The 56,306-nt window shown below is 64.1% G+C and carries 53 protein-coding genes (1 of these 53 cut by a window edge); 29 read left to right on the top strand and 24 right to left on the bottom strand.

The window, feature by feature from the left end; all coding sequences use genetic code 11:
• A protein-coding gene (locus AC0L3A_RS11695) for a glycosyltransferase family 87 protein (protein WP_007596299.1) crosses the window boundary here: on the bottom strand, positions 1-70 show its start. It extends 1,115 nt beyond the left edge of the window; 70 of the gene's 1,185 nt are visible here — the first part of the coding sequence; it begins with the start codon at positions 68-70; its stop codon lies beyond the left edge, outside the window.
• Between the two features lie 62 nt (positions 71-132).
• On the bottom strand, positions 133-1,647 hold the full coding sequence (locus AC0L3A_RS11690; RefSeq protein ID WP_473254390.1) for a hypothetical protein: 1,515 nt from the start codon (positions 1,645-1,647) through the stop codon (positions 133-135).
• Between the two features lie 298 nt (positions 1,648-1,945).
• Here AC0L3A_RS11690 and AC0L3A_RS11685 point away from each other — a divergent pair, with 298 nt between their 5' ends.
• Complete coding sequence (locus AC0L3A_RS11685; protein ID WP_007596297.1) at positions 1,946-2,110, top strand: Flp family type IVb pilin; 165 nt, start codon at positions 1,946-1,948, stop codon at positions 2,108-2,110.
• 236 nt (positions 2,111-2,346) lie between these two features.
• On the opposite strand, the gene AC0L3A_RS11680 is transcribed toward AC0L3A_RS11685, so the two are convergent.
• Complete coding sequence (locus tag AC0L3A_RS11680; protein ID WP_007596296.1) at positions 2,347-3,330, bottom strand: phosphatase PAP2 family protein; 984 nt, start codon at positions 3,328-3,330, stop codon at positions 2,347-2,349.
• A 270-nt stretch (positions 3,331-3,600) separates the two neighbouring features.
• On the opposite strand from AC0L3A_RS11680, the gene AC0L3A_RS11675 reads away from it, so the two are divergent.
• Positions 3,601-4,281, top strand: a complete 681-nt coding sequence (locus tag AC0L3A_RS11675) for a TetR/AcrR family transcriptional regulator (protein ID WP_007596290.1) — start codon at positions 3,601-3,603, stop codon at positions 4,279-4,281.
• A gap of 151 nt (positions 4,282-4,432) precedes the next feature.
• On the opposite strand, the gene pyk is transcribed toward AC0L3A_RS11675, so the two are convergent.
• Together pyk and AC0L3A_RS11665 are read right to left on the bottom strand one after the other, a co-directional pair.
• Positions 4,433-5,869, bottom strand: coding sequence for a pyruvate kinase (pyk, locus tag AC0L3A_RS11670; RefSeq protein ID WP_007596289.1), 1,437 nt, complete (start codon positions 5,867-5,869; stop codon positions 4,433-4,435).
• The gene (locus AC0L3A_RS11665) at positions 5,866-6,459 is read right to left on the bottom strand and encodes a DUF1036 domain-containing protein (RefSeq protein WP_007596288.1); all 594 of its coding nucleotides are present in this window, start codon (positions 6,457-6,459) and stop codon (positions 5,866-5,868) included. Before AC0L3A_RS11665 ends, pyk begins: the two co-directional genes overlap by 4 nt.
• A 180-nt stretch (positions 6,460-6,639) precedes the next feature.
• Between AC0L3A_RS11665 and AC0L3A_RS11660 the strand changes: the two genes are divergently transcribed.
• Positions 6,640-6,942 (top strand): DUF1244 domain-containing protein, encoded by a 303-nt coding sequence (locus AC0L3A_RS11660; protein WP_007596287.1) that lies wholly within the window; start codon positions 6,640-6,642, stop codon positions 6,940-6,942.
• Between the two features lie 209 nt (positions 6,943-7,151).
• Complete coding sequence (locus AC0L3A_RS11655; RefSeq protein ID WP_007596286.1) at positions 7,152-7,424, top strand: DUF2312 domain-containing protein; 273 nt, start codon at positions 7,152-7,154, stop codon at positions 7,422-7,424.
• A gap of 171 nt (positions 7,425-7,595) precedes the next feature.
• Here AC0L3A_RS11655 and AC0L3A_RS11650 read toward each other — a convergent pair whose 3' ends face one another.
• The 3 genes from AC0L3A_RS11650 to AC0L3A_RS11640 all read right to left on the bottom strand — a co-directional run bounded on the left by AC0L3A_RS11650 (position 7,596) and on the right by AC0L3A_RS11640 (position 13,529).
• Entirely contained in the window at positions 7,596-9,218 is a 1,623-nt protein-coding gene (locus tag AC0L3A_RS11650) for a peptidoglycan L,D-endopeptidase MepK (RefSeq protein ID WP_007596285.1), read from the bottom strand.
• Positions 9,219-9,507: 289 nt separating this feature from the next.
• The gene (locus AC0L3A_RS11645; RefSeq protein WP_007596284.1) at positions 9,508-11,688 is read right to left on the bottom strand and encodes a L,D-transpeptidase scaffold domain-containing protein; all 2,181 of its coding nucleotides are present in this window, start codon (positions 11,686-11,688) and stop codon (positions 9,508-9,510) included.
• A 347-nt stretch (positions 11,689-12,035) separates the two neighbouring features.
• Positions 12,036-13,529: a sigma-54-dependent transcriptional regulator gene (locus AC0L3A_RS11640; RefSeq protein ID WP_007596283.1), complete on the bottom strand. Its 1,494-nt coding sequence runs from the start codon at positions 13,527-13,529 to the stop codon at positions 12,036-12,038.
• Between the two features lie 127 nt (positions 13,530-13,656).
• Here AC0L3A_RS11640 and AC0L3A_RS11635 point away from each other — a divergent pair, with 127 nt between their 5' ends.
• The 11 genes from AC0L3A_RS11635 to AC0L3A_RS11585 all read left to right on the top strand — a co-directional run bounded on the left by AC0L3A_RS11635 (position 13,657) and on the right by AC0L3A_RS11585 (position 26,970).
• A complete protein-coding gene (locus AC0L3A_RS11635) occupies positions 13,657-15,594 on the top strand; it encodes a M3 family oligoendopeptidase (protein ID WP_007596282.1) in 1,938 nt (645 codons plus the stop codon).
• Between the two features lie 211 nt (positions 15,595-15,805).
• Entirely contained in the window at positions 15,806-18,697 is a 2,892-nt protein-coding gene (locus AC0L3A_RS11630) for a patatin-like phospholipase domain-containing protein (RefSeq protein WP_007596281.1), read from the top strand.
• 185 nt (positions 18,698-18,882) lie between these two features.
• Positions 18,883-19,035 carry an aa3-type cytochrome c oxidase subunit IV gene (locus AC0L3A_RS11625; RefSeq protein ID WP_007596280.1) on the top strand — a complete coding sequence of 51 codons (153 nt, stop codon included), beginning with the start codon at positions 18,883-18,885 and terminating at the stop codon, positions 19,033-19,035.
• 137 nt (positions 19,036-19,172) lie between these two features.
• The gene (locus AC0L3A_RS11620; RefSeq protein ID WP_007596279.1) at positions 19,173-20,300 is read left to right on the top strand and encodes a Re/Si-specific NAD(P)(+) transhydrogenase subunit alpha; all 1,128 of its coding nucleotides are present in this window, start codon (positions 19,173-19,175) and stop codon (positions 20,298-20,300) included.
• Positions 20,301-20,311: 11 nt separating this feature from the next.
• Positions 20,312-20,629: a proton-translocating transhydrogenase family protein gene (locus AC0L3A_RS11615; RefSeq protein WP_007596278.1), complete on the top strand. Its 318-nt coding sequence runs from the start codon at positions 20,312-20,314 to the stop codon at positions 20,627-20,629.
• 42 nt (positions 20,630-20,671) lie between these two features.
• Positions 20,672-22,069 carry an NAD(P)(+) transhydrogenase (Re/Si-specific) subunit beta gene (locus AC0L3A_RS11610; protein WP_007596277.1) on the top strand — a complete coding sequence of 466 codons (1,398 nt, stop codon included), beginning with the start codon at positions 20,672-20,674 and terminating at the stop codon, positions 22,067-22,069.
• A 157-nt stretch (positions 22,070-22,226) separates the two neighbouring features.
• Complete coding sequence (locus tag AC0L3A_RS11605; RefSeq protein WP_007596276.1) at positions 22,227-23,024, top strand: alpha/beta hydrolase; 798 nt, start codon at positions 22,227-22,229, stop codon at positions 23,022-23,024.
• Positions 22,978-24,459, top strand: coding sequence for a sodium:proton antiporter (locus AC0L3A_RS11600; RefSeq protein ID WP_051058434.1), 1,482 nt, complete (start codon positions 22,978-22,980; stop codon positions 24,457-24,459). The genes AC0L3A_RS11605 and AC0L3A_RS11600 overlap by 47 nt, the downstream gene beginning before the upstream one ends.
• Positions 24,460-24,529: 70 nt before the next feature.
• Positions 24,530-25,627, top strand: coding sequence for a calcium:cation antiporter (locus tag AC0L3A_RS11595; RefSeq protein ID WP_007596272.1), 1,098 nt, complete (start codon positions 24,530-24,532; stop codon positions 25,625-25,627).
• Between the two features lie 34 nt (positions 25,628-25,661).
• Positions 25,662-25,946, top strand: coding sequence for a cupin domain-containing protein (locus AC0L3A_RS11590; protein ID WP_007596270.1), 285 nt, complete (start codon positions 25,662-25,664; stop codon positions 25,944-25,946).
• 91 nt (positions 25,947-26,037) lie between these two features.
• On the top strand, positions 26,038-26,970 hold the full coding sequence (locus AC0L3A_RS11585; protein WP_473254389.1) for a hypothetical protein: 933 nt from the start codon (positions 26,038-26,040) through the stop codon (positions 26,968-26,970).
• Between the two features lie 28 nt (positions 26,971-26,998).
• Here AC0L3A_RS11585 and AC0L3A_RS11580 read toward each other — a convergent pair whose 3' ends face one another.
• On the bottom strand, positions 26,999-27,649 hold the full coding sequence (locus AC0L3A_RS11580) for a tetratricopeptide repeat protein (protein WP_007596267.1): 651 nt from the start codon (positions 27,647-27,649) through the stop codon (positions 26,999-27,001).
• Positions 27,650-27,774: 125 nt separating this feature from the next.
• Positions 27,775-28,083 (bottom strand): 30S ribosomal protein S21, encoded by a 309-nt coding sequence (gene rpsU / locus AC0L3A_RS11575; RefSeq protein ID WP_007596265.1) that lies wholly within the window; start codon positions 28,081-28,083, stop codon positions 27,775-27,777.
• 260 nt (positions 28,084-28,343) lie between these two features.
• Between rpsU and aqpZ the strand changes: the two genes are divergently transcribed.
• On the top strand, positions 28,344-29,066 hold the full coding sequence (gene aqpZ / locus AC0L3A_RS11570; RefSeq protein WP_007596263.1) for an aquaporin Z: 723 nt from the start codon (positions 28,344-28,346) through the stop codon (positions 29,064-29,066).
• A 36-nt stretch (positions 29,067-29,102) separates the two neighbouring features.
• On the opposite strand, the gene AC0L3A_RS11565 is transcribed toward aqpZ, so the two are convergent.
• Positions 29,103-30,209 carry a 5-(carboxyamino)imidazole ribonucleotide synthase gene (locus tag AC0L3A_RS11565; protein ID WP_219681688.1) on the bottom strand — a complete coding sequence of 369 codons (1,107 nt, stop codon included), beginning with the start codon at positions 30,207-30,209 and terminating at the stop codon, positions 29,103-29,105.
• A complete protein-coding gene (purE, locus tag AC0L3A_RS11560; RefSeq protein WP_007596259.1) occupies positions 30,206-30,694 on the bottom strand; it encodes a 5-(carboxyamino)imidazole ribonucleotide mutase in 489 nt (162 codons plus the stop codon). The genes AC0L3A_RS11565 and purE overlap by 4 nt, the downstream gene beginning before the upstream one ends.
• A gap of 141 nt (positions 30,695-30,835) precedes the next feature.
• Here purE and AC0L3A_RS11555 point away from each other — a divergent pair, with 141 nt between their 5' ends.
• Positions 30,836-31,573 carry a GGDEF domain-containing protein gene (locus AC0L3A_RS11555; RefSeq protein WP_219681687.1) on the top strand — a complete coding sequence of 246 codons (738 nt, stop codon included), beginning with the start codon at positions 30,836-30,838 and terminating at the stop codon, positions 31,571-31,573.
• Here AC0L3A_RS11555 and AC0L3A_RS11550 read toward each other — a convergent pair whose 3' ends face one another.
• The 3 genes from AC0L3A_RS11550 to AC0L3A_RS11540 all read right to left on the bottom strand — a co-directional run bounded on the left by AC0L3A_RS11550 (position 31,574) and on the right by AC0L3A_RS11540 (position 32,393).
• The gene (locus AC0L3A_RS11550) at positions 31,574-31,825 is read right to left on the bottom strand and encodes a hypothetical protein (RefSeq protein WP_007596257.1); all 252 of its coding nucleotides are present in this window, start codon (positions 31,823-31,825) and stop codon (positions 31,574-31,576) included.
• Positions 31,826-31,848: 23 nt separating this feature from the next.
• Positions 31,849-32,067, bottom strand: coding sequence for a hypothetical protein (locus AC0L3A_RS11545; protein ID WP_473254388.1), 219 nt, complete (start codon positions 32,065-32,067; stop codon positions 31,849-31,851).
• A 119-nt stretch (positions 32,068-32,186) separates the two neighbouring features.
• Positions 32,187-32,393 (bottom strand): YdcH family protein, encoded by a 207-nt coding sequence (locus AC0L3A_RS11540; protein ID WP_007596255.1) that lies wholly within the window; start codon positions 32,391-32,393, stop codon positions 32,187-32,189.
• Positions 32,394-32,462: 69 nt separating this feature from the next.
• On the opposite strand from AC0L3A_RS11540, the gene AC0L3A_RS11535 reads away from it, so the two are divergent.
• Positions 32,463-32,609, top strand: a complete 147-nt coding sequence (locus AC0L3A_RS11535; protein WP_473254387.1) for a hypothetical protein — start codon at positions 32,463-32,465, stop codon at positions 32,607-32,609.
• Positions 32,610-32,720: 111 nt separating this feature from the next.
• Positions 32,721-32,900, top strand: coding sequence for a YdcH family protein (locus AC0L3A_RS11530; RefSeq protein ID WP_007596254.1), 180 nt, complete (start codon positions 32,721-32,723; stop codon positions 32,898-32,900).
• Positions 32,901-33,068: 168 nt separating this feature from the next.
• Here the strand turns inward: AC0L3A_RS11530 and AC0L3A_RS11525 are convergent, their stop codons facing one another.
• The gene (locus AC0L3A_RS11525) at positions 33,069-34,172 is read right to left on the bottom strand and encodes an NAD(P)/FAD-dependent oxidoreductase (protein WP_473254386.1); all 1,104 of its coding nucleotides are present in this window, start codon (positions 34,170-34,172) and stop codon (positions 33,069-33,071) included.
• Between the two features lie 201 nt (positions 34,173-34,373).
• On the opposite strand from AC0L3A_RS11525, the gene AC0L3A_RS11520 reads away from it, so the two are divergent.
• The 6 genes from AC0L3A_RS11520 to AC0L3A_RS11495 all read left to right on the top strand — a co-directional run bounded on the left by AC0L3A_RS11520 (position 34,374) and on the right by AC0L3A_RS11495 (position 42,254).
• Complete coding sequence (locus AC0L3A_RS11520; RefSeq protein ID WP_473254385.1) at positions 34,374-37,061, top strand: sensor domain-containing protein; 2,688 nt, start codon at positions 34,374-34,376, stop codon at positions 37,059-37,061.
• Between the two features lie 140 nt (positions 37,062-37,201).
• Positions 37,202-38,662: a glycerol-3-phosphate dehydrogenase gene (locus tag AC0L3A_RS11515; protein ID WP_473254384.1), complete on the top strand. Its 1,461-nt coding sequence runs from the start codon at positions 37,202-37,204 to the stop codon at positions 38,660-38,662.
• A gap of 180 nt (positions 38,663-38,842) precedes the next feature.
• The gene (locus AC0L3A_RS11510) at positions 38,843-40,012 is read left to right on the top strand and encodes an ABC transporter ATP-binding protein (protein ID WP_473254383.1); all 1,170 of its coding nucleotides are present in this window, start codon (positions 38,843-38,845) and stop codon (positions 40,010-40,012) included.
• A complete protein-coding gene (locus tag AC0L3A_RS11505) occupies positions 40,009-40,923 on the top strand; it encodes an ABC transporter permease (RefSeq protein ID WP_473254382.1) in 915 nt (304 codons plus the stop codon). Before AC0L3A_RS11510 ends, AC0L3A_RS11505 begins: the two co-directional genes overlap by 4 nt.
• Before the next feature lie 4 nt (positions 40,924-40,927).
• Positions 40,928-41,740: an ABC transporter permease gene (locus AC0L3A_RS11500; RefSeq protein ID WP_007596248.1), complete on the top strand. Its 813-nt coding sequence runs from the start codon at positions 40,928-40,930 to the stop codon at positions 41,738-41,740.
• Between the two features lie 13 nt (positions 41,741-41,753).
• Positions 41,754-42,254, top strand: coding sequence for a DUF6622 family protein (locus AC0L3A_RS11495; protein ID WP_007596247.1), 501 nt, complete (start codon positions 41,754-41,756; stop codon positions 42,252-42,254).
• On the opposite strand, the gene AC0L3A_RS11490 is transcribed toward AC0L3A_RS11495, so the two are convergent.
• The 5 genes from AC0L3A_RS11490 to AC0L3A_RS11470 all read right to left on the bottom strand — a co-directional run bounded on the left by AC0L3A_RS11490 (position 42,251) and on the right by AC0L3A_RS11470 (position 49,591).
• Entirely contained in the window at positions 42,251-43,102 is an 852-nt protein-coding gene (locus tag AC0L3A_RS11490) for a carbohydrate ABC transporter permease (RefSeq protein ID WP_007596245.1), read from the bottom strand. The genes AC0L3A_RS11495 and AC0L3A_RS11490 overlap by 4 nt on opposite strands.
• Entirely contained in the window at positions 43,099-43,971 is an 873-nt protein-coding gene (locus AC0L3A_RS11485) for a carbohydrate ABC transporter permease (RefSeq protein ID WP_007596244.1), read from the bottom strand. Before AC0L3A_RS11485 ends, AC0L3A_RS11490 begins: the two co-directional genes overlap by 4 nt.
• A 94-nt stretch (positions 43,972-44,065) precedes the next feature.
• A complete protein-coding gene (locus tag AC0L3A_RS11480; protein ID WP_007596242.1) occupies positions 44,066-45,451 on the bottom strand; it encodes an ABC transporter substrate-binding protein in 1,386 nt (461 codons plus the stop codon).
• Positions 45,452-45,636: 185 nt separating this feature from the next.
• Positions 45,637-47,529, bottom strand: coding sequence for a WG repeat-containing protein (locus AC0L3A_RS11475; protein WP_198288254.1), 1,893 nt, complete (start codon positions 47,527-47,529; stop codon positions 45,637-45,639).
• Positions 47,530-47,662: 133 nt separating this feature from the next.
• Entirely contained in the window at positions 47,663-49,591 is a 1,929-nt protein-coding gene (locus tag AC0L3A_RS11470; protein ID WP_007596239.1) for an AsmA family protein, read from the bottom strand.
• A 289-nt stretch (positions 49,592-49,880) separates the two neighbouring features.
• Here AC0L3A_RS11470 and AC0L3A_RS11465 point away from each other — a divergent pair, with 289 nt between their 5' ends.
• Genes AC0L3A_RS11465 through AC0L3A_RS11455 form a run of 3 tightly spaced genes read left to right on the top strand, consistent with a single transcriptional unit; the run spans position 49,881 to position 51,911 of the window.
• The gene (locus AC0L3A_RS11465; RefSeq protein WP_007596238.1) at positions 49,881-50,588 is read left to right on the top strand and encodes a CoA transferase subunit A; all 708 of its coding nucleotides are present in this window, start codon (positions 49,881-49,883) and stop codon (positions 50,586-50,588) included.
• 15 nt (positions 50,589-50,603) lie between these two features.
• Positions 50,604-51,254 (top strand): CoA transferase subunit B, encoded by a 651-nt coding sequence (locus AC0L3A_RS11460; protein WP_027570379.1) that lies wholly within the window; start codon positions 50,604-50,606, stop codon positions 51,252-51,254.
• Positions 51,255-51,275: 21 nt separating this feature from the next.
• Positions 51,276-51,911 carry a GNAT family N-acetyltransferase gene (locus tag AC0L3A_RS11455; protein WP_473254381.1) on the top strand — a complete coding sequence of 212 codons (636 nt, stop codon included), beginning with the start codon at positions 51,276-51,278 and terminating at the stop codon, positions 51,909-51,911.
• A gap of 211 nt (positions 51,912-52,122) precedes the next feature.
• Here the strand turns inward: AC0L3A_RS11455 and AC0L3A_RS11450 are convergent, their stop codons facing one another.
• From AC0L3A_RS11450 to AC0L3A_RS11440, 3 genes are all read right to left on the bottom strand, one after another.
• A complete protein-coding gene (locus tag AC0L3A_RS11450; RefSeq protein ID WP_473254380.1) occupies positions 52,123-52,998 on the bottom strand; it encodes an SUMF1/EgtB/PvdO family nonheme iron enzyme in 876 nt (291 codons plus the stop codon).
• Positions 52,999-53,049: 51 nt separating this feature from the next.
• Positions 53,050-54,147, bottom strand: coding sequence for a copper-containing nitrite reductase (gene nirK, locus AC0L3A_RS11445; protein ID WP_473254379.1), 1,098 nt, complete (start codon positions 54,145-54,147; stop codon positions 53,050-53,052).
• 236 nt (positions 54,148-54,383) lie between these two features.
• Positions 54,384-54,590, bottom strand: a complete 207-nt coding sequence (locus tag AC0L3A_RS11440) for a hypothetical protein (protein ID WP_219681678.1) — start codon at positions 54,588-54,590, stop codon at positions 54,384-54,386.
• Positions 54,591-54,749: 159 nt separating this feature from the next.
• Between AC0L3A_RS11440 and hemN the strand changes: the two genes are divergently transcribed.
• A complete protein-coding gene (gene hemN, locus AC0L3A_RS11435) occupies positions 54,750-56,102 on the top strand; it encodes an oxygen-independent coproporphyrinogen III oxidase (RefSeq protein ID WP_473254378.1) in 1,353 nt (450 codons plus the stop codon).
• The last annotated feature ends 204 nt before the right edge of the window (positions 56,103-56,306 follow it).

Genomic DNA, 56,306 nt, shown 5'->3' with positions numbered 1-56,306 from the left:
CGGGATGGGTGAAGGTGGAGATCAGGACGCCCCAGCCGAAGAGCGTTGCGATCGAAAACGCTGGCAACATCACGAGGGGAATTCCGATCCAGCGGCGCGATGGACCGGATATCTGCTGTTGAGCGGACGCGCTCACTTGACGGCTTCCCTCGAGGACTCCGCTTCCGGCGTCGCGCCGGCCTCTGTGCCGCCGGTTCGCACGTGGATCACGGCGATGTTGTCGGCGTAGAGCCGCTTCCAGCCCTTGATGTGGTCCAGCACCTGGGCGGCCGGCGCGTCCGCGACCATGAGCGTGGCGTCGATCTTGTACGCGTCGAGGAGCCGCGTCAGGGTGTCGAGCTTCTTGAGCTCCACGGCCTTGAAGACGTCCATGGCGAAGGTTTCGCCGTAGAGCTCGGCGCGGCCGTCAATGAAGACCGGGATGTCGCGCGAGATCAGATAGCCGCCGAACTGGTAGGCGTTGAAGACGCGCTGCGCCTGGCGTTTCTCGAGCAGATCGACGGCGGCAACCGGTGTCTGATCCATCGTGAAGGTGAAGCGGTGATGCGCCATGTAAAGTGAGGTCGAGGTCCAGCCGGCGGCCACGATCATCAGCGCACCGGTTGCGGTGACGTAGCGGGCGGCCCAACTCTCGCCGCCCTGCGTGCCAGGCTGTAGCAGCGCAGTCCGTTCGCCGAGGGGCTTGGCCAGCACCAGCGGTACCAGGAAGGCAAAGGCCTCGATGCTCCTGACGTGGGTGAGCGCCATCCAGGTCAGAAGCAGGATCAGAAGAATACGCGGCGGCGAGAGCGTCAGGCCGCGATACAGCCCGATCGCAATCAGGCCGAACAGCGCGCCTTCGAATGCGTTGAAGGATGCGAAGCTCGCGGGCGACCATTCGGAGATGACCGTCAGCAACTCGCCGAGATTGAGGATGTTGATCGCGCCGAGCAATGTGCGCCAGCCATAGGGCGTGACGCAGCTTGCGGCGAGTGCCGCAACACCGAACAGGAACCAGCGCGACAGCAGCCGGACCTGCTTGCTGGACTTCATGCCCCAGAGCGCCACAAACGACATCGGGCCGATCAGCGCCAGGCCCAGCACGAAGCCGCCATGTAGGTTCGACCACAGCGACATCAGCGGCAGCCAGTACCATGACGGGGCGCCCTTGCGGTCGGCTGCGGCCATCAACACGCCGACCCACGCGATCATCACGGGCAGCGCCAGCATATGCGGCCGCGCCAGAATGTGGTGCAGCGACAGCAAGATCGCGAACATCGCGAACAGGACCGCGCGCGGAATTTCCAGATGGGCCTCGAGCAGGCTGACCAGGATCGCCGCCGACAATGCGACAGCAAGTGCGGTGAGGATCACCGGGCCGGCCCAATCCCATTGCGCGTAGGAGAGAGCGAACAGCACCTGCGACAACCACGAAGTCGAAACCCAGGGCGCCCCCGGCCGCGTGAAGGAATAGAAGTCGGTGTAGGGAAGCGCGTGGTGATCGAGGATCCATTGCCCGATCTTGATCTGCCAGAGCGAGTCGGAGTCCTGAAGCAGCGTGTCGCCGACATACAGGAAGAAGAGATAGGCGCCCGCACCGACGCATAGCGGCACCAGCGCTCGCGCACGACTCTGCACCGTGATGCTGTTGGCAAAGGAAAGGGACATGCCGCCTCGTCGTCCTGGTGTTTTTGTCGTTGTGCCGAGCGATCGACATTGGACCATGGCGGTCATAATTCCGGGTAAACCGGCGGTGCCGGGCCGGCTTGATGTCTCGACAATTTAACGGATCATTTTAGATTTCGGTTTACCATCGGCGAATACACGCAAACCGCTCTGTGTTTCCGCAGTCGAATTAACTGCGGCGCAATTCTTTGCCACTACGTTTGGTTCCATGGTCAAGCGGCGCTGGGAAGCCAAAAAGACCAGATCAGTTGTAGCCTCGTGTACTCATTTGGAGCTCTTTATGAAGAACCTCGTTGCGCGTTTCGCGAAAGATGAATCCGGCGCCACCGCCATTGAATACGGTCTGATCGCCGCCGGCATCGCGCTGGCGATCATCACTGTCATCAACAGCCTGGGCACCACGTTGAACGCCAAGTTCACCTCGATCTCGAGCAGCCTCAAGTAAGGCTGAACTCATCGCGAACTGAGAGAGCTCCGTCATTGACGGGGCTCTTTTTCTTTTGGTCGACGATTTCCGGGTCCGGGACATCGTGAAGCTGTAGCAAGCTTGTAGCACGGCAACGTGTCCGCCTCAGCTCCAAGAGCGCAGGCGGAAACGTTCCCGCTGTCGAGAACATCGAACATTGGAAGTTGCTGATGGGCACAGCGCTACGCGCGGACCCTAGGGTAACTTGCCGCCCGTCATTCCGCGAGGCCGGGCTGCCAGACCGCCGAGCGCGCAGGCGCGGCAAACGTTTGCCGCGCGCGGCCGTGCCATTCGAGATAGAATTTCGCCGCCCAGATCGACGCTGCGGCGACTGCGATTCCGCCGGCGACGTCGATGATGTAGTGCGCGCCGATCACCGGTGTCGCCGCGATCATCAGCAGATTCAGCGCTGCCGCGATGCCGCCGAGGCCGCGCACCGGCCACAGCGCCCACATGTAGAGCACGGCGGATGCGGCGTGGAAGCTCGGAAACGAGACGATGCCGGCGAGGAAGAACAACCGGAGCTCGTGCAGGCTACCGTCGCGAAGCGCGAGGATGTCGCGCAACTGCCCGGCATAGACCGCGGTGTTGATTTCGGGAAAATGCGCGGCGGACAGCTGCAGCCCCCAATAGGTGCCGATCGCGGGCACGACGGCGGAGATCGCGATGGTGACCGCGAGCGCGAGGCTCATCGCGAGCATGAACAATTGCAGCCGCATATAGCGCGCCGTCAGTGCCAGCACGACGGGAATGCCGAGCAGCGGCAGTTTGATCAGCCCGTATCCGCGAGCCAGGCAGTCCGCGAGCCAGGGATGGTCGTTGACGTATCGCGCGATCGGTTCGGGATCGAGGCCGAGTGCACGGTCGATCGTAAGCAGCGCCTGGTCCTGCAGTGGCCAGTTCAGCTTGGCCGCGACATAGCTGAGCGGTCCGACGATGGCGCAGGTGAGAATGATCTGTCCGATCGTTCCGAGCGAAAACAGCAACTTCGGGTCGGCAAGCTCGCCTTTGAGGATGCGGTGGCCATAGGCCAGCGCGAGCAGGAGTGCAGCGACTGCCAGCGTCACGCCGTAGGCGACCGGTTCGAGGCTCAGGCCAGTGAAGGGGAGGCCCAGCGCCAGCAGGCTGCCCATGGCTGCGATGGGAAGCCAGTTCAGGTGGAAGAGCTGCCAGGCGGTCCGGGCGTCCGTGTCGACCATGCTGCACCGAGGTGGGATCGCAATACCGCAGCACAGTCGCGGAGCAGGTTTAAGATGGCGGTAACGATCGTGGTTACCCCTTCACCAAAGCAGTTCGCGAGGTTTTTAGCTGTTTGAGCTCGCGCTTTTTTTTGGCGTGACGCTTCATGCATTTGCACCTTGTCATCCACTCTGAATAGTTGTTCAGTCCTTGCGGGGCGATTTGCGACATCGGTGACGAAGCGTTCGGCCGCAGGGCGTGCGGCCGGCGTGTGGGACAGGAAGCGCGCCATGGTTTATCGGCGGACGCATCAAGTGGTGAAGCGCCTTGCGGCCCGGCGCAGTGCGATACTGGCGGCGGCGCGGGAGGCGGCGGCGGAAGGCGGGATGGCGGCGGTGCAGATTGCGCCGGTCGCGGTTCGCGCCAGCGTCGCTGCGGGTACGGTCTACCGCTACTTCCCCTCCAAGGCCGATTTGATCTCCGAATTGATCGCCGAAGTCTCCCGCGACGAGCTCACGGCGATCCGGCGAGCCGCCGATGCGGCGCCGGGGCCGTCCTCGGCGCTGGCGGCGGCGGTGACCACCGTAGCGGTCCATACCCTGTCGCAGCGCAGGCTCGCCTGGGGCATCCTGGCCGAGCCGGTCGATGTCGATGTCAGCGCTTCACGCCTCGCCAGCCGGCGCGAGATCGCGGGTGAGATGGCCTCGCGCATCGACGCCGCCGTGCGCGCCGGCCACCTGCCGGCGCAGGACACCGCGCTCGCCGCCACCGCGCTGCTCGGCGCCTTGCACGAAGCCCTGGTCGGACCGCTTGCGCCGGATAATCTCGAAGATCCCGCCAGGATGCGCGATGCCGTGCAGACCGTGACGTTGCTGGCGCTCCGCGCGGTCGGCGTCATGGACGCCCGCGCCAGGGGTCTCGTTGTGCAGCAGACGCTGTTGCCGACCGCGAAAGCGCTGGTTGGGGCCTAAAACGTCCGCCTGATCGACCGAGGGACCCGATCGCGCCCAGGCCATTGCCCGAATTCGCCTTTGCGAAAAACCCCAGCACATTCGCCGGACCAGCCTGCTACTGTGCATGGGGTTGTTTTCGACATTTTTTGTTTGCCGCGTGCTGGCGAACCTAGATATTCGCTTCGCCCTCGGGGCCGACCGAGGCGATGCGCACCATGTTGGTGGTGCCGGGGATGCCGAGCGGCACGCCGGCGACGATGATCACGCGTTGGCCGGCCCGGACGAAGCCATCGCGGAACGCGATCTGGCCGGCGCGGCTCACCATGTCGTCCTGGTCGCGCGCATCCTCCGCCACCACGCAATGCACGCCCCAAACGACCGACAGTCGGCGTCCCGCCGCGACGTTCGGCGTGATCGCCACGATCGGCGGCTTCGGCCGCTCGCGCGCCACGCGCACGGCGGTCGATCCCGAGCTGGTCCAGCAGATCAGGGCCGGCAGGTCGAGCGTCTCGGCGATCTGCCGCGCGGCGTCCGCGATGGCATCGCCGGCGGTGGCTTCCGGCGCGGGGCGCTGTGCGGTGATGACGGAGCGATAGATCGGGTCGCGCTCGACCTCCTCGCCGATGCGGTTCATGGTCGAGACGGCCTCGACCGGGAATTTGCCGGCCGCCGATTCCGCCGACAGCATGATGGCGTCGGCGCCTTCGTAGACGGCGGTGGCGACGTCGGAAACCTCGGCGCGGGTCGGCACCGGCGACTGGATCATCGATTCCAGCATCTGGGTCGCGATCACCACCGGCTTGCCGGCGCGCCGCGCCATGCGCGTCATCTGCTTCTGCAGGCTCGGCACGCGTTCCAGCGGCAGCTCGACGCCGAGGTCGCCGCGCGCCACCATCAGGGCGTCGGAGGCGTCGATGATGTCGGCGAGGCGATCGATCGCCTGCGGCTTCTCGATCTTGGCCATCACCGCGGCGCGGCCGCGGATCATCTTCTTGGCCTCGAGCACGTCATCCGCGCGCTGCACGAAGGACAGCGCGATCCAGTCGACGCCGGTGACCAGCGCCGCTTCGAGGTCGGCGCGGTCCTTCGGCGTCATTGCCGAGACCGGCAGGTCGGTGTCCGGCAGGCTGACGCCCTTGCGGTCGGACATCCGGCCGCCGACCACGACGCGCGTCACCGCGTGGTCTTTCGAGGTCTCCTCGGCGATCAGGCGCACCTTGCCGTCGTCGAGCAGCAGCGAATGGCCCGGACGCAGCGCGGCCAGGATCTCCGGATGCGGGAGTTGGACGCGGGTTGTGTCACCCGGTGCCTTGTCCGAATCGAGCGTGAAGGTCTGGCCGTTCTGGAGTTGGACCGCGCCTTCGGCGAAGGCACCGAGCCGGAGCTTTGGTCCCTGGAGATCGACCAGAATGCCGATCGGTCTGCCGTAGCTGCTCTCGACGTTGCGGATCGTCGCCACCAGCTCCCGCATCTTGTCATGCGGGGTGTGGCTCATGTTGATGCGGAACAGGTCGGCGCCGGCCTCGAACAGGCGGCGGATCATCGCAAGGTCCGAAGAGGCGGGTCCAAGCGTCGCGAGAATCTTGATACGGCGAAGACGCCTCATGGCTTATTTCCAGACGGGGGCGAGGGAGCGGGCGGGAGGCCAGGCGCGGCGGGGGGCGTACCACCGGGCGGGCCATTGGGCAAACCGGGAACCCCCGGGCCAACCGGGCCGGGCATTCCCGGCACGCGCTGCTGTTTTGACGGCTGCTCGTTGGCATCGGTGAGCTGCACCGTCCAGGCCCGCTGCTCGCCGGTATCGACCTCGAAATAGCCGGTGCGGTCATAGCCCCGTGCAAGGCAATCCTCGGTGCCGCGGATGGTGAACTCCTTGTCGCGCGAGCACATGAAGGCCTGGCCCGACCATTCGCCGCCGCGGTCATAGTCGATGGCGTAGATGTAATAGAAGCGGGCCACCAAGGTTCCCCGCAGCAGGGTCTCGCAGGAACGGGACGAGATGTTCCACCAGCCTTCGGTGGTCCAGCCCTCGGCATCCTTGTAGCCAAGCGCGATGCCGACCCGGCTCGATGTGTTGTTGCAAAGCCGGAAATCGGCGGAGGCCGGGCTGGCCCAGAGGCACAGCAGGCCAACCACCAGCACCGGGACCAACCGGGCGAGCAGGCGAAAGGGGGAGCGGGGAGATTCGGCGATCATTGTCGCGGAAGCTATATCAGATCATTGACGATTTGGCGTAGGGCCCGGGAACTGCCCCGAAGCCGGCTTCGGGCCCGTTTGCGCCGCGATATGGCAAAATCTGTGACAGGCCCCACCTGATCTCGTAAGGGTGACCCCATCCAGGTCACAGCCAATTTCGCAAAGCCGAGGGATCCAGCCATGGCAATCGACGACAAAACCAGAACGGAACTCGAGGCTGCCGCTTTCCGGCGCCTGGTCGATCATTTGAAGACGCGGACAGACGTCCAGAATATCGACCTGATGAACCTCGCAGGCTTCTGCCGCAACTGCCTGTCGAACTGGCTTAAGGACGCCGCCGACGCCCAAGGCGTCGCCTTGAGCAAGGACGAGAGCCGGGAAGCCGTCTATGGCATGCCCTACGAGGCGTGGAAGTCGAAATACCAGGGCGCGGCCACGCCTGAGCAGCTCGATGCCATGAAGAAGGTTCATCCGGGGCACTGAACGGCCGCGCCGGCAGCCCGAGATGCGCTGCCCCTGAGTCGCATCACACAACAGCTTTCTTCGACCCGCCGCAGGAAGGTGTGGGCGCGCTGTGGACGAGCGCGATGCTGCCTTGAACGCGAGAGGTCCGAACCCTAAGGGTCTAACCAGCACGCGCGGTGAGGATGCCGGCGTCACCTCGTTTTGCCAGTTCCATTGGGAGTACCAAGATGGCCACCTCCGCCGCCGTCCGCGACGACGAGCCCGCGACGAAATTTGCCAAGGACCAACTCAAGTCCATCATCGAGCGCATTGAGCGGCTGGAGGAAGAGAAGAAGGCGATCTCCGACGACATCCGCGACGTCTTCGCCGAGGCCAAGGGCAACGGCTACGACGTCAAGGCACTGCGCACCATCGTGCGCATGCGCAAGCAGGACCCGAACGAGCGCGCCGAGGCCGAGACGATTCTCGAGACCTACATGCAGGCGCTGGGGATGATCTGAGCCCGGTGTCGTGTCCTGGCGAAGGCCAGGACCCATTATCCCAGGGAGCAGTTTGGCGAAAATTCGTCGCTTGGTATCCGTACCGCGTGAGCCAGATGGATCACGCGGTACGGATCCTGGCTTTCGCCAGGACGACGACAGAGATTTTGGTAACGGCGCGGCTTATCAGCCTCAGCGCAGCGAAGCCGTCCGCATGACGAAGGACGTTGTCTCGAGCTTGGCGGTGGCGGTGCCCGAGAAACTGTCGCAGGACAGGCCCTGCATCGGATCGTCGGCAAAGCCCATGGCGACCACGGATTGCGGCTTGACGAAGTAGGCGCGCATTGCGGCCGTGTCGAGCTCGCCCATCAGCGTGACCGACATCGCGCGGCTGGCGCTCGGCGACAGCATCACGATCTTGAGCCAGATGCTTTCGCCCTTGGCTGCGGAGAGCCGGGTCGCGGTTGCGACCATGCCGTCGACGCGCTTGCCGACCACCGTGTTGATCTCGGTCGCGGGTGCAAGGTTACGCGACGCGGCGGTGGGACGTGCGGAGCGCGGGATCGGCGCGGAGGCGGCGACGACATTGGCGCGGTCGACCGGGGAGGCGGACGCCGGCGCGTAGGCCAGGGCCTGATAGGCGGCGCTGGACACGCTCGCGGTCGGCTGCGGATCGGTGGCGGCGGCAAGCGCCTGGCGCGCCTTCAGCGCAGCCACTTGAGCTGGCGTCGCCTGCTGCGGCGCAGCCGGGGCATCCCAGAAGCCACGGGCATTGATGATATCGGCGGGAGTCTCGGGCTTGGCGTCAGCGGATTTGCCGGCGGCCGGTTTGTCAGCCACGGATGCCGGCTTCGACTTGGGCAGCGCGACGATCTGCGCATCGGCCGAGGCGAGCTGAATTGTCGCTGCGACTGACGGCTTGGCGCGCGGCGTCGGCACCGGATCGGCCGGCTTGGTCGCGGCGGCGACCACGGTCGGCGCGACAGGCTTCGCGGCCGGAGCGGGCGCGCCCTCGTCATCCTCGTCGTTGCTCGTGGCGGCCGGAGCCGGCTTGCCCTTGAACAGGCTGGCAAAGAAATTCGACTTGTTGCCGGAATCCTCGCCGCTGCCGCGCCGCTCGATCTCGGCCTTGGCAAGCTCATAGCCCTTCAGCGGCGTGCCGTCGGTCGGAACATGGACGGTGCGTCCGTCCGGGAAGACCCTGGCGAGCTGGTCATGCGTCATGCGCGGCCAGTGCCGGATGCTGCCGGTGTCCAGATGCACGAAGGGCGAGCCTGAGGTCGGGTAGAAGCCGACGCCGCCGCGCTGGAGGCGCAGGCCGGCGAAGCGGATCTGCTCCAGCGGCACGTTCGGGATGTAGAAGTCCATCGCATGCCCCAGCATGTGCTGGCTGAAGCGCGCCACGCCGGCGGAGCGGCGGCGGAGCATGGCGTTGGTGGCGGGCGAGCGGTAGGAGGAGATGATCTGGATCGGCTGCTTGGCATCGACGTCGCGATAGACTTCCCAGAGGATGTCGAACAGGTGACGGTCCATGACCGTCTCGTCCTGGGTACGCCAGTCGCGCAGGAAGTGGTTGAGCTGCTTCAGCGCCGTTTCGTCGTAGCGTCCGTCACGCTTGAAGGTGACGGTGAGGTCTTCGCCGGAATGGGTGTGGTGGAAGGAGAGCGTCTTGGTCTCGTTGAGCGCGGCGGCGTCATGAACTGAACCCGCGGCAGCAAGCAGCAATACGGCAGCGAGGCCGATCCTGGAACCGGCCTTCACTCCCGCATGGGACAACGACAGCACAGCGAATTGGCGTGCGATTCCAGTCAGCACGTTAGAGCCCACCCAGTCGACGAGCGTTCAAAATGGACTCTCCCGCTAACCCCGTTAGCGCGCGAAAGAGGATGAACGCTTTGTTAAAGCGAGAAGGTTAATTCGAGGTTGACCTTCCCGCCCCCAAACCAAGTCAGATCGCGAACCTAACCGGGTGAGTGTGGCAAAAAAACGCCCGCTGCCCGAGGTCAGGTGGAGAATGGTTAACGTTAAGCGACCCCATCCATAGGATGAGACCGCTGATTTTATTGCACAATTTCAGGAAATCAGGCTTCAGAGCGGGCCTAGCTCAGCGGGTGAACACCCGCTGCTGCTGCGGACGGCGGCCGACCGGTGCCGGCGGCGGGGTCGGCGCTCCGAACAGCCGCTCGAAGAAGTTCGGGCCGGACGAGCCGCCATTGTTGGCCGCCAGCACGCCGTTCGGCAGCGTCGTTGCCGGGCGTGAATAGCTCGGCTGGGAGTGCGCGACGACGTTCTCGAGGTCCTTGCCGCGGCCGTTCTTCAGGATGTTGATCATGGTCGCGTCGCGGCCATAGACGTCCTTGCGGAATTGCAGCTTGCCGCCCTCGTCCACGAATGCGGTCTGATAGGTGATGTTGACCGGGATCGGGGTCGGGAATTTCAGGTCGATCTCGCTCTTGCCGTACATGCTGCGCACGCGCTCCGGCGTGTACTTCTCGTTCGGCATCGCGATGTTGAGCAGCACCGAGGCGTACTGATCCGGGTTCTGCACGCGCATGCAGCCGTGGCTGAAGGCGCGTTCGTCCCGGGCGAACAGGTTCTTGTCCGGCGTGTCGTGCTGATAGACCAGGAACTTGTTCGGGAAATTGAAGCGGATGCGGCCGAGCGCATTGGCTTCACCGGGCGGCTGCGAGATGTGGACCGAACCATCGCGGTTCTGCTCGAGCTTGAGGCCCATGCGCTGGAGCACGGTCGGGTCCTGCTGAAGCGCCGGCAAGTATTCGTTGTAGACGATCGACGGCGGCACGTTCCAGGTCGGATTGACCGTGATGTACTTCATCGTCTCGGTGAGCAGCGGGGTCGCATGTGTGCCGGGCTTGCCGGTGACGACGCGGGTGGTCCAGACCTGCTGGCCGCGCTGCATCACCTTCAACGTGTAGTCGGGAATGTTGAGGATGACATAGGCATCGCCCAGCGAGGGCACGCCCAGGTCGCGCGGCAGCCAGCGCCAGCGCTCCATGTTCACCAGCACCACGTCGATCTGCTTGTCGCGCTTCGGGGTGTTGATCGCCTTGACCGTCTTGTCGTCGAGGATGCCGGTCGCCTTGAGCTCGGCGCTGTTCTGGAATTTGCGCACGGCTTCTGCGACTGCCGCGTCATAGCGAGTATCGTTGGCATTCTCGGCGATGCCAAGCTTGGCCCGCAGCTGCGGCACGCGCGGATCTTCAACGACGATTTCAGCCTGCTTCTTGCCGGCCGGCGTGTATTTCAGCGTTGGACCATCGGCGATCTCGATCACCGGGCCGTTGCCCTGGCCGCGGAGCTCCGCGAGCTTCGCCTTCAGCTCCTTGTAGAGCTTCTGCGGCGGATTGTAGCTGTCGAGCGCCGCGGAGGCGTCCGCTGCGGTCGTGACCTTGGCGAGCACCTCGTTCGGATCGACCGGATGCTCGGGGTAGAGGATGTCGCCGCTGACCTGCGACCAGTGCATGCGGCCGCTCTGGGCCTGACGCGCATAGTCGAACATGCTGGCGGTGAGCTTGAGCTCGGCATTGGCGAGCGCATCGGGTGTCGTGGCGGCTGCGAAGTCCGGCAGCGGGTAATCGGCGGGATTGAGACCGTCGGACGCCGCGTCCTTCAGCCGTGCGATCACGCCCTTGGCCGCAGTGGTCAGGCTGCCGGCCTGGGTCCAGACCGGTGCGAAGTCGCGTGCGCCGTAAAACTTCTCGATCGCCGCGCGTTCGTTCTTACGGTCGAAATAGCGCGAAGCGTTGGCGCCGATGATGTCCTTGAGCTTGTCGGCGACCGGCTGGTCGGCCGCGGGAACGTTGCTCGCGGCCTTCACCGGCTCCGAGGCCGGAGCAGCAGCGGTGGCGGGCGCGGCCGGCGTTGGGGTCGCCGTGTCGGCCTTGGCAGGTTCGGACTTGGCAGGCTCAGTCTTCGCCGTCTCGCTCTTCGTCGCCTCGGCGGCGGGCGTGGTGGCGACGTCGGAAGGCTTGGTCTCGACCTTGTCCGGCGCGGGAGCGGCTTCGGCCTTCACGGGTTCCTTGACCGGCTCCTTTGCCGAGTCCTGAACCGTGGCGGTGGTGTCGAGCTTGATGTCGGATGCGGTCGGGGGCGGGACGTTTGCGGGTTCGGGGCGCGGGATCGCAGCTTCGATCGCGAGCTCGGCAGCGCTGCTGCGCGCCTGATCCTGCGCCAGGGCTGAGCTCGCCGATACCGTGAGGAAGGTCGCCGCGACCGTCATCAAGACACGGTCAAAGCCTGCACGGTGGTTCAAACAGTCACGCATTGTGTCGCACCCCTCGGGTGAACTGTCCCCCGTGGAACAGCTTCGTTATCGCCTATTGAGTTTCGGCTAAACCGCGCCGGCCTCTCGAAAGTTGCACGCCTGCACGCAACGATTCCTACGCAGACGATATACAGGCCCCGATTTCGCGGCCAGCGCTACCCGGGACAACTCACGACAAACTGACTTCAAGCAAGCCGCTTGGCAACGGATTGTGCGCTTCTGCCACGCGCTTTTCCCTGTGTCTGTCACTTCCAGGTCACGGTTCAGATCGCAGTCGAATTCCGTCGTCATGCGAATGGCTTACAGTCGTCTCGCGGCGCCCGGACGAACCTTCGTTCGCATCAGGCTCAGTGCGTCTCCTCGCCGCTTTTGCCGCCATGGCCGGGAACCCCGGCTTCATCGAGTTTGCGGTAGAGGGTGGACCGGCCGATTTTGAGGCGGCGGGCGACCTCCGACATCTGCCCGCGATAATGCGAGATCGCGAAACGGATGATCTCGTTCTCGATCTCCTCCAGCGGCCGGACGTCGCCGGTCGCGGTCAGCATGGAGAGCGCACCCGCCACGGGTAGCGGCGCGATCGGTATTTCATTACCTGATACGAGGGAGGGGGCCGCGATCGGCTCCAGCATCAGCGGCGCGGTCGGAATGTCTGTTCCCGGATGCGGCTGCGAGGCGATCAGGGGGAAGTCGTCAAGGCCAAGCTGGTCGCCGTCGCTCATCACCACGGCGCGGTAGACCGCGTTTTCAAGCTGGCGGATGTTGCCGGGCCAATCGAGCTGGGCGAGGTGCGCAACAGCCTCGCCGCTGATGCCGGTGATGGGGCGGTTCTCCTCCGCGGCAAAGCGGGCCAGGAAATGCCTGAGGAGATGTGGAATGTCCTCGCGCCGGGCGCGCAGCGAGGGGATCGTCAGCGGCAGCACGTGCAGGCGATAGAACAAGTCTTCCCGGAAGTGGCCCTGCTTGACTCGCTCAAGCAGCCTGCGGTTGGTCGCCGAGATGATGCGGACGTCGACCTTCACGGGTTTGCGGCCGCCGACCGCCTCGACCGCGCCTTCCTGGAGCGCGCGAAGCAGCTTGACCTGCGCGCTCAGCGGCAGCTCGCTGACCTCGTCCAGAAACAGCGTGCCGCCATGGGCTTCGACGAACTTGCCGGTGTGGCGTTCGGTGGCGCCGGTGAAGGCACCCTTCTCGTGACCGAACAGGATGGATTCGACGAGGTTGTCGGGGATCGCGCCGCAATTGACGGCGACGAACGGCTTTGCCTTGCGCTCGCCGCTGCCATGAATGGCGCGCGCGAACATCTCCTTGCCGACGCCGGACTCTCCCTCGATCAGCACGGGGATCGAGGAGTTTGTTGCTTTCTGCGCCGCGCGCATCACGCCCGCCATCGCCTCGGCGCGGGTGATGATGTCGGAGAAGGTCAGCCGGCCCTCGCGGCTATGACGGATGCGCTGCAATTCGCCCTTGAGCGCGGACGAATTGAGCGCGTTGCGAAGAGAGACCTGGAGCCGCTCCAGGCCAACCGGCTTGACCACGAAATCGGCCGCGCCCGCGCGCATCGCCGAGATCACATTGTCGATGCCACCATGGGCCGTCTGCACGATGACGGGGATGCTGAGACCCGCTTCGCGGATTTTCGCCAGGACGCCCATGCCGTCGAGGCCGGGCATCACGAGATCGAGGATGACGCCGTCGATGGCCGCGTCAGGGGCGGTGAGGGCGGCGATCGCCGCATCGCCGGAGTCCACCACGATCGTCTCATAGCCGCATTTCTGCACCATGTTTTCGACCAGCCGGCGGGCTACAGCGTCGTCGTCGGCGATCAAAATACTGGCAGCCATGGTGTTCCCCGCACGCTACTACTATCTGTCTCGAATCGGGGCACTCTGGCCGAAGCCGATTAACGCACTGTTAAACCCTGATGCCCCCGCCCGCCGTTGCGATTGTTGAACACAGGTTTCCCACACAATGAATTCGCGCTCCAAGCCTGCAGTTAAGAAGTCCGCCATCAGCAAGCCCGCTCTTCGCAAGCCGAACACCAAGACATCCGCAGCCAAGGCAAAACCCTCCAAGCGTGCACCCGCCAAGCCTTCGCTTGCCAAGCCTTCATCCGCGAAGCCTGCGAGCAAGACCGGCAAGCTTCCGGAGTGGAACCTCGCCGACCTTTATTCCGGGATCGATGCGCCGGAAGTGGCGCGCGATCTCGCAAAGATGGATGCCGATTGCGTCGCGTTCGAGACGGACTACAAGGGCAAGCTCGCAACAGGAACAGCAAAGGAAGATGGCGGAAAATGGCTCGCTGAAGCCGTCCGACGCTATGAGGCGATCGACGACCTCGCCGGCCGGCTCGGCTCGTATGCCGGCCTCGTTCATGCCGGCGACAGCGTGGACCCCAAGATTTCAAAGTTTTACGGCGACGTTTCCGAGCGCCTGACGGCGGCATCGACGCATCTGCTGTTCTTCGCGCTCGAGCTCAATCGCATCGATGACGATATTTTGAACCGCGCGATGCAGGCCGCCGAGCTCGCGCACTACCGTCCCTGGATCGAGGATCTGCGCAAGGAGAAGCCGTACCAGCTCGACGACAAGCTCGAGCAGCTCTTCCTGGAGAAGGCGCAGACCGGCTATTCAGCCTTCAACCGGCTGTTCGACCAGACCATCTCGGGCCTGCGCTTCAAGGTCGGATCCAAGGAGCTCGCGATCGAGCCGACGCTCAATCTGTTGCAGGACCGCGACGGCGCCAAGCGCAAGGCCGCGGCGGAGGCGCTCGCAAAGACCTTCAAGGCCAATGAGCGCACCTTTGCGCTGATCACCAACACGCTGGCCAAGGACAAGGACATCTCCGACAGCTGGCGCGGCTTCAAGGACGTCGCGGATTCCCGGCATCTGAACAACCGCGTCGAGCGCGAGGTGGTGGATGCGCTGGTCGCCTCGGTGCGTGCGGCCTATCCAAAATTGTCGCATCGCTACTACGCGCTGAAGGCACGCTGGTTCGGCAGGAAGCGCCTGGCCTATTGGGACCGCAACGCGCCGCTGCCTTTTGCGGCGACGGACGTCATCGGCTGGGGCGACGCGCGAAGCATGGTGCTCACCGCCTATCGCGGCTTCTCGCCAAAGATGTCCGACATCGCCGAGCGCTTCTTCACGGACCGCTGGATCGATGCGCCGGTGCGCCCGGGCAAGGCGCCGGGTGCCTTCTCGCATCCGACCACGCCATCCGCGCACCCCTACGTGCTGATGAACTACCAGGGCAAGCCGCGCGACGTGATGACGCTCGCCCATGAGCTCGGCCACGGCGTGCATCAGGTGCTGGCGGCCAGGAACGGCGCGTTGATGGCGCCGACGCCGCTGACGCTGGCGGAGACGGCAAGCGTCTTCGGCGAGATGCTGACCTTCCGGCGGCTGCTGGCGCAGACCAGGAGCGCAAAGCAGCGCCAGGCGCTGCTCGCCGGCAAGGTCGAGGACATGATCAACACCGTGGTGCGGCAGATCGCGTTCTATTCCTTCGAGCGCGCGGTCCACACCGAACGCAAGAACGGCGAGCTCACCGCGACGCGGCTCGGCGAGATCTGGCTCTCGGTGCAGGGCGAGAGCCTCGGGCCGGCAATCGAGATCAAAGCGGGCTACGAGAACTACTGGATGTACATCCCGCATTTCATCCATTCGCCGTTCTACGTCTACGCCTATGCGTTCGGCGATTGTCTGGTGAACTCGCTCTACGCCGTCTACGAGAACGCGGCCGAAGGCTTTGCCGAGCGCTATCTCGACATGCTCGCCGCCGGCGGCACCAAGCATTATTCCGAACTGTTGCGGCCGTTCGGCCTAGACGCCAAGGATCCGAAGTTCTGGGACGGGGGCCTGAGCGTCATCGCCGGCATGATCGACGAGCTGGAAGCGATGGGCTGAGGCGAGCCGTCTTCGGCGCTGCAGCGAGCGGGTTGGGTCGGCCGTCCGAATGTCCCGTTGTTCCAACGACGGGCGGGGCGGGTTGTACAGTTCCCGCCCTGCACATTGAACGTTTGTGCCTGGGGCCAGACTAATTCTTGCAGGCGGGTTCGACCTGCAATGCAATCTATGATTGTTGATTGTCGTGGTGTGCTCGGCCCGGGAGGCGAACATGGCCAGGATCAGTGCCCCAGACCCCAAGGTGGAGCCGCCACGGGCTGTCGAGGAACAGCAGCTGTGGGGGACACAGCACCGGAAGATCGTCAAGCGCGAGCTCGCAGCCATCAACAACCGCCGCCGCGCCCAGGGCGTGGATCCCGTCGCATACCCTGGCGACGAAAAGGCGATCGACACGGTCGGCCTTGCGCTGTCAGGCGGGGGGATCCGATCCTCCGCAATCTGCCTCGGCGTCTTGCAGGCTTTCAATCACCACGGGCTGATCAAGCACATCGACTATCTGTCGACCGTATCCGGCGGCGGTTACACCGGCTGTTCGTTCACGGCGACCATGACGCGGGCGCAGAATTTCGTCTTCGGAAGCACGCCGACACCCGGAGCCGAGAGCGCCAATGAGATCAGTGACACGCCTGCGGTGGGCCATATCCGGAATTACTCGAACTACCTCGTTCCGGCCGGCGCGCGCGACCTGATCACCGGCGTCGCAATCGTCGTGCGTGGGCTCGTTGCCAATCTGAGCCTGACGCTGCCGGTCGTACTGCTCGTTGCCGTGATCACGATCCTGTCCAACGCCGCACGCTCGTCACTCTATACGACCAATTTCTTCGGGCTGAGCGTCGACGACACCAGCAATCTTGGTCCCCTCTCCAGCCTGGGATTGATGCCTGCCTTCTTTCTTGGCGGCCTTGTTGCCGCCTCGCTGCTTTTGCTGGTCGGTCGCCTTTTCAAAGTCGGGCGACGCGAGCTGTTTCGCTACCTGGCCGGTCTTGCGTTTGCGCTGGGACTCATCTGCGCGATCGCCAGCTGCCTGAACGTCGATCACTTTGGGCTTTCGCTTGCAGCGCTCCTGCTCGGCCTCGTGCTTTTCTTCGGCTGGGCGGTGCTACGATCGATTTCGTCGACCAAGGGAGGTGAATTCCGCGGCTATCCGTCGACTGTCGGCGCGACCTATCTCGTTCTGCTTGCCGCCATCTGCTTCTTCGAATTCCAGCCCTTCATGATCGCCCAGATGTTCGATGTCGCCGACGCCAACACGGTTCAGTCCGGCGGCATCATTGGGGGCGTTGCAATCAAATGGCTCCAATCGCTTGCGGCCATCACTGCGCCGGTTGCGGCGGCCGTCACGCTGTTCCGGCAGCAATTCGCCGACCTGCTGAAGGGCGCCGGCGCCTCGGACCTTGGCTCACGCCTGCTCGCCCATGCGGCGAAAGCAGCCGTGCTTGTCGCGGGACTGGCGCTGCCCTTACTGATCTGGGTCGGATATCTCTATCTTTGCTATTGGGGCATCGCGAACGACAAGACGCTCGACGCCGCCTACCGCCAATATCCCATGATCGAGGAGTGGGGAGCGGCTGGCGTGCAACCCGTGCCGCCCGCGGCCGGTGTCGACGTCAAGGGAAATGTCCAGTTCGACTCGGCGACGCGCAAGCTCTCGGCCGAGATCACCAATGGCGAAGCGAAGGTCGTCGCCTCCAAGCCGGTGGGGCCGATCTCGCACATCCCCGCATGGCTGTTTTCTGTTGCATCATTGCAGTCCCCGAACACATTCACTTGGTCGAAGTACCAGTTCGGCAACAGTGTCAGCTGGCGGATGGTGCTGCTCTACTTCTTGTCGGGCTCGGCCCTGTTCGGCCTGTCGTGGGTCCTCGGGCCGAATGCCAATTCGTTGCACCGGCTCTATCGTGATCGCCTCAGCAAGGCCTTCTTGTTCAATCCGCTCTACTACGCTGACGGGGAGCCGTCGCGGAACATGCCGAGCCTGGACCAGGGGCGGGATTTCCTTCCGCTCGACGAGGAGAAGCTGAGCGGTCTGCTGCATCAGTTGGTCTACGGCGCTGATCCAGCGGGAGCGATGACGGTCACGACATCGAAAAAAAGCAGCCTGGCCTCGCCATATCCCATCATCAACGCCGCGCTGAACATCCAAGGATCCGATTTCGCCAATCGGCGGGGACGGAACGCTGATTTCTTCATATTCTCGCCGCTGCACGTCGGCAGCGAGGCCACCGGCTATGCGAATACACCGGCCTTCGAGAAGGTTGCGCCGGGCCTCGATCTTGCGACCGCGATGGCGATCTCCGGGGCCGCCGCTTCGTCGAACATGGGCTCGGGCTCGATCCGCTCACTGACCCCGACCCTGGCGCTCCTCAACGTGCGCCTGGGGTACTGGTTGAAGAACCCGCGCTGGGTCTCGACAAAGGACAAGCCGCAGCACCACTCGACCCCTTTGTTTCTATGGTCTGAGATCTCGGGCCGGCTCTACGAGAATGCCGATGCGGTCTACCTGACGGACGGCGGACACATCGAGAATCTCGGTGTCTACGAGTTGTTGCGACGACGCTGCAAGGTGATCATCGCGGTTGACGCGGAAGCCGATGCGCCGATGAATTTCTCGTCGCTGGTGACGCTGCAGCGTTATGCGCGCATTGATCTCGGGATCATCATCGACCTGCCGTGGACCCCGATCCGCAACACGACGCTCGAGTGGATGAAGTGCAACGCCACCAAATCCCCGGCCGCGGCCCGGCGCGCGGCGAGCGGACCGCACATGGCGGTCGGCACCATCGACTACGGCTCGGGGGAAAAGGGGTATCTCGTGTATATCAAGTCGTCCCTGACCGGAGACGAGAACGACTACATCCGCGACTATGCACGCCGCAACGACACCTTCCCGCACGAAACCACCGGTGACCAGTTCTTCTCGGAGGAGCAGTTCGAGGTCTACCGCGCGCTGGGTTTCCACATGACCCACGGTTTTCTCACCGAGGATGCCGGCGCGGATGCGATCGTCGTCAACGTTCCGGGAGAACGCTGTGCAAAGCGAAACTTCTGCGACAGCAAGGTGGAGCCGATCGGCGCAGTCCGCCGTGCGCTCGGCCTGCGCTGAGAGGCCTTCGGTTCGTGGCGCCTGAGACCGCCTCCAACGGGCGGACCACCGGTCCGAGCGGGATTCCGCCAATCGGAATTCCAAATGACCCGATTTGCCGGGAAACCGCGCCTCCGTGCCGTTGCCCTGCCCGAAAGTTTGCGGTATCCCAGCCATGAAATTCGACTTTCGACTGGGGACAATTCATGGCTGACCATAGCGAAGTGGCGTACAGCACCGCCGACGGCAACGACTACGTTGCCCACGAGCAGACCTACGAGGGCTTCATCAAGCTGGTGAAGTACGGCACGGTCTCGGTCGCGCTTATCGTGATCCTGATGGCGATCTTTCTGACCTGATCCATCGCCTGCAGCACCGCCAGCGTCGTCGGTGCCCATAAAATTTGCAATCAAGCCGGATTGAAAACCGGTATCCAACGTTGCGGGAGTAACGCTAAGTTCGCGTGCGCGCTCTTTCCCGCGTCGCCGGAGGGCCTATGAAGATCGCCGTTGCCAAGGAAATCGATCCGTCGGAGCCGCGGGTCGCCGCTTCGCCGGATACGGTGAAGAAGTTCAAGGCGCTGGGCGCCGAGATCGCCGTCGAGCCGGGCGCCGGCCTCAAGTCGGGTCTGCCGGACTCCGAATTCACCGCCGTGGGCGCCACCGTCAGCGCCGACGCGCTGAAGGACGCCGACATCATCATCAAGGTGAAGCGCCCTGAAGCCTCCGAGTTGGCGCAGTATAAGCGCGGCGCGCTCGTCATCGCCATCATGGACCCCTACGGCAATGAGGCCGCGCTGAAGACGATCGCCGATGCCGGCGTCTCCGCCTTCGCGATGGAATTGATGCCGCGCATCACGCGCGCGCAGGTGATGGACGTGCTGTCCTCGCAGGCCAACCTTGCCGGCTACCGCGCCGTGATCGAGGGCGCCGAGGCCTTCGGACGCGCCTTCCCGATGATGATGACCGCAGCCGGCACGGTGCCCGCCGCCAAAGTGTTCGTGATGGGCGTCGGCGTCGCCGGCCTCCAGGCGATCGCGACCGCGCGCCGTCTCGGCGCCGTCGTTACCGCGACCGACGTCCGGCCCGCCACCAAGGAGCAGGTCGAATCGCTCGGCGCAAAATTCCTCGCCGTCGAGGACGAGGAATTCAAGAACGCGCAGACCGCCGGCGGCTACGCCAAGGAAATGTCCAAGGAGTATCAGGCCAAGCAGGCCGCGCTCACCGCCGAGCACATCAAGAAGCAGGACATCGTGATCACCACCGCGCTGATTCCGGGCCGGCCTGCGCCGAGGCTCGTCACGGCCGACATGGTCAAGTCGATGAAGCCGGGGTCGGTTCTGGTCGATCTCGCCGTCGAGCGCGGCGGCAATGTCGAAGGCGTCAAGGCGGGCGAGGTCGCCGAGGTCGATGGCATCAAGATCGTCGGCTATACCAACGTCGCCGGCCGCGTCGCCGCGTCGGCCTCCAGCCTCTACGCGCGCAATTTGTTCAACTTCATCGAAACGATGGTCGACAAGACCAGCAAGGCGCTGGCCGTGAACTGGGACGACGAACTCGTCAAAGCGACCGCGCTGACCAGGGACGGCGCCGTCATCCACCCGAATTTCCAGCCGAAAGCGTAAGGAGAGCCGTCATGGAGCATATTGCACAAGTCGTCGATCCCTTCGTCTTCCGGCTGTCGATCTTCGTTCTCGCCGTCTTCGTCGGCTATTTCGTGGTGTGGTCGGTGACCCCGGCGCTGCATACGCCGCTGATGAGCGTGACCAACGCGATCTCCTCGGTGATCGTGGTCGGCGCGCTGCTCGCGGTCGGCGTCGGCATGATCTCGAGCGGCTCGGGCTGGGCGCGCGGCTTCGGCTTCATCGCGCTCATCTTTGCCTGCGTGAATATCTTCGGGGGCTTCCTTGTCACCCAGCGCATGCTGGCGATGTACAAGAAGAAGGTGAAGTGAGCGGCGTGCACCTCGGGGTGACGAAGACAAAGGGGACCTGAGATGAACGCCAATCTGGCTGCAGTTCTGTATCTCGTGGCGGGTGTGCTGTTCATCCTGTCACTGCGCGGGCTGTCCAGCCCCGCCTCATCGCGGCAGGGCAATTTCTTCGGCATGATCGGCATGGCGATCGCGGTCGCCACCACGCTGGCCAGCCATCCGCCGGCGGACGGCCTCGCCTGGATCCTCGTGATCCTTGGCATCGCGATCGGCGGCAGCGTCGGCGCGGTGATCGCCCGCCGCGTGCCGATGACCTCCATGCCGGAACTGGTCGCCGCCTTCCATTCGCTGGTCGGCATGGCCGCGGTGCTGGTCGCCGCCGGTGCGTTCTACGCGCCGGAGGCCTTCGACATCGGCAGCCCCGGCAACATCCATCCGCAGAGCCTGGTCGAGATGTCGCTCGGCGTCGCCATCGGCGCGCTGACCTTCACCGGCTCGGTGATCGCGTTCCTGAAGCTGTCCGCGCGGATGAGCGGTGCGCCGATCATCCTGCCGTTCCGCCACATCATCAACATCGCGCTCGCGATCGCCCTCGTCGTCTTCATCGTCGGGCTGGTGATGTCGGGCAGCGCGCTCGACTTCTGGCTGATCGTCATCATCGCGCTGGCGCTCGGCGTCCTCATGATCATCCCGATCGGCGGCGCCGACATGCCGGTCGTGATTTCGATGCTGAACTCGTACTCGGGCTGGGCCGCGGCCGGCATCGGCTTCACTCTCGGCAATTCCGCGCTGATCATCACCGGCGCGCTGGTGGGATCGAGCGGCGCGATCCTGTCCTACATCATGTGCCACGCGATGAACCGCTCTTTCATCTCGGTCATCCTCGGCGGCTTCGGCGGCGAGACCGCGGCGGCCGGCGGTGGCGGCGGCGAGCAGAAGCCGGCCAAGCTCGGCTCGGCGGATGATGCGGCCTTCATCATGAAGAACGCGCAGAAGGTCATCATCGTGCCCGGCTACGGCATGGCGGTGGCGCAGGCTCAGCATGCGCTACGCGAAATGGGCGACGTCCTGAAGAAGGAAGGCGTCGAGGTGAAATACGCCATTCACCCGGTCGCCGGCCGCATGCCCGGCCACATGAACGTGCTGCTGGCCGAAGCGAACGTGCCCTATGACGAGGTGTTCGAGCTCGAGGACATCAACTCCGAATTCGCGCAGGCCGATATCGCGTTCGTGATCGGCGCTAACGACGTCACCAATCCGGCCGCCGAAGAGGACAAGACCTCGCCGATCTACGGCATGCCCGTGCTCCAGGTCTGGAAGGCCGGCACCGTGATGTTCATCAAGCGCTCGCTCGCTTCGGGCTATGCCGGCATCGACAATCCGCTGTTCTATCGCGACAACACCATGATGCTGCTCGGCGACGCCAAGAAGGTCACCGAGAACATCGTCAAGGCGATGTAGCGCGGAGGCAAGCGGGCCATTGCCAAAGCGACGCGCGAGCAGCGCGTCGTATGGCACACCGCTCATTGGGCGGCGTGCGGCCGGCGCGCCTCCCGCGAGGTCATGAAATTGCTGCGGAGCCGGTGCAAAGCCTTTACGGGGGCCGGGCCGTGTCATCATGACCATCGTCAAGTGGATCGCCATCCTGCTCGTGACCGTCTATTGCGCCGGTCTCCTCGTGCTGTATGTCAGGCAGCGCGAGATGCTGTTTCCGATCCCGCCCGTCGGTCGCACCGCGCCGGATGCCGCAGGCCTCCCTGAGGCCGAAGAGCACGTCCTGACCACCTCTGATGGCGAGAAGGTCATCGTCTGGCACGTGCCGGCGAGGCCCGGCCGCCCCGTGATCCTGTATTTCCCAGGCAATGGCGATTATCTCGCCGGTCGCGTCAGCCGTTTTAAGGCCATGACGGCGGACGGCACCGGCCTCGTCGCGCTGTCCTATCGCGGCTATGCCGGCTCGAGCGGGGCGCCGAGCGAGGCGGGCCTGCTGCGCGATGCCGCGGCCGCCTACGCCTTCACCACTGCGCGCTACGCGGCGGAACGAATCGCCGCCTGGGGCTTTTCGCTCGGGACAGGCGTGGCGGTCGCGATCGCCTCGGAGCATCGTGTTGGAAAACTCATCCTGGAAGCGCCCTATACATCGACGGCCGACATTGCAGCATCATCGTTCTGGTTCGTTCCGGTGCGTCTGCTGATGCGCGATCCCTTTCATTCCGACGAGCGCATCCCGCGCGTCACTGTGCCGCTATTGGTGATGCATGGCACCAATGACCTTGCCATTTCGATCGTGTTCGGAGAGCGTCTGTTCGCGCTTGCGCATGAACCGAAGCAGTTCGTTCGCTTTGCAGGCGGTGGACACGACAATCTCGATGCGTTCGGTGCGATTGAAACGGCGAGGCGATTCATTGCTTCCTAGACGACTTGTCGTTCGGCGCGCGAGCGGGTTCATCGCCGCGATCCTCGTCGTGTTGTTGCCACAGCACGCATGGGCTGCGACCGGGCTCGACGGCGCGGCGATGGGCTGGCCCTATGCGCTTCCCTTTGCCGGCCTGCTGCTGTCGATTGCGCTCGGCCCGCTGCTATTTGCACGATTCTGGCACCATCATTACGGCAAGATCGCCGCAGCCTGGTCGCTGCTGGCACTCGCCTCGCTCGTCATCTTGGCCGGGAGCACGGCGACGCTGGCGGCGCTCGTTCACGCCATGCTCGCCGAATATCTCGGTTTTATCGTGCTGCTGTTCTCGCTCTATGTCGTGGCTGGGGGCATTCTCGTGACGGGCGACATCAAGGCGACACCGGCGGCCAACGCCGGCATCCTTGCGCTCGGCACCGTGATGGCGAGCGTCGTCGGCACCACGGGAGCGGCCATGATCCTGATCCGCCCTCTGATCCGCGCCAACCGGCCGCGGCGCTACAACGCCCATGTCGTCATCTTCTTCATCATCCTGGTCGCCAATGTCGGTGGTGCGCTGAGCCCGCTCGGCGATCCCCCGCTGTTCGTCGGCTTCCTGCACGGTGTCGACTTCTTCTGGACCACGCGGACCATCTGGCTGCAGACGGCGATCGTTGCCGGACTGCTGCTCGCGATCTTCGTCGTCATCGACGTCTGGCGCTTCCGTAGCGAACCTTTGTTCAGCGCCGCCGGCGCCGCGAAGCCGGTCCGCATCCGCGGCCTCGTCAACCTGGTGCTGATCGCAGCCATCGTCGCGAGCCTGCTGGCGTCGGCGATGTGGAAGCCCGGCATCGCCTTCGACATTCTCGGAACCAGGCTGGAGCTGGAAGACGTCGCCCGCAACGCGGCGCTGCTGGCCATAGCGGCCCTGTCGGTGTGGTTGACGCCGGACGAGCACAGGCAGGCCAACGGCTTCACCTGGGAGCCGATCCGCGAGGTCGCGAAGCTGTTCGCCGGCATTTTTGTCGCGATCATCCCGGTCATCGCCATGCTCGATGCCGGCCATCACGGCGCGTTCGCCTGGCTGTTGTCGGCCGTGACGGCGCCGGACGGCACGCCGCGCGAGGTTGCCTATTTCTGGTTCACCGGTCTGATGTCGGCGTTCCTCGACAATGCGCCGACCTATCTGTTGTTCTTCGAGCTCGCCGGCGGCGACCCGCAGGTGCTGATGCACGAACTCTCGGGCACGCTCGCCTCCATTTCCATGGGCGCAGTCTACATGGGCGCGCTCACCTATATCGGCAATGCGCCGAATTTCATGGTGAGCAGCATCGCCAGCGAGAACGGCATCAAGATGCCGAGCTTCTTCGGTTATTTCGTGCGCGCCAGCGCGGTGCTGATCCCGCTATTCGTGCTGCTGACGCTGCTGCCGTTCGCTCCGATCCTGCGCTGGCATTGAATCCGCCACCCGATTTGCTACTGCTCGCCCAAGATGCGATGAATTTGCGCGAAGCAATTGGAGCCGGTGGATGAGCGCGCACAATCCGATGCCTCGGTCGGCCTGGATCTTTCCGGCGCTGGCCGTGCTGCTGTTCGCGGCCGTCAGCGCGACGGACTACGCGTTCACGCTGTCGTTCGGCGGGCTCGTCTTCGCCCTCGTGCTCCTCGTCATCCTGTTCGGCACGGTGTTTGCCGCGGTCCATCATGCCGAAGTGATCGCCGAGCGGGTCGGCGAACCCTACGGCACGCTGGTGCTGACACTCGCGGTGACCATCATCGAGGTGGCGCTGATCACCACGATCATGCTGGGCGACAAGCCGGCCCCGGAACTGGCGCGCGACACCGTGTTCGCCGTGGTCATGATCGTCTGCAATGGCCTCGTCGGGCTCTGCATCTTCATCGGCGGCCTGCGCTATCGCGAGCAGGGTTTTCAGCTCTCCGGCGCCAACGTTTATCTCAGCGTGCTGTTCGCGCTCGCGACCATCACCCTGATCATGCCGAACTACACGACCACCACGCCGGGCCCCGTCTATTCGGCGGCTCAACTCGGCTTCGTCGACGTGGTCACACTCGCGCTGTATGGGGTGTTTCTCTACACCCAGACCGTGCTGCACAAGGATTACTTCGTTCACGACCGGGCGGGCGGCGGGAGCGGGGAGGCGCATCTGTCGGGGAGGACCTTGGCGCTCAGCGTCGTGCTGCTGCTGATTGCGCTGCTGGCGGTCGTGCTGCTGGCCAAGAAATTCTCGCTGGTGGTCGATGCGGTCGCGGCCAGGATCGGCGCGCCGCCTGCCTTTGCCGGACTTCTGGTCGCGCTCCTGATCCTGCTGCCGGAGGGCGTCGCAGCCGTCTCGGCGGCTCGCAAAAACGACCTTCAGAAGAGCATCAACCTCGCGCTCGGCTCGTCGCTGGCCACCATCGGGCTGACCATCCCGGCGGTCGGTGTCGCCACCTATGCGCTCGACAAGGAGCTCACGCTCGGCCTCAGCGGCCAGGGCAGCGTGCTTTTGCTCCTGACCTTCTTTTTGAGCATGCTGACCTTCGGTACGGGCAGGACCAATGTCCTGTTCGGGCTGGTCCATATGGTGGTATTTGCCGTCTACGTGTTCATGGTTTTCGTGCCCTGAACCGGTTTTCCGGATATGCCCCAGGAGAGTTCCGATGCTTGCCGCCGAGTCCGAGGTTCAGGTCGACAATGAGCAGGTTCGGGTGACCGAGTGGCGGCTCGCGCCAAACAGCGCCACCGGGCATCACACCCACGGCATGGACTACGTCATTGTTCCCGTGGTCGCAGGGGAAATGACCATCGTGGCACCCAATGGCGAGCGGTCCAAGGCGCAACTTGCGGCCGGAAAATCCTATTTTCGCAAGGCCGGCGTCCAGCACGATGTGCTTAACGAAACCGCAACCGAGATCGTGTTCCTTGAGGTTGAGCTGAAGTCGTAAATCGGCGTACCCCTTTGCCATTGATCCGTCGCAGTTGATCCCTCACTATGCCTCAAAGTTCCCGCATCAGATCGCGCGGGGAGTGGCCGGAATGCTGAAATACATCGCTAAAATCTCGATGGACATCTTCCCCTCGGTGCTCGCAACGATCATCGGGGCATACATCGTTAATCATTACATCAACGCGAAGCCGGCGGCGGATGCACCCGCGGCCGTGATGGCGCCTGCCGACGCTGGCAAGAACGGCAAGCCCGCCGATCTGGCCAACCTGCCCACGCCGGGCGTCAAGGCCAAGGGTATTTCCGAGAAGAAGGTGGCGGACAAGCCGGCGACCGAGAAGGCTGGCGATCAGCCCGCCGCGGAGCCAAAGACTTCTACGGCGGACGTCGCACCGGCCGAGGCCGCCCCGCGCGGCAAGCCGTCCGCGCGCGAGAAGGCAGTCGCCAAGTCCACCCCGGCCGTCAGTGCACCCGTTCCCGCCACCCCGGTGGTGGAGGCCAATTCGGCGCCGGCTGCTGCCGCACCGACCGCAACCCCCGACGCCAACGATCTCGTGCGCGCCGCGATCGAGCGCCTGCGCAAGTCGCCTGAGGGTAAAGCCGTTGAGGCCAAGTCGGTTGAGACCAAGTCTTCGGAAGCCAAGGCGCCCGAGAAGACTCAGGAGCCTGCGGTGCGCGAAGCCGCCCGCAGCCCGGAGGCTCCGCGTATCATCTCCTTGGATCAGTCAACGGTGCGTCCGTTGCCGCCGCCGATCACGGTCTCGACGCCCGCAGCCGAGGCCTATGGCGATGGCGGCTCGTCGCAGGCGAACCCGCCCTACACGGCCTCGGTCGGCAACGAGAACCCGAATCGGCTGACGCCGCCGGCTGACATTCCTGTCCCGATGATCGCGCCCCCGCTCGATCTGCGCGCCGATGCCGGCGCGTCCATGCCGCGGCCGAAGACCAATGTCGCCGACGACATGCTGTCGGGCGTCAAGTCCATGTTCCACTCCGTTCTGCCGAAGGGCGTCACCCAGGATTAAGACGGCGCCTGCGGCTTCGCCAGAATCGTCAGCCGCCGACGCGGGCGAGGCCGCTGCGGGCGGCATCGTCGCGTGGACGAAGCGAGACCGCCTTGGTGTAGGACGCCGCCGCCTTGGTCCTGTCGCCCAGCCGTTCATAGGCCTGGCCGCGTATGGTCCAAACTTGGGCATTGTGGGGATCGGCCTCGGAAGCCTCATCCAGATCGGCCGCGGCCTCCTTGGCCTTGCCGAGGGCGAGATAACTGTTGGCGCGGCCGAGCAGCGGCTCGACCTTCTGCGGGTTAAGGCCGCTCGCCGCGCTGAAATCGGCGATCGCGAAATCGTGCTGGTTCTTGCCCTGGTAGATCAGGGCGCGGCCATAGAGCGCCTGCGCATTGTAGGGATCGAGTCCGACCGCGTGATTGAATTCATCGAGCGCGGCCGCCGTCTCGCCGGACTTTGCCAAGGCTTGGGCCTTTGCCGTATGGGCCTGGGCTTCGCTGACATTGCCGGCGCTGACCACATTCTCGGCGGTCGTGGCCGCCTTGGGTGCCTCCTGCGGCTTTTCCTTCTCCGGCGTCAGCGATCCCAGGTCGAAGGAGCAGCCGCACAGCGAAATCCCCATCAAGGCCAGCGCAAATGGCTGCAGCAAGATCTGGCGTAACCGCGCCAAGCCGCGCTTGGGGAAAGGGGAGGCCATCTACGGTTCGCTCGCGCTAGTGCCGCATCGGGAGTGCCCCATCCCAGGAAGGCACCGCTCACAAAACAATAACGCGGGCCAGGGGCCCGCGTCATCGAAAACTGAAGTCTCTCAAGTCCGGTAAATCAGCGCGGTCCGCGCGGACCGGCACTTGCACCAGCACCCGGGCCGCCGCGACCGCCACGATCACCGCCAGGGCCAGCGCCGAACACCGGCTTCGGCTTCATTGGCAGCAGGCCTTCGCGCTGCAGCTTCTTGCGGGCCAGCTTGCGTGCGCGACGCACGGCTTCGGCCTTTTCGCGGGCCTTCTTCTCGGAGGGCTTTTCGTAGTGACCGCGGAGCTTCATCTCGCGGAAAATACCCTCGCGCTGCATCTTCTTCTTCAGCGCCTTGAGGGCTTGATCGACATTGTTATCGCGGACGAGAACCTGCACGCGGCATCCTCTTCAGTGGATCGGATTTGAATTCTGGTAAGTCAAAGGGGATGGCGAAACGCACAAGCCCTTAACCTTGAGGGCGCGGATGTATCAGACAAAACCTGGGATGTCCACCGGCCAAGCGGGTTTTCGGGCCAAGTTCAGCCATTAAATGAGGCAAAATACCTCTGTGCGGCCCTGATTTGGGAGATTTGACGCCAAGGGTGGGGCCGTTTCCGGAGCTTTGTTCCGGAATCTTTGAAAGCAGGGGACGACACATGGATATGAAGAAATACGCAGCCGAGGCTATCGGCACCTTTTGGCTCACATTCGCAGGTTGCGGAAGTGCTGTGATCGCAGCCGGCTTTCCGCAGGTCGGCATCGGTCTGGTCGGTGTCTCCCTCGCATTCGGGCTGAGCGTGGTCACCATGGCCTATGCGATCGGCCACATCTCCGGCTGCCATCTCAATCCGGCCGTCACTGTCGGCCTTGCTGCCGGCGGACGTTTTCCGGCCGGACAGATCCTGCCTTATGTGATCGCGCAGGTGGCCGGCGCGATCGTGGCCGCGTGGCTTCTCTACGTCATCGCAAGCGGAGCGCCCGGCTTCGACGTCAGTAAAGGGTTCGCGTCCAACGGCTACGACGCCCATTCTCCCGGCCAGTACAGCATGATCGTGTGCTTCCTCACCGAGGTGGTCATGACCATGATGTTCCTGTTCATCATCATGGGCGCTACCCACGGCCGCGCGCCCGTGGGCTTTGCGCCGCTGGCGATCGGGCTCGCGCTGGTGATGATCCATCTCGTCAGCATCCCCGTCACCAACACCTCGGTGAACCCGGCGCGCAGCACGGGCCCCGCATTGTTCGTCGGCGGCTGGGCGCTGTCGCAGCTCTGGTTGTTCTGGGTTGCGCCACTGATCGGCGGCGCGCTGGGCGGAGTGATCTATCGCTGGCTCAGCGACGAACCCACCGGCGTCGTCGCGGGCGCAAAGACGGCGTAATCGCAAAGCGGGATCGCGGCATACGCCGCGGTCCCGTTATTTTCCGGTCGTGGGTCGCACTTCGGTGACGTGGCCCATCTTGCGGCCGGGACGCGGCGCGCCCTTGCCGTAAATGTGCACGGTCGCGCCCGGCACGCTCAGCCAGTTCTCATACTCGTTGATCTCGTCGCCGATCAGATTGGTCATGGTGACGACTTCGCCGTGGCGCACGGGCTTGCCGAGAGGCCAGCCGGCAATGGCGCGAATGTGCTGCTCGAACTGCGAGACGGACGCACCGTCGAGCGTCCAGTGTCCGGAATTGTGCACGCGCGGAGCGATCTCGTTGACCAGCACCTTGGGTCCGGTGCCGTTGGCGAGCACGAACATCTCGACGGCAAGCACGCCGACATAATCGAGCGCGCCCGCGATCTTGCCGGCGATGCTGCGCGCTTCCTCGGCGAGCACATCCGGGATCCGCGCGGGCGCACGGGAGATCTTCAGGATGTGGTCGCGGTGCTCGTTTTCGGTGACGTCGAAACACTCGACCTGGCCTGTGGCCGAGCGGGCGGCGATCACGGAAATCTCACGCTCGTACGGCACGAAGGCTTCCAGGATGGCCGATTTGGTGGCGAGACTGGTCCACACTTTCGCGATGTCGTCGCCCTCGCGGATGATGGCCTGGCCCTTGCCGTCATAGCCGAAGCGACGGGTCTTCAGCACTGCCGGAAGGCCGATCCTGGCGATCGCCTCGCGCAATGACGGGACCGAGGTGACGTCGGCATAGGCCGCGGTGCCGATGCCGAGCCGGGTCACGAAATCCTTTTCGGCGAGTCGGTCCTGGGTGGTCTCGAGAATCTTGCGGTTGGGCAGCACCGGGCGGCGCGCATCCAGCACCATTGCGGCCGCGGACGGCACGTTCTCGAATTCGTAGGTGATGACGTCGACGTCGTTGGCGAACAGCTCGAGTGCTTCGACATCGGCATATTCGGCGCAGGTCGCATTCAGGACGACGTCGAAGGCCGGTGAGTCCGGATCCGGCGAGAACACCTGGCAGCGCAGGCCGAGCCGTGCCGCCGCCATAGCCAGCATCCGCCCCAATTGTCCGCCGCCGAGGATGCCAATGGTGTCGCCGGGCTTCAGCTTCACCTGCTTTGCGTCAGTCACGCCTTGTCCTCCGGGCGCTCGGCCACGGCCTCGGTCTGCGCCTTGCGCCAGGCGGCGAGGCGGTCGGACAAGGCCGGGTCGGACAAGGCCAGCACGGCAGCCGCCAGCAGCGCCGCATTGATGGCGCCGGCCTTGCCGATCGCGAGGGTGCCGACCGGGATGCCCGCGGGCATCTGGACGATCGAATAGAGCGAATCGATGCCTTTGAGTGTCCTCGATTCGACGGGAACGCCGAACACGGGCAGTTCCGTCAGCGCCGCCGCCATGCCGGGCAGGTGGGCTGCGCCGCCCGCGCCGGCGATGATGACCTTGTAACCAGCCGCCTTGGCGCCCTTGGCGAACGTAAACAGCCGGTCGGGGGTGCGGTGGGCTGAAACGATGCGGGTGTCGGCGGCAACGCCGAGTCCTGCGAGCGTGTCGGCGGCATGCCGCATCGTGTCCCAGTCCGACTGGCTTCCCATGATGATGGCGATCGGCGCGGTCATGACGTGAATTGTGCTCGAAAAACAGGAAGATAGGCCAGATTAGCGGTTCCGGCCGGTGGCTCGCAAGGCGGTGGCAAGGAGAAGGGAATGCACTATCCTGTCTTGGTGAATCCCCGCAAGCCTTCATTGAGCAGGATGCCCATGAAGAAACCAAAAAGGGCGAGCGCTGCGAAGGCCAAAAAGGGCCCGAAAACCAGCGCCGCTCGCTCCAAAGTTGCTCTTAAGCGTCCGGTCAAGCGTCCGACCAGACCGTCGCGACGCGGAGCGTCTGCCGATGACGGCGCCAAAGCGGTCATCAAGACGGCCATCAACGCGACCATCCGTGACCTCCGGAGCAAGCTGAAGGGGGCGCTGCGGCGGGTCGCGGAGCTCGAGGCGGCCGCCGACACCGACTTCCTGCTCGAAATTCCGAACCGGCGCGGCTTCGAACGCGAGCTCGGACGCGCCGTCGCCTACATGAAGCGCTACCGCGCCAGCGGCGCTCTGATCGTGCTCGACGTCGATCGGCTGAAGCCGATCAACGATTCCTTCGGCCATGCGGCCGGCGACGAGGTGCTGAAGGCGATTGCCACCACGCTGACGCGGCAGATCCGCGCCTCCGACGTGGTCGGCCGGCTCGGCGGCGACGAGTTCGCGCTGCTGCTCTGGAATCTCAGCGAGACCGACGCCAAGGCGAAGGCCGCGGCCTTCGAGCAGGCTGTCGACGAATTGTCCTTTGTCTTTCGCGGCCAGCACGTGAGCGCGGGCGCTTCCGCCGGCGTGGCCCTGCTCGGGGTACAGTCCGACGCCGCGCGCGCCCTGGAAGAGGCCGATGCCGCGATGTATGTGCGCAAGGCGCACCGGCGGCACGAGCCGCGCATCAGGCTCGTCAGCAGCTAGTTAAAGCGTGCCGAGGTCTTTCGGTACGTTGCCAAAGCTGCGGAGCAGTTTGGCGTCGCCGAATTCGCCAGTCATGGGATCGCCGCTGCGGCTGAACGCGACGGCGCCGGTGTGGCCGGCGCCGTGCGACATAACCTCGGCGCGCCGTAACGCGGCCGCCGCGGTCTGGCATTCCTCGGCCGCACCTGCGACCGGCGATCCGTCCTCGTCGGTCAGGAAAGGTAATGCAACGTAATAGGTGACATCGGACATGGTCGGCTCCGATAGCTGACAGCTCAGGCTGCGCTGCTCTTGCTCCGCATCTTGCTGAGTGAGGTCTCCGGAATGCAGCCGGCGGAAATGGCCGCCTGCAATTCCTCCAGCTCGGCCTCCAGATATTCATTGGCCATGATCAGCGCCTTGATGGTGCTGCGCAGATTGCCGTCGCACATCGCGATCGCCTGATCGCAGGCTTGTTCATAATGGCTGTTGTCGAGAAGGGCGGTTGCCGACATCTGCGTTTTCCTTGGACGGTTTTCCTGGGGGCGTTGGTGCCCAAATGTTCTTATTTTGTTCCTTTCGAGTCAAGCGGATTCACGTGCGGCGAGCTGCCGTAAAGCTCTCCTCCTGTGGATCAGGCGATGATGTCGGGCGTGATCTGGTCTTCGATGAACGCGATACGGTCACGCAACAACAGCTTGCGTTTCTTCAACCGCTGTAACCGCAACAGGTCGGGGGCGGGCGATTGATGCAGTGCATCGATCGCCACATCGAGATCTCGGTGTTCCTGGTGCAACCGGGCGAGCTCGGATTCGAGTTCGCGCGCATCTTCATTGGTCATGTCTGCGGTGGCCGAAAAACCGATAGGCGTGAGATTAAGGCTGTGGATGCCCTGTGGAAACTATCGTCCTTGCGCGCCGTGATCGCAAGCGATCTCGGGCTGTCGCGCGCCGATCTCCCGCGAGATATTTCTGCGGTCGCTGCGGCGTTGCGCAAGCGCATTGATATCACGGATTTTTCCCGCGTGGTTCCCTTACTCACGCTTCGTTACATATGAATTTTTAAAAATGACACTGCGACGACTGATATCCATCGACAGAACGAATCGGTGATGTACACTTCCTCGTCCGGTCGAATCCAAGGTTCACCCCTACCGAGGAGGTTTCGAATGACAATTCAGGCACATCTGGTTGAATTGGAGCGGAAGCATAAAACTCTCGAAAACGAATTGCACGAAGCTCTCGTGCACCTTTCAACAGACGACCTGCAAATTGTTGAGTTGAAGCGCCGGAAGTTGATGGTCAAGGACCAGATCGAGCGTCTCAGGCACGGCGACACGCTCCACTAGCAACCCCCGTAACAGCGTAGAGTTGATCGCACCCTTTCAGGCAGGGATGGGAGTCTTTGCGCTCATCCCTGCTGCAAGGCGCGCACCGTGCAAGGATTTGTGCGGCTCTAGCTTCTTGTCTGGACGCGGTTCTTTACGCGCAACTGGAATCCACTTCGCTTTAAACCACTAGACATTTGCGAGCTCGGCGACGTGATCCGCGATCGCAAGCGATGACGTCAACCCGGGCGACTCGATGCCGAACAGGTTGATCAGGCCTTCGACGCCGTGATCGCGCGGGCCCTGCATCAAGAAATCCTGCGTGGCCACCGCCGGCGGCACGATCTTCGGGCGGATGCCCGAATAGCTCGGCATGAGCGCGCCGTCAGGCAGCGTCGGCCAGTATTTGCGGATCGCCGGATAGAAGCGCTCGGCGCGTGATGGGTCGACCTCATAATTGATCGTCTCGATCCATTCGACGTCGGGGCCGAAACGTGCCTGCCCGGCCATGTCCAGCGTCAGATGCACCCCTAGCCCGCCGGGCTCGGGCACCGGATAGATCAGGCGCGAGAACGGCGCCCTGGCATTGCAGCTGAAGTAGTTTCCCTTGGCGAGGTAGGCCGTCGGGATCCGTTCCAGCGGCATGCCCTCGATGTTGCGCGCCACCGTGGTCGCCGAGAGCCCGGCGGCGTTGACGAGGAGGCTGCATTGCAGCGTCATCGGCGCTTCGCCGCCCGCCTCGATTTCAATGACGCCGGCGGTGGCCTTGGCACGGATCAGCGGGGTGTGAAACGCGAAGGCCGCGCCCGCGTCCTCGGCTTCGCCGCGCAGCGAGAGCATGTAGGCGTGGCTGTCTATGATGCCAGTCGACGGCGACAGCAGCGCGGCGTCGCAGGCGAGCGCCGGCTCAAGCGCACATGCCGCATCGCCCGTGAGCAACTGCATGTCGAGCACGCCGTTGGCCTCGGCATGCGCCTTGATCGATTGCAGCTTCTCGGTCTCTTTCGGATTGGTCGCGACGATCAGCTTGCCGCTATTCCTGTGCGGGATGCCGCGCTCGGAACAGTAACGGTAGAGCGCGTGCTTGCCGTCGACGCACATGCGCGCCATCCAGCTTCCGGCGCGATAGTAGATGCCGGCATGGATCACCTCGCTGTTGCGCGAGGAGGTGATGGTGCCGATGGCCTCGGCTTCTTCGAGCACGATCACCTCGCGCCCGGCTTGCGCCAGCTTTCGAGCCACCGCCAGCCCGATCACGCCGGCTCCGATGACGACGCAGTCGACCCTATCCATGGTGGTGCAGGACGTCCGCTCGAAGAGACGATGGTGCCACGCCGCGGGACGGCGGCACGGGGCCGTTTTTCGTTAAGGAAGCATTTATCATGTCAGGGCAATTGCCGTATTTGGTGCCACATTTTTCCGTTGCGCGTACAGGCGTTTACCCGATCCAAACCCGCGAGGCCAGACAATCGGCGCTGAAATCGCGGGTGGCTGATGGCTGAGAAGAACTGGCATGCGGGCAGCGCGCTTCCGATTGCGGTGCAGGCCGTCGTGTGCCTGGCCGCAGCGGTCGCGCCTGCGCGCGCCCTTGCCCTCTCCGACAGCTTCACCCCTCCGAGCTATCTCGGCCAGCTTGATCCCAACGTGATCTGGGAAGCCCTGATCGCGGGCGTCGTGATCTGCTCGTTCCTCGTCGCGATCGCGCTGTGGATCCATTCCTCGCTGCGCCGGACCAGGCGTCTGCAGCTGCGGCGCAATGCCTTCGTCTCCTCCGCGATGAACAATCTCAACCAGGGCGTGGTGATGACGGATGCGCAGCGGCGCATCATCTTCTGCAATGACCGCTATATCGAGATTTACGGCCTGGCGCGGTCGGATCTCTGGGCCGACATGAACGGCTACGAACTCCTTGAGCTGCGACGCAAGCGCGGTGTGCTCGGGGGCGCCTCCAACGACGAGTTCTATGAGAAGGCGGCAAGCACCAACGGCTTGATCACCGAACTGCCGGACGGGCGGGCCATCCTGGTGAAATATTTCGTGCTGCCCAATGGCGGCTCGGTGACGACGCATCTGGACGTCAGCGAGCAGCGCAGGATGTCGCGGCAGCTCGCCTCCACCAAGCAGTTCCTGGAAACATTGCTGGACAACGTGCCGGCCTGCGTGGCCGCGAAGAACATCGAGGATGGTCGCTACATCTTCGCTAATAGCGCCTATGAGCGCTTCTGGGGTTTCTCGCGCGATCATGCCGTCGGCAAGACCGCGCGCGAGCTGTTTGCGCCTGTCTCAGCGGACAGCATCGAGGCGACCGACCAGGCGGCACTCGATTCGCCGGACGGCCAGTTTCGCAACGAATTCGAGGTCGACCGCGCCGGTGAGCGACGCATGGTTGCCTCGATCCGGATCGTGGTCCGCAACGAGAGCAACAAGCCCGAATTCCTGATGCTCGTGTTCGAGGACATCACCGATCGCCGCTCGCTGTCGAAGGAGCTGGAGAGCACGAAGAAGTTCCTGGAGCTCGTGGTCGACAACATCCCGGTGGCCCTGATCGTCGAGCAGGTCAAGGACGGCCGCTACCTGCTCGCCAACCGCAGCGCGGAGACGATCCTCAACCGCAGGCGCGAGGAAGCCACGGGCCTGACCGCGTCCGACATCTTCAATCCCAAGGAAGCCAAGCTGATCATCGCGCGCGACGAAGCCGCGATCAAGAAGCGCGGGATGATCACCGAAGAGCACCCGATCTCCACCAAGGGCGGGCTGCGGCTGTTTCTCACCCGCCGCGCTACCGTGCTGAGCGACACCGGCGAGCCGCAATATCTGATCAAGACCCACGAGGACGTCACCGATCGCCGGCAGACCGAGTCGCGCATGGCGCACATGGCCTATCACGACGGCCTCACCGATTTGCCGAACCGTGCCGCTTTCCTGCAGGCGTTGACCCAGATGATCGAGGCCTGCGAGGGCACCGGCGAGGAGTTCGCGGTTCTGTGCGTCGATCTCGACGGCCTCAAGGAGGTCAATGACGTCTTCGGTCATGCGCACGGCGACAAGCTCCTGGTCGAGGTGGCCCAGCGGCTCCAGGACTCCGCGCGCGGCGGCGTGGTGGCGCGCCTGTCTGGCGACGAGTTCGGCCTGATCATCGACGGCAAGCAGCCGGAGGCAGGTCTCGCGCTGGCGCAGCAGATCGGTGATGCCGTCGCCAAGGAATTCCAGATCGACGGCCGCCCGGTCCGTGCCGGCGTCACCACCGGCATGTCGATCTTCCCGCACAACGGCGCCGACGCCGCCTCGTTGCTCGCCAATGCCGGCGCGGCGCTGTTCCGCGCCAAGCAGAAATCGCGCGGCACGATCAGCCTGTTCCAACCGGAGATGGACCAGCAGATCCGCGATCGCCGCGTGCTGCACCAGGATCTCTCGATGGCGATCAAGAACGGCGAGCTCTCGCTCGCCTTCCAGCCGCAGGGAGCAGCGGGCCACAGCGTCGCCGAGAGCGAGATCATCGGCTTCGAGGCGCTGGCGCGCTGGCAGCATCCGGTGCGCGGCCAGGTCTCCCCGGCCGAATTCATCCCGATCGCGGAGGAAAGCGGCCTGATCGTCGAGATGGGCGAGTGGATCCTGCGCGAGGCCTGCCGCGAGGCCGCGTCCTGGCCGACGCCGCTTCAGATCGCGGTCAACCTGTCGCCGGCGCAGTTCATGCACGGCGACGTGGTCGGGCTCGTCCATTCCATCCTGCTCGAGACGGGTCTTGCCCCCGGCCGGCTCGAGCTCGAGATCACCGAGGGGGTGCTGATCGAGGACTTCGATCGCGGCCTTGCGCTGCTGCGCCGGCTCAAGGCGCTCGGCGTGCGCATTTCCATGGACGATTTCGGCAGCGGTTATTCCTCGCTGAGCTATCTCCAGGCGTTCCCGTTCGACAAGATCAAGATCGACCGCGCCTTCATCATCAATCTCGGCCGCAACCCGCAATCAGCAGCGATCGTGCGCGCGGTGATCGATCTCGGGCATGGCCTGGAAATGTCGATCGTCGCCGAGGGCGTCGAGACGCTGGAACAGCTTGCCTTCCTCGCCGCGGAAGGCTGTGACGGCGTGCAGGGCTATCTGCTCGGCAAGCCCCTGCCGATCGGGAAATATGCCGGCCTCGTCGGTCGCGCCGAAGTCATGGAGCTTGCGCTCAAGACCGGCTAAAGCGGTTTCGAGCGAAGTGGCTGCCGGTTCGCGTCAAGAAAACGCGCCAAACTCAAATCTAGAGCCCCGTTCCGATTTCATCGGAACGGAAATGGCTCTAGTGAGGGTGGGCGTTTCTTTCGCTCCCATTCGACGGCTTTATGGCGGATTACGATTTTGCGATCATCGGTGGCGGCCTGAACGGTGTCAGCCTCGCGCGCGATGCCGCCGGCCGCGGCCTGCGGGTCATCCTGTTGGAGCAGGGCGATCTCGGCGGCGCGGCGTCCTCGGCAACACCGCGGCTGATCCACGGCGATCTCTCGGTCCTGGAACGGCGCGGCTTCCGAAGGGTGCGCCGGTCGCTCGCCGAGCGCCGGACCTGGCTGCGGATCGCGCCGCATCTGGTTCGGCCGATGCGCTTCGTGATCCCGGCGCATTCCGACGAGCGCCCACCATGGCTGCTGCGCGTTGGCCTATTCCTCTACGACAGCCTCACCGGCCGGAGCGGCCTGCCTGCAACGGCGACCCTCGACATCACGCATCATCCGGTCGGCAACGCGCTGAAACGACCGTTCGGCACGGCCTTCGAATATTCGGACTGCGTCGTCGACGATTCCCGACTGGTGGTGCTCACGGCACTGGATGCGGCCGAGCGCGGCGCCGTGATTCGGACTGGAGCGCGCTGTGTGCGTGCCGATCGAACCGATACATGGCGGCTCGCGGTGGTCGACCGCGGCCATCGTCGCACGATCACGGCCCGGGCACTGGCCAACGCCACCGGCGGCTGGACGTCGATGGTCGCCGAGACCGTGCTGCGGCAGCCGCAACCCGCCATGGTGGCGACGCAGATGAGCCAGATCATCGTCCCGCGGTTGTTTGATTCCGATAACGTCTACGTCTTCCAGAACAGCGATGGCCGGCTGATCTTCGCGAGTCCTATCGAGCGCGATTTCACCCTGATCGGAACAGTAACGCACGATTTCACCGGCGATCCCGCGATCGTCGCGATGCCGGGGGCCGATGTCGGCTATCTCTGCGAAGCGGCGAGCCGCTATTTCCGCGAGCGCGTTGCCCCGACCGACGTGGTGCGCGCGGTCTCCGGCGTCAACCTGACGCTGGCGTCCGCGCGCCGGCGTGACGGCACGACGCTGTTCGACGCGCGGCGGCGCAAGGCGCCGCTGATCACGATGTTCGGCGGTGACGTCACCACCTCGCGCCTGCGGGCGGAGCGCGCGGTGACGAAGTTGACGCCGTTCTATCCGATGTCGCCGCCCTGGACCGCCGGCGCGGCGCTGCCCGGCGGAGATTTTGCCTGGGACCGTTTCGACACCGAGGTCGATCTTGCGCGCGACCGTTGGCGCTTTCTGTCGGAGACGCAGGCCCAACGCCTCGTCGCGGCCTATGGCTCGCGGCTATCGGTCGTGCTTGCCGAGGCGAAGACCCGGGACGATCTCGGCGCCGCCTTCGGTCCCGAGCTGACGGGCGCCGAGGTGCGCTATCTCATGACCCACGAATGGGCGCGTTTTCCCGAGGACATCCTGTGGCGCCGCTCCAAGCTCGGCCTGACGATGCCGGAGGCTGACCGCGATGCGCTGGCGGCGTTCATGGCGGGTGTGGGCTAGTCAGTGGTAGCCCGGATGGAGCGAAGCGCAATCCGGGAAAGTCTCACCGCTGACAGACCGTCCCGGATTACGCTGGCGCTCCATCCGGGCTACGGGGCTGTAGTGGACGCTACTCCCGAACCGGTTGAGCTGGGGACGATCGGCCGCTAGCGTGCGGCGGGATTGGGGTTGGCAGGGACCATGACTGACGAGTTGCCCGGAACAGACGCGGCTGCGGCTGCGGTTGGAGAGACGCAGTTCGCGGCCGGCGAGCCGCTGCTGCGCATCGAGGGCGTCGCCAAGTCGTTCGGGACGTTCCGGGCCGTCGACGGCGTGTCGCTCGACATCAAGGCCGGCGAGTTCTTTGCACTGCTCGGGCCCAGCGGCTGCGGCAAGACCACGCTTCTGCGCATGCTCGCCGGTTTCGAAGCGCCGGATCAAGGGCGCATCCTGCTCGGCGGCAAGGACATCGCGCAGGCGCTGCCGCATGAGCGGCCGATCAACATGATGTTCCAGAACTACGCGCTGTTTCCGCACCTGTCGGTGCGCGACAACATCGCCTTCGGCCTGAAGCGCGCCGGCATGGCGCGCGCCGACATCGCCACGCGCGTTGCGGAGATGGTCGCGCTGGTGAAGCTCGAAGGGCTCGAGAAGCGCAAGCCCGATCAGCTCTCCGGTGGCCAGCGCCAGCGCGTGGCGTTGGCGCGCGCACTGGCGCGACGCCCGCAGCTGCTTCTGCTCGACGAGCCGCTCGCAGCGCTGGACAAGAAGCTGCGCGAAAACACCCAAGGCGAGCTGATGGAGCTTCAGCGCCGGCTTGGCATGACCTTCATCATCGTCACCCACGACCAGGAAGAGGCGATGACGATGGCGAGCCGGATCGGTGTGATGAGGGACGGCAAGCTCGCGCAGGTCGCCAGCCCGCGCGAGCTCTACGAGGCGCCACGCTCGCGCTGGATCGCGGAGTTTGTCGGTGACGTCAACCTGTTCGACGCCGAGTCCAAATTGCGCGACGGTCATCGTCTGGTCATCGGCACGCGCGATGCGGGCGCGCTGGTGGTGGCGGAGCCGCGCGAGCCGTTCGGCGAGGGCAGATTATCGGTTGCGATCCGCCCCGAGAAGGTCAAGCTGTCGCGCCGTGGTCCGGTGCGGGAAGCCGGTCATGAAACGGCGATCAACCAGCTGGACGGCGTGATCGCCGACATCTCCTATCTCGGCGGCACCACCACTTACAAGGTGAAGCTGGACGCCGGCGGGATGCTGCAGGCTTCGGTCGCCAACAGCGCGCGCCTCGATGTCGACGCCTACAGCCTGAACCAGCCTGTCGTCGCCTGGTTCACGCCCGACGACTGCGTGGTGCTGCCGTCATGACCGCGCGCCGCATTTTTGCGCGACCCGCTCGCCTTGCCGCGATCGCGCCCTATGTCTGGATGGTGCTGTTCTTCCTGGTGCCGTTCGGCTTCGTGCTGAAGATCAGCCTGTCGCAGACGGCGATCGCGCAGCCGCCTTACGAGCCGGTGTTCGACCTGATGGCGGGATGGGGGGCGCTGAAGGCCGCCTTTGCTGCGCTGTCGATCGACAATTTCAGGCTGCTCGTCTCCGACGATATTTACGTGTTCGCCTATGTGCGTAGCCTCACCGTCGCCGTCACCGCGACCGCGCTGTTGCTCCTGATCGGTTATCCCATCGCCTACGGCATGGCGCGGCTGCCGACGCGCTGGCAGGCCGTGGCGATGGTGCTGGTGATCGTGCCGTTCTGGACCTCGTTCCTGATCCGCATCTATGCCTGGATCAACATTCTCCAGCATGACGGCCTGCTCAACCAGATCCTGCTTGCGTTGCATCTCGTCAGCCAGCCGGTGGTGTGGCTCTCCACCGACAGCGCGATGTATATCGGCATCGTCTATTCCTACCTGCCGTTCATGATCCTGCCGCTCTATGCCACGCTCGCCAAAATGGAGCCGGTGCTGGAGGAGGCCGCCTCCGATCTCGGCGCACCGCGCTGGCAGGTGTTCTGGCTCGTCACCTTCCCGCTGTCGCTGCCCGGCGTCGGCGCCGGCGTGCTGCTGTGCTTCATCCCCATCGTCGGCGAGTTCGTCATTCCGGATCTCCTGGCCGGCTCCAATGCGCTGATGATCGGTCAGACCCTGTGGCTCGAATTCTTCACCAACAAGGACTGGCCGGTCGCCTCCGCCGCGGCCATCGTGTTGTTGGTGGTGCTGCTGGTCCCGCTGCTGCTGTACGAACGGCTGCAGAAGCGGCAGCTGGAACAGGGGCGGTGAGGCGATGCGCAAGGTCTCCCGCCTGTCCCGCTTCAACGTCGTCTCGCTCGCGCTGGGTCTGGCTTTCCTCTATCTGCCGATCCTGATCCTCGTGATCTATTCCTTCAACGCCTCGCGGCTGGTGACGGTGTGGGGTGGCTGGTCGCTGCGCTGGTATCACGAGTTCTTCAATGACCGCGCCATGATCGAGGCGGCCTGGATGAGCCTGCGCGTCGCGGTTTCGTCGGCGACCATTGCGACCCTGATCGGCACGCTCGCCGCCGTGGCGCTGTCGCGCGGCGAGCGGTTTCGCGGCCGCACCCTGTTCTCCGGCATGCTCTATGCGCCGCTGGTGATGCCGGAGGTGATCACCGGATTGTCGCTGCTGCTGCTGTTCGTGGCGCTGAACGCCGAGCGCGGCTTCTGGACGGTGACGATCGCCCACACCACGCTGACGATGTGCTTCGTCGCCGTCGTCGTGCAGTCCCGCCTCGGCTCGCTCGACCGTTCATTAGAAGAGGCCGCGATGGACCTCGGCTGCGACCCCGTGCGGGCGTTCGTGGCCGTGACGCTGCCGCTGATTGCGCCCGCGATCGTCGCGGGCTGGATGCTCGCCTTCACGCTGTCGCTGGACGATCTCGTGATCGCGAGCTTCACCACCGGCCCGGGCTCCGCGACGCTGCCGATCCGGATCTATTCAGAGGTACGGCTGGGAGTGAAGCCCGAGATCAACGCGATCTGCACGCTGGTGATCGCCTTGATCGCGGTCGTCATCGTGATCGCCTCGCTCGCCTCGAAATTGTCGAGCTCGCAGGGCGAAAGCGCGGCGCCGCTTTGAGAGGGGAGGCATTGTGATATTCACCTACCAGGTCCTCGTCCATACGCCGCTCTGGGTCTGGCCCTTGTTCGCCTATCTGGTCTGGCAGGGCATCAAGGCGATGCAGCCGCGCAGGACGCCGATCTGGCGCGCGCTGATCGTGCCGGCCGTGTTCATCGTTTGGGGCGTCTCACGGATCGGCTTTGGACATCACGACGGCACATGGCCGCTGATCGCCTGGATCGCGGCGGCACTGGCGCTACTGCCGCTCGGCGTCCTGACGCCGCGTCCGTTCGATGTCGATCACACGACCGGGGAGATCATTCGTCCCGGCAGCGCGTTTGCGCTGGTCCGCAACCTCGTCGTGTTCTCTCTGCAGTACACGGTTGGCGTGATCTCGGCGATCGATGCGGGCGATCGCGCGGTGGCCTTCATCGCCGGCCGCGCCATTTCGGGCGCGACCGCCGGCTATTTCATCGGCTCGACGGTCGCGCTTCTGATCGCATATCGCAGCAAGCGCGCGGCCGATGTTTAGGACTTCACCGCACCCGCCGTGAGCCCGCCCACCATGTAGCGGCGGAAGGCGTAGTAGATGGCGGCCGGCGGCAGCGCGTAGATGAAGCCGGTCGTCATCAACAGCTCCCACGGCGAGTCGTCGGCGGCGAGGAAGTTGCCGAGCGCGACAGGGAGGGTGATCTCGCGATCGTTTGAGAGCAGCAGGAACGCGTAGAGATATTCGTTCCAAGCGAGCAGCACCGCATAGGTGCCGATCGCGACCAGCGAGGGCATCATCAGCGGCAAGTAGACCAGGCGGAAGATCTGGAGAGTCGTCGCGCCGTCCATCACCGCGGCCTCGTCCAGCTCGACCGGCAGCTTGTCGGAGGCCTGCTTGAGCACCCAGATCGCATAAGGGCTCGCGATCGTCACCATGGCCAGGATCAGCGACCAATGATTGTTGAGCAGGCCGTAATTGCCCATGGTGCGATACATCGGCACCGCGAGGAACGCTGCCGGGATGAAATAGGTGAACAGCGCGAGGTTCATCACGATGCGCCCGCCGGGCACGCGCAACCGCGAGATCGAGAACGCAGCCGCGGTTGCGATGACGAGCGTGAGCACGCCGACGGCTGCCGCGATCACCAGCGAATTCCAGAACTGCACGTAGAAGTCCCGCAGGAAGTAATGCTGCTGCTTGAACACGATTTCGAAGTTGTGCAGCGTCGGATGATCCGGCCACAGCTTGCCCGAGAACGCGTCCTCCTTCGGCGAGATCGCGAACAGGAACATGTGATAGATCGGTATCATCGTCCAGAGCAGGACGGGAATGCCGATCAGGAGCAGCCGCGCCTCGGTCGCGACGTCACGGAGAGAGGGAAGCTTCATCGCGACAACCGTTTCATCATGAAGTACATCAGCGGCAGGACGAACGGTATCGCGCAGACGATGGAGGCCATCGCGAGCGAGAGCTGGTCGAGCCGGAGATAGCGGATGCCGAGTGTCGACAACACGTGCGTGAGGTCGGCCGGGCCGCCGCCGGTGAGCAGATAGACGCTGTTGAAGTCGCCGAGCGTCCAGATCATCGAGAGCAGCGTGCAGGTGATGTAGAGCATCTGCAGCGACGGCCAGGTGATGTAACGGAATTTCTGCCACCAGCTGGCGCCGTCGACCTCGGCGGCCTCGAACAGATCTTGCGCGATCGCAAGCCGTCCGGTCATCAGGATCAGCGTCCAGAACGGCAGCGATTTCCAGATGTGGACGCCGATTGCCATGGTCAGCGCCACGGTCGGGTCGTTCAGCCAGTTCGGGCCGTCATCACCGGTCAAGTTGAAGATGAGGTGGTTGACCATGCCCCATTCGGGGTTGAACATGAAGCGCACCGACAGGATGGTCGGAATTGACGGCACTGCCCAGGGCAGGATGAAGACCACCGAGAGCCATTTGATCCAGGTGCGCTGCTGCGCGAAGAAGCCGGACAAAAACAGCGCGATCAGCATCTTGATGTTGATGCCGATGACCAGGAAGATCAGCGTGTTGACGGCGGCGCGCGCGAAGATCGGGTCGTTATAGAGCGCGACATAATTCGACGGGGCCCGCGCCAGCCATAGCCCGTAACAGACGGGGTAGACGACGAAGGCAAGGAAAACGAGCAAATAGGGTGCGAGCAGCACGATGCCCCAGATTTGCGTCGGGGTCAGCCGCGACGACAAGGGCGGTGCGGGGATCGACTGATCACCAGAGAGCGTAATCGCCATTCTTTTTGGACTCTTCAAAGAGTTGCCGGCCGCGAAACACGGCCGGTACTGTTCTTATACCTTCACCCGCTGGGCGGGGCGAGGGGATGATGACTTAACCCGCGACCTGCTTGATGCGGGCGATCAGTTCGTCGACGGCCTTGTCGACCGGAACCTTCTCGCTCACCACCCGGTTCATCGCCTTGGCCCACACGTTCTCGTTGTTGAGAATCGTGAACTTCCAGTTCTTGGTGAAATCGAACGGCGCGGTGCCGCCCGTGAACTGGGCGTACACCGCCTTGCGGTGCTTGTCGGCCTGCCAGAACGGGCTGGCCTGGCTTTCCTTCGTCACCGGGAACCAGCGGCCGAGCGCGCCCTCGATATAGGGGCGAACGTTCTCTTCCTGGAGCAGGAAGCTGATGAACTGCTTGGCCTCGGCCTTGTTCTTGGCAACGCTGAAGACCAGCCCGGTCTTGACGTCGGAGCGGTAGCGGATGGTCGACCCATCCGGCGCCTTGGGGAAGGACGCCGTGATGATGTCCTGCTCATAAGCCTTCTTGCCGGCGTCGCGCTGCTCTTGCGTGAGCGCCTGGTTCTGCGAGTCCTCATACCACTTAGCCGCGATCGAGATCGTGAAGTTGTGGGTCATCACGATGGTCTTGTTGTGGAACGCGACGTTGTTGTCCGGATCCTTCCAGGTCGTGGAGGACGGTGGCGTGCAGCCCTTGATATAAGTGTCGGTGTAGTCCTTCATGGCCTTGATCAGGTTCTCGCGGACCGTGGGATCGTCGACCGTGAGCTTGCCGTCGTCGTCGACCAGCTTGACGTGGTAGGCATCCATGAAGGTGTAGAACGACTGGAAGGCGTCGGTGGATTCTACGCCCATCGGCTGGCCGACGGCGTAGATGCGCTGGCCAGTGGCTTTGCGGATTCCCGGTTGCACCTTGTCGCACCAGAACGTCCAGTACCCCGCCCAGTCGGTCGGAATGTCGCTCTGCTTGAAGCCGGCCTTCTCCAGCATGTCGTTCCAGATCTGGACGTGCATGCTCTGCTGCTTCAGCGGGAAGCCGTAATAGGCCTTCTTCTTGGTGACGTCGTTATAGAGGATCGAGGCGTCCAGCGTGTTCTGCACGAACCGGCCCTTGATCGGCTCCATGACGTCGGTGAGATCCTCGAGCTTGCCCTCGTAGGCCCACTTGCCCTGGGCCTGCACGTCATAAGAGTCGGAATAGGCGACGTCGGGCACGGTGCCGGCATCGAGCGCGGCGACCGTCTTCGGAATCATGTCCTGGATCGCGTACTGCGACAATTCGACCTTGATTCCGGTCTTGGCTTCGAACTTCTTGATCGTCTCGAGCAGCGCGTCGTCTTCGGAGCGGTAGAAGCCCTTGCCCCACCAGACCGTAATCGTCTTCTGCTGCGCAAATGCGGGTGCAGCGGCTGCAAGCAGCCCGGCCGCAGCGACCGCCAGTGATACTGCGCCAATAACCTTGGATTTCACGTTTTTCTCCCTCAAACGGCCGGTGTTTTTAACCGGTCGTATAAAACACTAGCGCATGGCCGCTATCCGATCTAGCGGCTTCTTGTCAGACATAGGTCGTGGGGTGTCGGGCGAGAGGAGATGCTTAATGTGCGGCATCGATCCAATCGCCGCATCAATTCGCCCTGATCAATTCGCGTGAGGTCTCAGGGCCCGAGCTGACATGCAAATACGCCAAACTGTCTCTTTAGCGGGTCCGACGGCTGGCATTGAAGGCCTTCGATCGGCTGTCCCCTGCGGTCGATCGGACACCAAGAGGCGTCGGTACTGGTCCAGTTGATGCCACGATCAAAAAACGTCGGTGCATCGAATCTCGCCTCGATCACCATTTTTCCTTCCACATTCATGAAGCCCCAATGCCCGCCCGATTGGGCCGGGACCAAGCCATCCTCGAGGCGAATGCCCATCCGTCCCTCTCGCGGTTTGATTAGCCAGGAGCCATGGGCATCAAGGATGCCGCGTTTACCCCCCTCGAATGCCATGGCCATATCAGGCCTGATGTGGCAGATGCGTTCGAAAGGCTGCTTGGTGATCCATGCACCGGTCGAGGCATCGATGATGCCGTTCCTGTCGTCCAGCCGCGCTAGAACCGAACCATTCGGCAAGCCTGGAGAGATCGCATCGAGCGTGGGTTCTATGGCCCAGGTGATGTCAGTTCTCAACAATCCGAATTTGTCCCCAAAACCGGCGACAGCAAGAGAGCCGACGAAAGGGCCGGCACGGTCAAACCGCTGTGCCGTCATCGGCGTGAGATCGGCTGCCGCATAGGCAAATTTACCGCTGATCTTGAGGATATAAGGTCCGTCGCAGGTCACCGGCCTCGATAGCTCACCCTCCTGCGGCTCGATCGACTTGCCATTCTCATCAAGAATTCGCGGCTGCCTGTCGATCTCCCCGACAATGCGTCCATTGGCGCATCGCCCGACCGAAAAATCGAATAGGGGCGGGACAATGAGCTTGGCGTTTTCATCGAGATAGCCATGCTTCTTCTCGTTCTGAATGTCCCACGACCATGGCGCAGTCCCCTTCAGAGATATGTTTTCGTATTGGGGCTGGACGACCCATTCGCCGGTGCGATCTACCAGGCCCCATCGGCCGTTCAGGCGGGCTGGGGTAAATTTCGCGCCGTGTACAAATTGATGGACGTTCTCGAATTTCGGCTCGATCTTGAGGCGTCCCGCGCGATCAATGAAACCCCAATGGTCATCGACCTTTGCGGGGGCCATCCCATCAACAAACGAACCAAGCTGCTGGAATTTTGGTTCGATCTCCCAGCTTCCGTCGGGACGTATCACACCCCATCCTGAATCGACCCTCGCCAGCATGAGCGCCGTACCTTCGGTGTCAAAAGGCAGGATCGCGTTGGGAGACGGCGGAACAAGCCAGGCGCCGGAGCGGTCCACGAGGCCCCATTTGCCTGTCGCAGTGACCGCTCTGCTGTCGGCGATCGCGCCGACGAACTCGAAAATCCCATGGCTGAACTGCTCCGTGCCCGCGATGCCTCCTGACGTGGTCCGGCCCTCGGTGGCAAAGAAGACCTTCTCGGTGAAGGGAATGACGTAGCCAAACTTCGGCTCGAGCGCGGTGTTGCCGTCGAGGTCGATCAGACCGGATCGGCCGCCGACGTCGATCTGCGCAAATCCGTGCGAGAAGCGATCTGCAATCGGATATTGCGGCTTTGCGATCACATGACCGCTTGTGTCGACATAGCCATAGCGACCATTCGATCGCACCAGCGCGCGCCCTTCATGGAAGGTATCGACCCAATCGTATTCGGCCGGCACAGCAAGCGTGCCGTCGCGGTTCACCGCGCCGCAAAGCCCATCAGGAAATCCGCACGAGGGCAGTGGGAACGAAGGGGGCAGGCCGAAGCCGTTTGTGCCCCTGTTGGCACGAGCCACCGCGGCGTCGAAAATGACCTTCCCGGCAGGAAGGAGAAGAGCGGAGGGGCGATCAACAGACTCCGGTCGTGAAACGTCTTGCGCATGCGAGGCGCTCGCGACGGTGACCAGCGCGAGTGCCGCAATAACGGCGGCCACCCGGCATCTTCCAAAGCTTCCCATTGGGCGATGTCTCCTCCTGCTTCAACCTCAGGTATGAGACCATCGTGGCGAAATACGGACGGCTCTTATGCGTTGGCGGAGGCGTTCCGCGTCCGCGATCCGCTCAGGACTAGTTCGACTTCGCGCCTTCCTTGGCGTTCTCCGCCGTCGGCGCTTCGGCGGGTGCGGGACGTTTTCCGGTGCCGGTGATGCGCTCGATCGCGGAGCGCACCGCGTCGCCCGGCTTGCGGTCTTTCAGCATGTCGAGCAGGGGCGCAGAGGCCGGCGAGCGGCGGATCAGGCTTTCCGGATCGGGGAAGACGAGGGGGTCGTCCCAGGGGCCCTGCACCACGAAGGGCAATTCGAACCCCGACGCGCTGTTGAGGCTGGCCACGCCCTTCATGTCGTATTCGCGGGTCGGCACCGAGGCGGTGCCGGTCATCGTGATCTTCGCCGCCGGTCCTTCGACGCGGATGTCCTCGGCGGTGGCGATGCCGTCGGAGAACTTCACCGCGATGGTGAGATTGTCGTAAGGGGTCGAGCCGTTGCGGAAATTGCCGCCGCCGGACAGCGGCCGCCGCTCGAGCCGCTTCAGGAGCTGCTCGGCATTGAAGCCCGCGATCGCGCCATCATGCCCGGTCACGGTGGCGCTGCCGTCGAGCGACTGTACGAGGCCGAACGGGCTCGAGCCGGACGCGACGAGCGAGACGTTGATGTTGCCGCGCCCGGACAGCTTGTTGATACCGAACAGCTCGGAGGCGCAGGCCTGAAGGTCGACGTCGGTGAACTGGAATTGCGCCTTGATGTCGGCCACGGTGTCGGAGCGCGCGATGCCGAACGAGCCCTTGGCGATGCCGCCATAGACCTGGGCCTCGCCGACCGAGAGCGCCAGCGTGCCGTTGCGCAGATTCGCGCCGATCGCGGTGCGGCCGAGTTTCGACGCCCCGACCGTCAGCTTGGCGGCCGACAGGCGCATGTCGAGGTCGGTGGTCGACAAGGCGTTGAGATCGAACAGCTGCCTGTTCCAGTCGCGCGCGCCGCTCGCGAGCAGGCGGAAGGTCGAGATATAGGGTGTGAAGTCGAGCGCGTCAGCTGCGAGCGTCGCCTGCAGCGTCTGCCGGCCGTTATTGGCGTAGGTCATCACGCCCTCAGCGGTGTTGCCGTCGAGCTCGACATTGACATTGGTGAGCGCGATCGACGCGCCGACGACATTGGCCCGCGCCTTCAACGCGAAGCGGCCGAAGCCGCCGCTGGCGGGCTGCGGCTGGCCGGTCCAGCGTAGCGCGTTGCGCAAGGACGGGCTGTCGATGGTGAGCGTGCCCTCCATCATCGGGCTGGTGCGGTTGGCGACGCTGCCGTCGAAGGCGAGCTTGAGCGGTGCGCTCGCGATTCGCGCCTTCAACCCCGAGCGCTCGCCGGAGAGCGCGGCGACGAAATCGGCAAAGCTGATCGAGCCGTCGACCCGTTCGCCGCGCCAGTCGAATTGTCCGGTCGCAGCGAAGGAGCGCGAGATCGAGGGCCAGGCCAGCGAGAGGTCGATGTCCTCGAACTTCTCGGTGCCGTGCATGGCGGCGTCCTCGTAATCGAGCACGCCGTCCTGGATCCGGATCTCGGAGAACGACACTTGATTCTCGGCGCCGGGCTTCATGGTGCGCGCGATGGTCTGGATGAACGGCGTCCAGTTGCTTTCGCCGTCCGGCTTCAGGCTGACATGGATGCGCGGCCGCAGCAGCGTCAGGTCGGCGATCTCGAACCGTTGCAGCAGCAGCGGCAGCAGCCGCAGGTTCGCGGTGAGCACGTCGACATGGAGCGCGGGATCGCTGGTGCCGCCGCCCTTCAGGCCGACGTCATGGAAGGAGATGTAGCTTGCCGGCAGCACCGAGATGTCGATCGCGCCTGCGACATTGACCTCGAGCCCGGTGACGTCGCGGATCTGCGTTTCCACCGCCTTGCGCAGCGCGTCGCGGTTGATGAGCCATGAGGTCGCGATCAGGGCGATCAGCGCCACGCCGAGCAGCGCCGCGATCGGCGTCCCGAGGCGCTTCATTCCTTGGGCCATGGTCAATGGCATGTCCTGATCGAGTTGGTCGCTGGAGCCAGAAGGCGGGCCGGGAAACCTGCGCGCCCCACGCCCAAGACCTATTGTGTTAAGTGCCGCAACTTGATGGGTTTTCTTGTCGCTTTCAAGGCCGCGGGAACGGTTGCGCCTACGGCTTGGGCAGCTTCTATCACCCAGGGGCGGAGCGGAGAACCCCGTATCATTGACGGCTTCGGACGATTTCGCCTAATAATCGCCGCCACTAAGGCGCGACGCCTACAAGCCGAAGGTTCACTCGAAGGTAATTTGCATGAACAAGGTCTATCCCGACGCCAAGTCGGCTCTCGAGGGTGTTCTGAAAGACGGCATGATGATCATGTCGGGCGGCTTCGGCCTTTGCGGCATCGCCGAGACGCTGTCGGACGCGATCCGCGACTCCGGCGTCAAGGACCTGACGGTGGTCTCAAACAATGCCGGCGTCGACGGCATTGGCCTCAGCCGCCTGCTCGAAACCCGTCAGATCAAGAAAATGATCTCGTCCTATGTCGGCGAGAACAAGCTGTTCGCCCAGCAATTCCTCGCCGGCGAGCTGGAACTCGAATTCAATCCGCAGGGCACGCTGGCCGAGCGCATCCGCGCCGGCGGTGCCGGCATTCCGGCCTTCTACACCAAGACCGGCGTCGGCACGCTGATCGCCGAAGGCAAGGAAGTGAAGGAATTCGACGGGCAGAAATACCTGATGGAGCGCGGCCTGTTCGCCGACCTCGCCATCGTCCACGCCTGGAAGGGCGACACCGCAGGTAACCTCATCTACCGCAAGACCGCGCGCAACTTTAACCCGATGATGGCGACGGCCGCCAAGGTCACGGTGGCCGAGGTCGAGCATCTGGTTCCGGCCGGCGAACTCGATCCCGACCACATCCACACACCCGGTCTTTTCGTCAAGCGCATCGTCGAGGTCGGAACGGCCAAGAAGCGCATCGAATTCCGCAACACCCGCCCGCGCACGGCAGCTTGAGATCAGGAGACTAAGATGGCCTGGACCCGTGAACAGATGGCTGCGCGCGCCGCGAAGGAACTGCGTGACGGCTATTACGTCAATCTCGGCATCGGCATCCCGACGCTGGTCTCGAATTACATCCCCGACGGCATGGACGTCAGCCTTCAGAGCGAGAACGGCATGCTCGGCATGGGCCCGTTCCCCTATGAGGGTGAAGAGGACGCCGATCTCATCAACGCCGGCAAGCAGACCGTCAGCGAGCTGCCGTCGACCTCGTATTTCTCGAGCGCGGATTCCTTCGGCATGATCCGTGGCGGCCACATGGATCTGTCGATCCTCGGCGCCATGCAGGTGGCCCAGAACGGCGATCTCGCCAACTGGATGATCCCCGGCAAGATGGTCAAGGGCATGGGCGGCGCGATGGATCTCGTTGCCGGCGTCAAGCGCGTGGTCGTGGTGATGGAGCATTCGGCCAAGGACGGTCCAAAGCTCCTGAAGCAGTGCAATTTGCCGCTGACCGGCGAGCGCGTGGTCGACATGGTCGTGACCGACCTGGCCGTCTTCACCATCGACAAGCACGGCAACGGCGGCATGGCGCTGATCGAGCTCGCCGACGGCGTCTCGCTCGACGAGGTCAAGGCCAAGACCGAAGCCGAATTCCGCGTCGCGCTGAAGAACACGTAAGGTTTTCGCGAAGGGGCGCGCATGACGATACGGTCTGCGCGTCCCGAAGACGCCGATTTCATCGCACAAACCATCCTGTCATCGCAGCGCGGCTACCGGCCGCGCGGCTGGTTCGACGTTGCGCTCGGTTGGCCTGAAACACAGTGCCGCGCTTTCATCGCGCGCATCGCAGTCGCCCGCGCAGTGTCGATGTGGCACGTCTCGCAATTTCTGGTCGCCGAGATCGATGGCAAGCCTGCTGCCGCCTTGTGTGCGCTACCGGCGGCCGGCACGGGACCAGCGGCTTGGCGTGCGATCGAAGAAGTCGCAGCCGCATCCGGGCTCGCCCCGGCAGAGCTGGAGGCCATTCGTCAACGCGCCGGCTACACGCGCGCCTGCTGGGTTCAGGGCGGCGAGGGCGATTGGATGATCGAGTATGTCGCGACTGATCCCGCCTGTCGCGGCCGCGGCCTGGTGCAGTCACTGATCGCGCATGCGCTGGAGAAGGGGCGGGCAGCTGGATTTGCCCGGGTGACGATATCGTTCCTGATCGGCAACGAGCCCGCCGAGCGCGCTTATGCCAAGGCCGGCTTCGTCCTTGCCGAGGAGAAGCGCGATCCTGCCTTCGAGGCGATCATCGGTGCGCCGGGCTTTCGCATGTTCGTGCGGGCGATCTGAGCACGCCGCGCGTGTAGTGACGGTTGAGCGCCGGGCGCGCGCCGCAATTTCGTCATTGCGAGGAGCTCTTGCGACGAAGCAATCCAGACTGTCTCCGCAGAAAGATTCTGGATTGCTTCCGCCTTCGCCCAGGCTTCGGCGGACAAGTCGCTGCGCTCGCAATGACTGAATATGAGGCGCCGGCGTCGATCTTTCCTCGCGTTTAGATCCGCTACGACCTCGCTGCCCACGTCTTGCTCCACCGCGCCGACACGCTTGCGACCCAGGACGTTTCCTCTCGAACCAGGCGGAAGCCGAGATTGGCGGGAGGGACGCCCTGTGCGCAGCCGCCCGCGCGGGCGTCGCGGATGAAATCGGTGACATAGGCGCGGTGCGCGCCTTCGGCGACGCGCACGCCGCAGTTCACGGTCGGTTTGCCGGTATTGCCGGCCGCGTCGGTGCGCGAGCGCACGAAGCAGGTCGAGGTCCACTCCCAGACATTGCCGGCGAGATCTTCGATGCCGTGCTCGTTCGAACCGAACCTGCCGAACGGATAGGCTGTCGTGTCGAAGAGGTCACGCTCGGATTCACGCTCGTAGCGGCCGATCCAGCGCTTCGATGGATCTGTTGCGTCCACCGGAAGGCCGTCGTCCCTGAATCGCGAGCCCGCGGCAAAGGCCCATTCCACGTCGCTCGGCAGGCGGTAACTGTGACCGGTCTTGCGCGAGAGCCAACCCGCATAAGCCTCGGCATCGTGCCAGCTCACCTGCACCGCAGGCCGATCGGAGGCGATGGCCACGCCGCGATCAAGCGCGCGGCAAGCGGCCTCCTGCACGCAAATCTGATAGTCGGATGACGAGACCTGATGCCGCATGATGTGCATCGGCCTCTCGAAGCGCATCGTGCGCAGCGGCGCTTCCGCCTGCTGCCCGGCACGCGTGAAATCGCCGGCCTCGCGATAGGACAGGCCGCCTGGCGCGACCCTGACGATGGCGGGCTCCGTCGCGGCGCCATGAGTCCCGATGTCCGACACCAGCGGCACCGCGATCGGCCCCGCGAACCCGGCGGCACAGGCGAGTAGCAGTTTCAGCTTGAATGCGATCAGCATGGTCGTCCCCCAGGGAAGAAGGCGCCGGTCATCACCGGCCCCTCGTCGCGTCTAGTTGGTGTTGGGCGCCGGGATATCCGCAGGCGCCTTCACCTGCGTCATCAGATCGTCGTTCCACTTGCCTTCGACCTTGAAGTGCGCGGTGGCGCCGAGGTCGGCGGCCTCGATCAGATTATGCGTGACATAGGCGTAGATGCCGGGCTGCATGAACTTGTACAGCGCAGCTCCCGCCGAGCCGCCGCGGATGAACCAGGTCTCGAGCCCGGTCTCCGGCGCATTGGAGAACTTGCCGGTTTCCCAGACATAGTCGCCATGGCCGCCGATCAGATGCGGACGGCTGTCGCGGTTGGCCTGCGAATGCACGATCAGTACGTTCTCGCCGACATTGGCGGTCAGCGCATTCTTGCCGGTGAGCGCACCGACCTTGCCGTTGAACACGACATGTGAGGGAATCAGCTTCTTCATCACCTCTTCGGTGTCGGTGAAGGCTTCGCCCGGCGATTCATAGGACTTGAAATTGCCCTTGTCGTCGCGCGGCACGTACATGTCCTGCTCGCCGACATAGTAGATCTTGTCGTATTTCAGTGCGTGGCCCTTGCCGTCGTTGAGGCCGTCGCGCGGCAGCACCATCACGGCGCCGTTCATGCCGGAGACGACATGCCAGGGGATCATCGGGCCGCCCGGTGCGCAATGGTAGACGAACACGCCGGTCTTGGTCGCCTTCCAGCGCAAGACGACCTGCTCGCCGGGATTGACCAGCGTGAGCGCACCGCCGCCGAGCGCGCCCGTCGCGGAATGGAAGTCGATGTTGTGCGGCATGGAGTTGGTTGCGGGATTGACCAGCGTCGTTTCGACATAGTCGCCGTCGTGCACGACCATCATCGGACCTGGCATCGAGCCGTTAAAGGTCATCGCTTGGAACGTGGTGCCCTTCTCGTCGATGACGACCTTCTTCTCCTCGATCGTGAGCGTGAACTCCACGATCTTGGGACCCTGCTTGGTCGCTTGCTCGTGCGCATGCACGAAGGGCGGAGCGACCAGCTCGACCTTCTGGCGCGGCAGTTTGAGATCATCGGCAGCCAAGGCGGGTGTCGCCAGCATCAGGGCGGTTGCGGCGGCGCTGATCAATGCGGCTCGGCGGGTGAACATCGGAAGCATCCTTCATCTGAAATGGTTTTGATGACGGAATGCAGTGTGCGCCGATCGCGGCAAGTGTGTTTGTGCTGCGACAAGCTTTTGCCGAATTCGCCTCCGGTAAAATCCTTAGGAGTTTGTCGAAGATCGCATCGGCGATACGAAAGACGTGACGACTCGCGACGTCAGTCGCGTCGGCCGCAAATCGTTCGCATGTTCAGCTGCGTTTATTGCGAATGGATTGTCGTCGATTAGAGCAACTGGATCGCAATCCAGACCGTGCCCCAAACCGCGAGCGACAGCGCGGCGAAGACGGCGGCCGTGATGACCATTACGCGTACCAGGTGGCTGGCGCCAACGGTGGGCGTCGTGGGGACGGGACGAAAATCGTCAAAGCGCGGGATATGGCCGCGAACGCCGGTGAGCCACAGAACGAGATCGAGCGCGAACGACGCCATAACCTGTCTCCAGAGGGCAACAATCAAATGTCACCATGGCTCTTATCCCGTGCTCGGACTTTGAGCGAGCGCAAGGTTTCGCACCCGAAAACGGGTAATTTGGTGCCATCCGGGATGCGCCGCCCCGCTGCGCAGCATTGATTGACGAATGGGTAAGATATGAGGGCCGATCTTGCGGCGAGCTACGGCGAAGAACGATTGCCGCGCTACACGAGCTACCCGACCGCACCGCATTTCTCGCCGGCGATCGGCGCGGGGGCTTACGCCCGCTGGCTGGCGGAGCTCCCGGCGGCGGCCAGCGCGTCGCTTTATCTGCACGTGCCGTTCTGCCGCGAGATGTGCTGGTATTGCGGCTGCCATACCCAGATCGTTCGTCGAGACGGTCTCATCGCGGCCTATCTGCGTACGCTGCGCAGCGAGATCGCGCAGGTGTCCGAGACGATCGGCCGGCGCATCAAGGTCGAGCACATCCATTTCGGCGGCGGCACGCCGACGATCATGGCGCCGGAGGCTTTTGCCGAGTTGATGGCGGCGATGCGGCAATCGTTCTTCGTGCTGCCGTCGGCCGAGATTGCAGTCGAGATCGATCCCCGCACGCTGACTTCCGACATGGTCGAGGCGATGCGGCTCTCCGGCGTCAATCGCGCGAGCCTGGGCGTGCAGAGCTTCGACCCTGTCGTGCAGCGCGCGATCAACCGGGTGCAGAGTTTTGAGCAGACGGCTTCCGTGGTCGACATGCTCCAGCACGCCGGCATCAAGGGGATCAACTTCGATCTGATCTACGGACTGCCGCACCAGACCGTTGCCTCGTGCCTGGATACGGTGCGACGTTCGCTCGAGCTTGGGCCCGACCGCTTCTCGGTGTTCGGCTACGCGCATGTGCCTGCTTTCAAGAAGCACCAGCGCATGATCAACGAGGCCGTGCTGCCCGACGGCCTTGCGCGCCACGACCAAGCCTGCGCGATCGCCAATGCGTTGAAGGAGGCCGGCTACGTGCAGATCGGGCTCGATCATTTCGCGCGACCCGGCGATTCCATGGCCGTGGCCTTCGAGCAACGCACGCTGCGGCGCAATTTTCAGGGCTACACCACCGACCAGGGCGAAGTTCTGCTCGGCTTCGGCGCGAGCGCGATCGGACATTTGCCGCAGGGCTATGTCCAGAACGAGGTGCAGATCGGCGCCTATGCGCAGAGCATCGCCGCCGGCCATTTGGCCACCGCGAAAGGCTATGGCCTCACCGACGACGACCGGCTGCGCGCCGACATCATCGAACGCATCATGTGCGAGTTCAGCGCCGATCTCGGCGATATCTGCGCGCGTCATGGCGCAGAGGCCGGGGCAATGCTGAAATCGGCGTCGCGTCTGAAGCCGCTGATTTCCGACGGCGTCGTGAAACTCGACGGCGCCCGCATCGCAGTCGCCAAGGACTCCCGCTTTCTCGTGCGCAGCGTCGCAGCCGCGTTCGACGCGCATCTGGATCCCGCGAAGCAGTTGCACAGCCGGGCGGTGTAGTCCCGTCATTCCGGGGTGCGCCACTTGGTGCGAGCCCGGAATCCATTTCACCTCTCGGTCTGCTGCCCGATGGATTCCGGGCTCGGGGGGGGGGGGGGGGGGGATAAAAAAGATGGGGGGGGGGGAAAAAAAAAAACCCCCCCCCGCAGCGATAGGGGGTTTGGGAAGGGGTTTTTTTTGAGAGCGTTTTGTTAAGACCAACAT

The sequence above is a fragment of the Bradyrhizobium sp. MI1.3 genome, assembly GCF_055811695.1.
The sequence above is the reverse complement of the archived record's forward strand: the minus strand, read 5'-3'. Positions and strand labels throughout refer to the sequence as shown.

Coding starts and splice junctions, on each gene's coding strand:
- AC0L3A_RS11690 (WP_473254390.1), bottom strand. CDS start 1,647: ATGTCCCTTTCCTTTGCCAACAGCATCACGGTGCAGAGTCGTGCGCGA.
- AC0L3A_RS11685 (WP_007596297.1), top strand. CDS start 1,946: ATGAAGAACCTCGTTGCGCGTTTCGCGAAAGATGAATCCGGCGCCACC.
- AC0L3A_RS11680 (WP_007596296.1), bottom strand. CDS start 3,330: ATGGTCGACACGGACGCCCGGACCGCCTGGCAGCTCTTCCACCTGAAC.
- AC0L3A_RS11675 (WP_007596290.1), top strand. CDS start 3,601: ATGGTTTATCGGCGGACGCATCAAGTGGTGAAGCGCCTTGCGGCCCGG.
- pyk (WP_007596289.1), bottom strand. CDS start 5,869: ATGAGGCGTCTTCGCCGTATCAAGATTCTCGCGACGCTTGGACCCGCC.
- AC0L3A_RS11665 (WP_007596288.1), bottom strand. CDS start 6,459: ATGATCGCCGAATCTCCCCGCTCCCCCTTTCGCCTGCTCGCCCGGTTG.
- AC0L3A_RS11660 (WP_007596287.1), top strand. CDS start 6,640: ATGGCAATCGACGACAAAACCAGAACGGAACTCGAGGCTGCCGCTTTC.
- AC0L3A_RS11655 (WP_007596286.1), top strand. CDS start 7,152: ATGGCCACCTCCGCCGCCGTCCGCGACGACGAGCCCGCGACGAAATTT.
- AC0L3A_RS11645 (WP_007596284.1), bottom strand. CDS start 11,688: ATGCGTGACTGTTTGAACCACCGTGCAGGCTTTGACCGTGTCTTGATG.
- AC0L3A_RS11640 (WP_007596283.1), bottom strand. CDS start 13,529: ATGGCTGCCAGTATTTTGATCGCCGACGACGACGCTGTAGCCCGCCGG.
- AC0L3A_RS11635 (WP_007596282.1), top strand. CDS start 13,657: ATGAATTCGCGCTCCAAGCCTGCAGTTAAGAAGTCCGCCATCAGCAAG.
- AC0L3A_RS11630 (WP_007596281.1), top strand. CDS start 15,806: ATGGCCAGGATCAGTGCCCCAGACCCCAAGGTGGAGCCGCCACGGGCT.
- AC0L3A_RS11625 (WP_007596280.1), top strand. CDS start 18,883: ATGGCTGACCATAGCGAAGTGGCGTACAGCACCGCCGACGGCAACGAC.
- AC0L3A_RS11620 (WP_007596279.1), top strand. CDS start 19,173: ATGAAGATCGCCGTTGCCAAGGAAATCGATCCGTCGGAGCCGCGGGTC.
- AC0L3A_RS11615 (WP_007596278.1), top strand. CDS start 20,312: ATGGAGCATATTGCACAAGTCGTCGATCCCTTCGTCTTCCGGCTGTCG.
- AC0L3A_RS11610 (WP_007596277.1), top strand. CDS start 20,672: ATGAACGCCAATCTGGCTGCAGTTCTGTATCTCGTGGCGGGTGTGCTG.
- AC0L3A_RS11605 (WP_007596276.1), top strand. CDS start 22,227: ATGACCATCGTCAAGTGGATCGCCATCCTGCTCGTGACCGTCTATTGC.
- AC0L3A_RS11600 (WP_051058434.1), top strand. CDS start 22,978: ATGCGTTCGGTGCGATTGAAACGGCGAGGCGATTCATTGCTTCCTAGA.
- AC0L3A_RS11595 (WP_007596272.1), top strand. CDS start 24,530: ATGAGCGCGCACAATCCGATGCCTCGGTCGGCCTGGATCTTTCCGGCG.
- AC0L3A_RS11590 (WP_007596270.1), top strand. CDS start 25,662: ATGCTTGCCGCCGAGTCCGAGGTTCAGGTCGACAATGAGCAGGTTCGG.
- AC0L3A_RS11585 (WP_473254389.1), top strand. CDS start 26,038: ATGCTGAAATACATCGCTAAAATCTCGATGGACATCTTCCCCTCGGTG.
- AC0L3A_RS11580 (WP_007596267.1), bottom strand. CDS start 27,649: ATGGCCTCCCCTTTCCCCAAGCGCGGCTTGGCGCGGTTACGCCAGATC.
- aqpZ (WP_007596263.1), top strand. CDS start 28,344: ATGGATATGAAGAAATACGCAGCCGAGGCTATCGGCACCTTTTGGCTC.
- purE (WP_007596259.1), bottom strand. CDS start 30,694: ATGACCGCGCCGATCGCCATCATCATGGGAAGCCAGTCGGACTGGGAC.
- AC0L3A_RS11555 (WP_219681687.1), top strand. CDS start 30,836: ATGAAGAAACCAAAAAGGGCGAGCGCTGCGAAGGCCAAAAAGGGCCCG.
- AC0L3A_RS11550 (WP_007596257.1), bottom strand. CDS start 31,825: ATGTCCGATGTCACCTATTACGTTGCATTACCTTTCCTGACCGACGAG.
- AC0L3A_RS11545 (WP_473254388.1), bottom strand. CDS start 32,067: ATGTCGGCAACCGCCCTTCTCGACAACAGCCATTATGAACAAGCCTGC.
- AC0L3A_RS11540 (WP_007596255.1), bottom strand. CDS start 32,393: ATGACCAATGAAGATGCGCGCGAACTCGAATCCGAGCTCGCCCGGTTG.
- AC0L3A_RS11530 (WP_007596254.1), top strand. CDS start 32,721: ATGACAATTCAGGCACATCTGGTTGAATTGGAGCGGAAGCATAAAACT.
- AC0L3A_RS11525 (WP_473254386.1), bottom strand. CDS start 34,172: ATGGATAGGGTCGACTGCGTCGTCATCGGAGCCGGCGTGATCGGGCTG.
- AC0L3A_RS11520 (WP_473254385.1), top strand. CDS start 34,374: ATGGCTGAGAAGAACTGGCATGCGGGCAGCGCGCTTCCGATTGCGGTG.
- AC0L3A_RS11515 (WP_473254384.1), top strand. CDS start 37,202: ATGGCGGATTACGATTTTGCGATCATCGGTGGCGGCCTGAACGGTGTC.
- AC0L3A_RS11510 (WP_473254383.1), top strand. CDS start 38,843: ATGACTGACGAGTTGCCCGGAACAGACGCGGCTGCGGCTGCGGTTGGA.
- AC0L3A_RS11505 (WP_473254382.1), top strand. CDS start 40,009: ATGACCGCGCGCCGCATTTTTGCGCGACCCGCTCGCCTTGCCGCGATC.
- AC0L3A_RS11500 (WP_007596248.1), top strand. CDS start 40,928: ATGCGCAAGGTCTCCCGCCTGTCCCGCTTCAACGTCGTCTCGCTCGCG.
- AC0L3A_RS11490 (WP_007596245.1), bottom strand. CDS start 43,102: ATGAAGCTTCCCTCTCTCCGTGACGTCGCGACCGAGGCGCGGCTGCTC.
- AC0L3A_RS11485 (WP_007596244.1), bottom strand. CDS start 43,971: ATGGCGATTACGCTCTCTGGTGATCAGTCGATCCCCGCACCGCCCTTG.
- AC0L3A_RS11470 (WP_007596239.1), bottom strand. CDS start 49,591: ATGGCCCAAGGAATGAAGCGCCTCGGGACGCCGATCGCGGCGCTGCTC.
- AC0L3A_RS11465 (WP_007596238.1), top strand. CDS start 49,881: ATGAACAAGGTCTATCCCGACGCCAAGTCGGCTCTCGAGGGTGTTCTG.
- AC0L3A_RS11460 (WP_027570379.1), top strand. CDS start 50,604: ATGGCCTGGACCCGTGAACAGATGGCTGCGCGCGCCGCGAAGGAACTG.
- AC0L3A_RS11455 (WP_473254381.1), top strand. CDS start 51,276: ATGACGATACGGTCTGCGCGTCCCGAAGACGCCGATTTCATCGCACAA.
- AC0L3A_RS11450 (WP_473254380.1), bottom strand. CDS start 52,998: ATGCTGATCGCATTCAAGCTGAAACTGCTACTCGCCTGTGCCGCCGGG.
- nirK (WP_473254379.1), bottom strand. CDS start 54,147: ATGTTCACCCGCCGAGCCGCATTGATCAGCGCCGCCGCAACCGCCCTG.
- AC0L3A_RS11440 (WP_219681678.1), bottom strand. CDS start 54,590: ATGGCGTCGTTCGCGCTCGATCTCGTTCTGTGGCTCACCGGCGTTCGC.
- hemN (WP_473254378.1), top strand. CDS start 54,750: ATGAGGGCCGATCTTGCGGCGAGCTACGGCGAAGAACGATTGCCGCGC.